Raw genomic sequence first — 52,984 nt, forward strand, 5'->3', positions numbered from 1 at the left:
CAGGCTAATGGCGTCGAGGAAATGGCCAAGACCGTCGCCCATATGGACGAGATCACCCAGCGCAACTCGCTGATGGCCGACGCCAGCTCGAAGCTGTCGCGCGGTCTGCAGGGCGAGACGCAGGCGCTGGCGGCGCTGGTCGGCGCCTTCCGGCTTGGCGGCAGCGACCAGCCTGCGCGGCTGGCGGCGGATTTGCGCGCGGTCCTGCCAGTGATGAAGACCGCAGCCGCGCCAGCCAGGCCCATGCCGCTGCCGCGCGCCAGGGTGGCCGGCGGCCGGGGCGACGACGGCTGGGCCGAGTTCTAGGCGGTTAAAGCGCTGCGCGGCGGGGATTATCGCCGCGCGGCTCTTGCCAGCGTCCTCCGGATGCGCTTTTCCGAAAGGCTCTTTCCCCGCCTGCCGCAGGACCCGCCATGGCCGACGCTTCCGCCAACAAGGCCTTCCCCGTTTCCTGGGACCAATTCCACCGCGATGCCCGCGCGCTCGCCTGGCGCCTTGCCGATGCCGGCCCGTTCGAGGCGATGGTCTGCATCACCCGCGGCGGGCTGGTTCCGGCGGCGATCATCTGCCGCGAACTCGGCCTGCGCATGATCGAGACGGTCTGCGTCGCGAGCTATCACGACTACAAGAACCAGACCGAGCTCAAGGTGATGAAGGAGATCGCCCCCTCGATCCGCGCCATCGGCGACGGCAAGGGCAAGGGCGTGCTCGTCGTCGACGACCTGACCGACACCGGCAAGACCGCCCGCGTCGTGCGCGAGATGCTGCCGAACGCCCATTTCGCCACGGTCTACGCCAAGCCGGCCGGCGTGCCTGTGGTCGACACCTTCGTCACCGAGGTCAGCCAGGACACCTGGATCTATTTCCCCTGGGACATGGGCCTGTCCTATGTCGAGCCGATCGCCAAGGACCACAAAGGCTGACGACTTTCTCAGCCCTCATCCTGAGGAGCGCTCGTAGAGCGCGTCTCGAAGGATGCTTCAGGAGGCTCAGGAACCATCTGGAGCATCCTTCGAGACGCCGCTACGCGGCTCCTCAGGATGAGGGCTGCAATTGGTTCAGGCGCTGCTCGGCGCCTTCAGCGCCACCACCATGCCGACGACTGCGAGCGCCATGCCGGCGATCTCCAGTGTCGAGGCCTGCTCGCCGAGCAGGATCGCGCCGGCCAATGCGGTGACCACCGGCACCAGCGGCAGGAACAGCGCTGCCCGGCCGGCGCCGAGGGTGGCGACGGCCTGGGTGTAGAGGAAGAGCGCGCCCGCGCCGACCATCACGCCCTGATAGAACGCCTGCAGCGCGACCGCCTGCAGCGACACCTGCAGCAGATGAATCGGCTGGACCAGCGCCAGCAGCGGCAGCAGCGGCACCGAGAGCAGGCAGGTCGCCATGGTGACCTCAACCGCGTCCGCACCCCAGCGCCGGGCGAGCAGGCCGAATGTCGACCAGAGCAGGGCGATCAGGACGAAGAGCAGGTCGCCGATCCAGGCGCCCTCCCGTGTCGGCGTGTTCGCCATCGCCTCGAAGGAGAAGACCACGACCCCGGCGACGATGACGGCGAGCCCGATCACTCTGAGCGGGCTGATCCTGTCGCCGAGGACGAGGACGGCGATGAGCGCGGTCGCGACCGGGATCAGCCCGGGCGTGATCACCGAGGAGTGCAGCGCCGGGGCGAAATGGGCGCCGCCGACCAGGAACAGGCTGTAACTCGGCCCGACCAGGGCGGTGAGGATCAGCGCCCGCGTCCAGCCAAGTCGGCCGACCGGGAAAGGCTTCAAGCGCTTGAGGGCGAACGGCAGCAGCACCAGTGACGCCGCGAGGAAGCGCAATATGGTGACGTCGCCGGCCGAGAGCCCGTCCGTCACCGATTGCCGCGAGACCACCGCCTGCACGCCCCAGATGACCGAGGCGAGGATGCCGCAGGAAAAGCCGATGGCGAGGCGGGAGGAAGCGGGATTGGGCACGGGGCGGGGGCCTTGCGGGAGCAGGGCGGCTTATGGGCTTGAGGGCGCTAGGCGGCAAGGGTTGGCGCGGCAGGAGGCTCTACGCTGGGCGCATGGACCGCGACGCGATCCCTTCTCCCCTCGGGGGAAAAGGTGGCAGCGCGAAGCGCTGACGGATGAGGGAAGGACGGCTCACCCGGTCGAGCGGCCCTCATCCCCCTGCCGGGACCTTCTCCCCCGAGGGGAGAAGGGACCCTTCACTCCACCGCCGCGACCAGCCGCTCCAGGAAGCCGTCGATCGCGGCCTTGTCGATCCAGCGCAGCACCGCGACGAGCTCGTGCTCGGGATCGATCCAGATCAGGTTGTTGCCCGCTCCCTGCGCGCTGAAGGCGCTCGCCGGCAGCTTGGGATTGGCCGCCGGGCCGCGGTTCAGCCACCAGAGGAAGCCGTAATTCGGCAGGGTCGGCGAGGGCACCACCGACTGCGCCAGCCAGGAGGACGGGATCAGCTCGCGGCCGTCCCAGACGCCGTTCTGCGCGATCAGCTGGCCGAAGCGGGCGTGGTCGCGGGCGCTGATGAAGAGGCCGCCGCCCCAATGGCCGCCGCCGGGGACCGACTGCATGCGCTGCCCGTCGATCTCGAGCCACGAGGTCTCGTAGCCCTCCCAGCGCCAGCCTTGCGAGGCGCCGATCGGGTTCATGATCCGCTCGCGCAGCACCTGCGGCAGCGGCTTCCGGAAGCGGCGCAGCAGCGCATAGCCGAGCGCGTTCACCCGGACGTCGTTGTATTCGTAGAGGCTGCCGGGCTCGCGCAGCTCGCGGCGCTGGCCCTTGCGGCTGTTGTCGGCGCCGATGCCGATCTGCCTGAAATGGTCGACCTGGTCGGACTTGCCGAAGATCTCGCCCTGCCATTCGCTGTTCATGTTGAGCAGATGGCGCCAGGTGATCCCTGCATTATGCGGGCTGGAGAAATGCGGGCCGTCGACGCTTCTGCCGACCGGCTCGTCGATATCGGCGATCAGGCCGTCTGCGACGGCAAGGCCCGCCAGCACCGAGAGATAGCTCTTGGCGATCGAGAAGGTCATGTCGGCGCGCTCGACATCGCCCCATTCGGCGACGACCTCGCCGCCCTGCAGCACGACGCCGGCCGGCCCGCCGCGCGGCTCGACCGGCCCGACGATCTCGGTCCACGGACCCTTCTCGTCCCATTCGCGATTCCCGACATAGGCGCCGTCCGGATAGAACATGCTGCGCGGCCAGGGAGAATCATGCGCCTGCGCGAAGTCGATGGCGGCCTGGAGACGGGTGGGGGAGAGGGAGTGGGGCAAGGCGGGGACTCGCGAGCAGTGGCTGACGAGATCGCTCTAGCATTGCTGCCGAAGGGTGTCTTTGGCTGCTGGTGGGCGAGATACGGCGCTAGGGGAGGGAGTTGCGGTGGCAGGTATTTGTTTCTCTCCTTACTTGCCTCAGTGGCGCCGACCTCTCTGCATTTAAGCGTTTACATGATAGAACGATTCGTATCTGGGGGATGCGACGATGGCGGAAGGTGCGGAACCTGAGAATATTGAGCTCGAGCGCTTTGAGCGGCGGGAGAGGAAGGAATTTTTTCAGCGACGGAAGAGAATAGCTTCAACTTTGGAGCTTTATTTTTATGTTATCATTTTAATATATATTGTTTGGTCGCAAATGCGCGGTAATCCAAAGATTTCAGATATTGAGTACCTTTTATCTTATCCGCCGTTCTTGTTTTCTTCTGCTCTATTCATTTTTTCGTTATTTTCAATGATATTGGCTTCTACGACTCCTTTTGTAGGATTGTTGGCCGGAGATTTGAAGATTGGATCTGGAAGCTTTAGCTTTCCAGTAAAAATAGAAATTGCTAATAAGTATGGAAATTCGCCTACTGATTTCGACGGAGATTTTTCTAAGAGAGGCGCAGCGATAGATGATAATTCAAAATTAATTGAGTTGTATATAGAACGATCTCGTGGGGAGATGGTCTCTGCTCAAAAAAGACCAAATGCACTCTTATTTGCTGGGTTTTTTATCGCAATTTTTGGACTTGGAGTTTTTATATATACTCTCCCTGGAGTAGCGCAGGAAGTACCGGCGTCTGATGCGGATGTAGCTCGATATTTTTGGTCGACAGGATTGCAATTCGTGCCTCGCCTTCTAATGCTTCTTTTCATACAGGTTCTTGCTGGATTTTTTCTTAGGCAATACCGTTCTTCTATGGAAGATTATAGATATTTTGAGTCAATATTGCGAGCTCGTGAAGATAAATACATTTCGTATTCGATATTAAAAGAGAATTCTGATCGTAAAATGATGATAAAGCTTGTCGAAAATTTAATCGACGCGAAAGATTCTGGAATCCTGACAAAGGGACAAACGACAGCGGCGCTTGAAAGCTTACGATCTGAGACTAACGATCTGCGTGGCCTGGCGGATCAATTAACTTCCCTTGTAAGCCAGACGAAGGGCAGCGACACAAAAAGACCGGATAAGTAACGTAGCCCGGCTGTCATAAGCCATGACTCTAACATCAGGCTGACTAGTCTCGATATCCTCAATGGTTCTAGCCGTGATAGCTCACATCAAAGTGCCGCTGGAATGCATGGCCAGGTGGTCGCCGCTACCTGTTGCCTGATCAGCATCCTTCCGCAAGAGCAGGTTTGCACTCCGTGGGTAGGGTCTTGCTAGTCGACTTCGTAGCTGCCCCTCACTCCTCCATCATCGTCTCCACGAACGTCGCCGGGTCCAGGCAGAACTCGCGGATCAGGCGGAAATGCTGGGTCTGCTCGATCGTCACCGGATCGAGCCCGTATTTGGTCAGGCCGAGCAGGCGGGCCCCGGGATAGGCCATCAGGATCGGCAAGTTTCCGGGATCATTCGGGTCGCCATGATGACCTGGCACTGGCCGAGCCGATCCATGCGGCGCAGCAGCTTGAGGAACGCGATCCGGCATTCCGTTTCGCTCCGACCGGAATGACGGCGACGTCTTGTGGGACATGCGTCTCCCTCCCGCCGGCTTCCGCCGTGAGGGATGATGTGAATGCCATCCGAGGGAGGGCGCGGGGTCGGGCGGCGTCGCAGTCGACGGCTGCGTGCCGAATGTCGATGTCGATGATGTCGAGGCAGCGCCACTGGCCGCTGCCCGAGCCCCGCGCGCGGTTCTCTTAGGGTGCTCTCGCCGTCTGGTTACGTCCGGCAGGACTGGGAGGGCCTCTCCCATCGACGACAACCCCTCCGTGGTGGAACGAGCTGGCTCCGGTTGCAGAAGTGGGTCGCACCTCTGCGGAGCTGAACTCGTTCGGGCTTGCAAGGCCCTGTCGCCACGAAACACCGCTCTCCCGCCCGGCCTCATGATGCCTCGCGAAGCCCCCTCGGTTCGGGCGGGACGGGGAGGAACATAAGCCAGGTTTCGGAGGCGGGGATCGATTGGGGATCTGTCCCCGCCGGAAAGTGGAGCGGGCGGCCTTCGGCGAAGAGATGTCTTGCGAGCTCAGCCTATGCCGCAATCGGAGTTGGGGGCGCCGGGGGGCGGCAGCGTGATGGTGAAATCCTTGCGGGCGATCTCGTCCCCGCGCAACGAGACGATCATCGTCCACGGGCCGGGCGCCATTTCCCAGTCATGTTCGAAGGTGAAGCCGACATGGCTGAGGCCATCCACCACGAAGCTGGGAAAGCGCGTCTCGGCGCTCTCCTTGCCGTCGGGGCGTGTCAGTTTCGGGTGCAGAACCCGCACCTCGACACGGCCCGGCATGCGGAATGGCGGCGTCGGAAACAGCCTCACCGTGATCCCGAAGTTCCGGCAGAGCCGAGCCTCGATCCGGTCGCTGCGCTCGATATAGCGCGGCTTCTGCATGGTGCGGACCGGCTCGAGAACGCGTTGACCCGCATCCGGCGGGCTGTCGACGAGGCGCCCGGCGACGACGCCGAAGTCGACGATTTCAGCCATGGGGCCGGCAACCGCAGGCCCCGCCATGGCGAGGAGCGCCAAGGCAGCGCCAGTCGTCGTGATCCGTCGCATTCGCATGATCTCTTCAAAGCGCGATCTGATGGAGAGATTGTGGCGGGTGTCGCGCTGCGTCGTCCGCCGCGGCACGAGCCTCAGCGTTTCAGGCGGCCGTGCCCCTGATCATGCGCAGATAGTGCTCGGCATATTGGTAGCAGCGCTCGGCCTCGATCCGGTCGCCGGCGAGGGCCTTGGCCTTGGCCAAGGCGAGATAGCGCTCATAATTCGCCTGCGCGGATGAGCCCCGCCTTGCCTGAGTGATGTTGGTGTGGGGTACGCGGTTGTCGATGGTGGCAGGCCTGGTCTGGCGCTCGGTCATGTCCAGCCTCCTCAGCCCAGGATCTTCCTGACGATTCGGCGCAGCTCCTCACGGGAGAGGCCGCAGGGCTGCGGCTTCCAGTCGGCTGCGGATCCAGGCGGCGTGGTCTCGGGCATGGTCTTGGCGAACGCAGGGCCGATACGCCGGGTCTCGGGTGACTTCAGTCGTGTTGGTGCTTGCATTGATATCCATATGGCGCCCGGCCGGAGCCGTGCGGTCTTGTGATGACATCGCCGAGCACGCCTGGTGCAACGACAAAGCTGCCAGGGGCAGCGCTCGGTTTTCGATGGGTTGCAGGCTCGCCGGCGGTTCCATGCATGGGAACCGGCTGGTCGGTCTTTGCCTGATCGCAGTGTCTAGCGAGGCAATGTGGCCAAATGAAGTTGGCCCGCCGCGCGACTGGCATGGTGAGCAGTGGCGGAGAAAAGGCCGCTTCTTCGGGAGTGCCGGGCATGGCGATGCTCGCTGTTGCGTTGCCGCAATTCTTTTCGCAGTTGCGATAGAATGGGATTCCTGCTCACCTGCGACCGCCTCATCAAACGATTGAAAAGCGGAGAGCGGCGTGGCGGATGCGGAGGAATTGTCGCCATCGGCGCTGGCGGGCGACTTGTCGGCAGCGATCGTGCAGGCGCGCTCGGATGCGCGCGAGGACCCGTTCGGCAATCCGGTCCTGCGCGTCACGCTCTGGCTGACCCGCAAGATGGATCGCGGCGAGGTGACGCTCGCCGACACCGCAGCGCTTGTCCGCCAGCTTGGCCGCGCCGCGCTCGCCGACCGGGCGGCGCGCGTCGCCGCCTATGTCGGGCTGGAGCGCGATGAGAGCGAGGCCTATGCCGCGCTGGCTCGGCGCGTCGCGGACGAGGCGAGCACTTCGGCGCAGCCCTTTGACGCCTACGCGGCGGCGCTGGCGCGGGTGCGCTTCGCAGCGGTCTTCACCGCGCATCCGACCTTCGGCATGAGCCGGGCGGTAGCGCATGCGCTGGCGGAATTGGCCTCGAACGAGGGCGAGGCTGCGGCGCTGAGGGCCGCCGACCTCTCCTTTCGGCCCGACACAGCGATCACCCTGCAGGACGAGTTCGAGCAGGCGCGCTTTTCGGTGCGCAATGCCCGCGATGCGATCGACCGGTTGAACGCCGCCTTCCTGGCCGAGGCGCGGGCGCGCTGGCCGCAGCGCTGGCGCGAGCTCAGGCCGCGCGCCCTGCAGCTCGCCTCCTGGGTCGGCTGCGACACCGACGGGCGCACCGATATCGGCTGGTGGGACACGCTGCGCTACCGGCTGGAATCGAAGCGCGGCCAGTTCTTCCGTCTGCTGGAGAAGCTGCCGGAGGCGCCGGCGACCGCCGAGGTGAGGGCGCTGATCGAGGGCGCGCTCGCCGCGGTCGAGCGGCAGCTCGCGCTCTGTCCGGCGCTCAACAGCCAGCCCGCAATCGAGCCGTTGCAGGCCTTCTCGCTGGCGCTGGTCGGCGAGCGTGAGGCGGCGCTGCCTGAGTCCTCCAAGCTGGTGGCAGCGCTCGACAAGGCGATCGTGCTGGCCGAGGACGAGCCGACGGCGGAAGCGCTCGTGCTGGCGCGGGCCGGTGTCATTGCCCACGGAGTCTCGATCGCGCTGCCGCATTTCCGGCTCAACGCCTCGCAGCTCCACAATGCGATGCGCGGCGTGATCTCGCTCGACGAGGAGCCGGCCCAGCCGGCACAGCGGCGCGCTTTCCTCGCCGCGGTGAACCAGGCGCTCGCGAGGGCGAAGCCGACGCCGGTCGATTTCGGGGCGCTCGCGGTCGAGCGCGCCTCGGCGGCGCGGATGATGATGATGGTCGCGCAGATCGTGAAGCATGTCGACGGCTCGCGGCCGGTGCGCTTCCTGATCGCCGAGACCGAGACGGGCTATACGCTGCTCTCGGCGCTGTATCTCGCCAAGCGCTTCGGTATCGCCGACCTCGTTGAAATCTCGCCGCTGTTCGAGACGTCCGATGCGCTGGAGCAGGGGCCACGCATCATCGACGAGGCGCTGCGCAGCCCGCATTGGCGCGACTATCTCAAGCGCCATGGCCGGCTCTGCGTCCAGTTCGGCTATTCCGATTCCGGCCGCTATATCGGCCAGGTCGCGGCGACCTTCTGGGTCGAGCGGCTGAGGAGCCGCATCCTCGAATTGCTGCAGCGCTACGGGCTGACCGAGATCGAGCTGGTGATCTTCGACACGCATGGCGAGTCGGCTGGGCGCGGCGCCCATCCCGACAGCCTGACCGATCGGCTCGCCTATCTCGATCCGGAATGGCCGCGACGCGCCTTCGCCAGGGCCGGCGTCAAGGTCACGCGCGAAACCAGCTTTCAGGGCAGCGACGGCTACCTGCTGTTCGGCACCAGGGGGCTTGCGGGCGCGACGGTGGCGCGCATCGCCGAGGCGGTCTTTGCCGACGCCACGGCAGGAGCGGACGATCCGATCTATGCCGAGCCGGACTTCGCCACCGAGTTCTTCCAGACCGTGCGCGAGGAGATGACCCATCTCGTCGACGATCCCGGCTATGCGGCGCTGATCGGCACCTTTGGTCCGTCCCTGCTCGACAAGACCGGCTCGCGCCCGGCAGCGCGCCAGAGCGATGCCGGCGGACCGACGGTGATCCGCCATCCGCGCGAGCTGCGCGCCATCCCGAACAACGCCATCCTGCAGCAGCTCGGCTGGCTGGCAAACAGCGTGCACGGCATCGGCCAGGCGGCGGCGCGAGCGCCGGAGCTATTTTTAAGCATGCGCGATGGTTCGGAGCGCTTCGGCCGGGCCTATCGGCTCGCGGCCCACGCGATGGCGAACAGCGATCTCGACGTCTTACGCGCCTATCTGGACACGCTCGATGCCGGCTCCTGGTTCGACAGGGCGAGGCGCACCGAGAAGGAGGGGCGGCGCGACGAATTGCTGGCGGTCGCTGAGGCGCTGGCGCAGCTCGACCTGGCGCCTTCGCTGCGGCGGCTGTTCTGGCGCTTCGCCTCGGACCGGCTGAAGCTGAAGGAGGCGACGGGCGAGCCGCCGGCGATGCCGGTCCGGCTGGTCGCGCTGCACACGCTGCGGCTTGCGCTGCTGCACCGGATCTGGCTGTCGGCGACGCATATTCCCGACTTCCGGCCGCATGCCGGCGTGACGCGGGAATTGCTGCTGGAACGCATCCTCAGGCTCGACATGGCCGGGGCGCTGGCCTTGCTCGGCGAGATCTTCCCGCTCAACCCCGATCCCGCGCTCGGTCTCGATTTCGGCGAGCCGCCGGGGCCGCGCGAGGGCGGCGCCTATGCAGCGCTCCATCGCGACGTGATCGAGCCGATGCGCGAGTGCTTTGCGCTGCTGCGCGAGATATCGGGCGCAATCCAGCACGAGATCGGGGCATTCGGCTGAATTCGCGCGCCATCATGCTCGCCTTTCGGCGGGCATGACGGCCGCGGGCGACGTTATGCTGCCTTGTCGAGCGTCACCACGATGTCGGTATATTCCGGCTCGTGCGGGGCGAGGTTCCGGCGGGTCTCGTCGCCCCATCGGGCGAGCTTGACCACGCGGCCCATTGCCTCGACCACTCCATCCGTCTTGACCGGCTCGATGATGGCGAGCCCGCTGGCGTCGAGAAAGAAGGTGTGATCGCCGAACAGCTCACCGAGCTGGACCGTGGCCGGATGGTTCTCCGGGATCGCCTGGGCCTCGATCTGGTGCAAGGCGCTGTCGATATGGGTTTCGGTCAGTTTCATGATCGGTCCTTCGGTACGGCGCTGCGCAGGAACGGGCAGGAGCGCCGGACTGCCCATGGAAACGCGTCGGCTGTGCGGCCGGCATCTCGTGGATGGTCTGGTTCCTCAGATGGATTCTTCGGCGATCAGGGTGAGGTCGCCGTCCTCATCGACTGCGACTGCGATCACCGCGGCCGCGTTCATGCCTCTGGCCTGCAAAGCCTTGGTGGCGGCGGGAATGGTGTCGATCGCTTGCCTGAGCTGGCGCAGGTCGTCGGGGCTGGTCTGGGCGACGGCGCTGTCGACCTGCACGCGCAATTGCGGCGGCAGCGAGCGACGCTCGATCACCGTTGCAGTGCGGATCGCGGAGGGCTCCTGCAGGCCGGGAGGGTCAGGAGTGGGGAGGGAAGGCAACTGGGCTTGTGCCGCCACGGCACCGGCGACCAGTGCGAAGGACAGGCATGCGGCTCTGGCGAGATTTCGCATCATCGGCTCCTTTCCATCGCTGGAGGGAGGGGCAAACGCCCGATGCGAAGCAAGGCTAGAAACAAAATCCGGTCAGCCTCTGTCTGAGGTCTGACCGTTCGAAGGTATCAATGCGACGGGAATGCGATGGCGCCGGCCTCGCCTGCAGGCTCAGCGCGTGCGCTCGGAAAGCTCGGCCGAAGCGCTGGTGTTGCGGTCCGAGATCGACTGGACCGGCTCCCAGACGGTGTGGTTGTCCCGCGGGGTCGAGACCAGATATTTGAGCTGGCCCTTGGCCTTGGCCGAGAGCAGCCTGCTGGTCTGGAAACTGGCGAAATTGGCATAGTCGCGGCCGCCGCCGTCGAAGATCACGACGCGATCCTTCAGGACGACGATGTCGCCCTTCTTCAGCGTCTCGTCCTTGAGGTACCAGAAGGGGTCGTTGGCATATTCCATCGGCTTGACGAGCTTCGGCTTCGGCCCTTCCTTGCCGGCATCGAGCGTGGTCGCAGCCTTCTTGCGCTTCGGCCGCACCGTCATACGCAGCGGATTGTCGGGGGCAGGCGCATAGGTCGGCCGCTGCGGGACACCGAACAGCGTTTCCCAAAAGCCAGCGGCGCTCGCCGGGGAGGCGAGTGCAATGGCAGCCGCCGTCAAGGCAGCGGCGGCGATGGTCTGTTTCGAAATGGTCGGCACGGCTGCAGTCCCCAGCTCCGCAACCGGAGATAGCAACAAACATACTCGACCTCAATGATGGTGGCACGACGTGATGAACGACTTCTTCGTCAAATTTCAGCGATTGCAGTATCGGCGTTTCGAGATCGTTGAGCCGGGGGGCGATTCTGAAGCGATTCTCGTTGCGGTGCAGCACGGCCATCGCGCCTGGCGCATTTCGGTCATGCGCCGGCAAAGGCTTCAAGGCTGTGGAGGGCCTGCAGCCGTCATGACCGGAAGCAATGACAGGAGCGGGCACCGCCGGGGCATTGCGGCAGCCTCCCTTCGCGGCCCCCTCCGCGGGCCCGCTGCCCCCGAGGGAAGTTGCTGCTGGCGCATTGTATCGCGGCCCGTTCGCCTTAGGTTGCGGTCAAGAGGAACGCTGAGGGGGCACGAGCCGAATGGCCGCAACCGAACTGCCGGCACAGCCTTTCGATGCCAACGGTGCCCGGACAACGCTGTTCCAGGCACTGCTGGCCGCCGCCGGCAAGCACGGCAAGAGCCGCATCGCGCTGGAGGACCCGGAACGCAAGCCGCTCAGCTATGGCAATCTGGTGCTGGGCGCGCTGGTACTCGGCCGCAAGCTTTCGGCGTTGACCAGGCCGGGCGAAAAGGTCGGGCTGATGCTGCCCAATGTGCAGGGCATGGCGGTGACGCTGTTCGGTCTCTCGGCTTTCGGCCGCGTGCCGGCGCTGCTCAACTTCACGGCGGGCCTGAAGAACCTCACCGCCGCCTGCGAGATCGGGCCGATCTCGACCATCGTCACCTCGCGCCGCTTCATCGACCAGGCCAAGCTCGATGATGTGATCGAGGCGCTCGCGCCGGGGCGGCGGGTGATCTATCTCGAAGATGTCCGCAAGGACCTGACCAGCCTCGACAAGGCGCTCGGCGCGCTGGCTTCGCTCATGCCCGGGCTGACCTTGCGCCACCATGCCGCGCAGCCGGACGATCCTGCCGTCGTCCTGTTCACCTCAGGAACCGAGGGCAAGCCCAAGGGCGTGGTGCTGAGCCATGCCAACCTCGTCTCCAACGCCAACCAGATCTTCCAGCTCGCCGCCGGCTTCCTCAGCGAGCGCGACATCGTCATGAACCCGCTGCCGGCCTTCCATTCCTTCGGGCTGACGGCGGCGCTGCTGATGCCGCTGACCCACGGCATGAAGGTCGTGCTCTATCCGAGCCCGCTGCACTACAAGCAGGTGCCGAAGCTGATCGGCGAGACCGGGGCGACCTTCCTGTTCGCCACCGACACGTTTTTGCAGGGTTACGCGCGCGCTGCGGACGAGGGCGACCTCAAGAGCGTGCGCTATGTCGTCGCCGGGGCCGAACGGGTGAAACCGGAGACACGCAAGCTCTGGGCGCCCTATGGCACGACCATCCTCGAAGGCTATGGCTGCACGGAGTGCTCGCCGGTGCTGGCCTGCAACACGCCGGTGGCGATGCGCGAAGGCACGGTCGGGCGGCTCCTGCCCGGAATCACCGCCAGGCTCGAGCCGGTCGAGGGCATCACCGAGGGCGGGCGGCTCTGCGTGAAAGGGCCGAACGTGATGCTCGGCTATCTCAACGCCGACAATCCCGGCGCGATCGTGCCGCCGGAGGGGGGCTGGCACGACACCGGCGACATCGTCGCGATCGATGACGGCTTCGTCGCGATCAAGGGCCGGGCCAAGCGCTTCGCCAAGCTCGGTGGCGAGATGGTCTCGCTGGCGGCGGTCGAATCGATGGTCGCGGGGCTCTGGCCCGGTCACAATCACGTGGTCGTGGCGCTGCCGGACCTGCGCAAGGGCGAGCAGCTCGTCCTCGTCACGGAAAAACCCGATGCCGAGAAGAAGGCGCTGCAGGACGAGGCCAAACGCCAGGGTTTCCCGGAATTATGGCTGCCCAAGGCCATTCTCGTCACCGCCACGATTCCGGTGCTCGGCAATGGCAAGATCGATTATGGTGGCACACGCGAGCTTGCCATCACGATGAGGCCGCTGCTGTGACGCCACAATCGCATGCTCAGGGAAGCCGCATGATCACGCTTCTTCCCCTTGTCCTCGCCCGTGCGGCGGCTTTTGCCGTGGCCGGGATCGCCCTGACGCCCGCCGATCTCGCCGCACAGGCGGCCGGCCAGACCTATGTCCGCCGCGACGAATGCATCGAGGCCGGCAAGCTCTCGGCCGAGCAATGCGAGCACGCCTATCGCAACGCCCGCGCCGAATTCGAGCAGAAGGCGCCGCGCTATGCCTCGCGCGCTGCCTGTGAGCGCGCCCATAAGCGCTGCGGCGCGCAGGTCTCGACCACCGGCGGCTGGGACGCGCTGGCGCGCGGCGGCGGCGGGCAGTCCTACGTGCCGCGCTTCGTCGGCATCCGCGTCACCGGTGAGGGCGCTGCGGGCAAGTCCCTGCCGATCATCGAGGGCACGGCCCGGGTCGCCTTTTCGGCGCGTCAGGTCGCGGCGCTCGACGACAAGGTCGCGGCCCGCCGGGCGGTGATGGGCGGCGGCGGCAGTGGCGGCGGCCAGCACCAGCAGGCGAGCGGCCCCTATATCCGCCGCGGCGACCGCGACGACACGGTGCGCGTGCCGATGCAGGAGAAGAAGATCGGCTCCGACGTTGCGCCCGGTCTCTATGTCGATCCCGACGGGGTCGAATGGTACAAGCCGGCGCATCGGCGCTGAGGGCAAGTGCGCAACCGGCGCTTGTCGCCGGGCGCTGGTATCGCTAACCAGTTTCGCCGCGCGGACGTGGCGAAACTGGTAGACGCAAGGCACTTAAAATGCCTCACCGGAAACGGTATGCGGGTTCGATCCCCGCCGTCCGCACCAAGCCCCCGAGGGCCGCCGCCGAAGGCAGCGTGCAGCCTCGCGGCCGCAATGGCTCGCTACCAGCTGATCCTGAGGCCGGCCCGTCCCGTGATGCTATGGCTGTCGGTGAAATGCGCGAGACTCGTGCGCGCCTCGACTTCGCCATAGAGCGCATAGCGGTCCCATTGATATTTCGCGCCGAGGCCGAGCCCGCCCTGGAGGCGCTCCTCGCGGCTGGTCAGGCGGGCGTCCGCGAGCATCGTCGTGGTCCCGCCGAAAAACTCGTAGTGCAGATTGGCGATGCCGTAGAAGGCCATATCGACCTTCTGCCCGTGACCGTCGCGCCAGCTTGCCCGATAGTCGGCCGAGAGGCCGAGCCGCCCACGCAGGCTGTCGCCGTCGCCCAAAGCGACGCGGGCGCCGAACGGATCAACGAAGCTGTCGGCATCGACGCGGGCGTAGCTTACTTGAGCCTGTGGCGTCAGCGACCAGCCGCCGGCAAGGGCAAAGCGCTGCCCGAGTTCCAGCCCCGCGGCCGAGCCGAAGCCGGCCTTGCCCTTGGCGAGCCTGCGCCCGGTCGTGGTCGAGGACAGGTCGCTGTCGAACCAGGTGAACTGCGCCTGGGCATCGGCGTAGAAGCCACTCGCGCCATACCAGGTGAGCGTGCCGGCGAAACCGCTGCCGCGCGAGGCGATCCTGCCCTGGCCGAAGACCGAGGAGACATCGGCCTGCGCTCCGCCATGGTGCAGCGAGAGCCCACCCACCAGGGTACCGGCGCCATTGGCGAGCATCTGTCCGTCGATGCCGACCTGCAATCGCCAGCTATCGATCCTGTAGCCGGCGCCGGTGGTCGAAAAGCTCGGAGTCACCCGGTCGTGGGCGCCGTCGATGCGCGCCCAGATCGCGCGCCCGGTTGCGGGCGAGGAGGCATCCGGCTGGCCGTCGAAGCGCTCGCCGACGCGCTGGCGCAACGTCTGTAGCCGGTTCATGCTCTGCAGCACCTGTCCGTAGGCCTCGTAAAGCGGAGCGCCCGGCTGATAGATCGGGGAGATGACCGTTCCGGGCGATCCCCCCGTGGGGGAGCCGGTGCCGCCTCCGGACGATCCCGGCGATGACGTGCCGGAACCAGAAGACGCGGTATAGGCCGAGCGCAGGTACCAGTCGCCATCATTGGGCGTGCTGACGCCGTTCTTGTGCAGGGTATAGGCATAGGCGCCGGCGACGACGGCCTGCTGCCCCTGGAAGACGTAGTCGCCCTGCAGGGAGAAGGTGCCGTTCGAGGCTCCGCCGACATCGATGATCTTGATGCCCTCGACGGTCCCTGCGCCGGTCCCGCCCTGGTTGAGCACTCTGACCGTGGTGGTCCCGGAGGTGCTGCCGGTGATGACGAGGCGGTCGGACGGCGAGGCATCGCCAGCCAGAACGGCCTCGATCTCCAACTGGCCGCCATTCCCGACATAATCGCCGTTGATGGTCAGCGTGCCGATCGAGTTGCCCGGCGCGATCGTGCCGCCCGGCTGGTTGGTCGTGGTCCCGACCGTGCCGATGCCCTGCAGGCGGCCGCCGATGACTTCCATCGTCCCGCCGAGGATGCCGTTCACGGCGAGCGTGCCCGCCAATACGCTGCCGGCGCCGGTGAAGGTCGAGCCGCTGTCGCCGGTCAGTTCCAGCTTGCCCGCGCCGTCCTTGATCAGGGCGCCCGCGCCGGTGAAGCTGGGAGATATGCCGATATCATGGCCATCCGTGTCGATGATGACGCCGTTCGCGCCGATCGTGATGGTGCGGGTGTCGAAACCTGCGAAGAAATTGGGATTGTTTGCGGTGGCGCGCAGGAGGCCGCCATCGAAGGTGACGCTGACCGCGCCATCGCCACCGAAGATCCGTCTGGTTTCAAGAACGCCGCGATTGGTCGTCGTGCCCTGCACAAGCAGCGTCCCGCTGGAGCCCGAGGCAACGCCGAGCTGGACACCGTCTTCAGCGCGAACCAGCCCGCCATTCTCGACCGTCAGCGAACCGGTGCCGATATTGCCGATGGTGAGGTTGTATGGCGACATCGACCATCTTGAGCCGGCTCCAGTCACCGTGACGCTACCGGTGCTGTTGGCACCGATATAGCCCTGATTGCTGGTGACGGTGGCGCCATCTTCGATACGCAAGGTGCCCACGTCGAAGCTGCCGACGGTGAACTGTCCGGTATTGGTCCATGTGGTGCCCGCGCCAGTCAGTACGACATTGCCTTGGCCACTGCTGCCGACGACACCTTCTGCGCTCGAAATCGTCGCACCGTCTTCCGCGCGCAGGGTTCCGGTCCCGTACAAGCCGACGGTCAGCCGGCCGCTGTTCTGCCAGGACGAGTCCTGTCCGCTGACCAGCGCATTGCCGCCGCCGCTGATGCTGCCGCCGACATTCGAAACCTGGCCGCCGGCGAGAATGTTCAGCGTTCCGGCGCCGTCGTACCCGACGTAGAGATCGCCGGTACTGGTCCAGGTCGAGGCTCTGCCGCTGCTGTCGGCGCCCGAAACTGTGACTGTCCCGCCAGCCGTGGGGTCGGCACCGATATAGCCAGACTGACTATTGACGACACCGCCGCCGGTGATCATCAGCGAGCCGGTTCCGCCCTGACCAATGACGAGATCGCCCGAATTGGTCCAGGTCGATCGATTGCCGCTGCCGTCGACCCCTGAAACGGTGACGGTGCCGTTGCTGCCAACGCCATAACCGATGGTGCCGAAATCATTGGTCACGGTTCCACCGGCCGTGATGTCGAGCTGGCCACTACCGGTATCGCCGATCCGGAGGTCGCTCCCAACGGCCCAGTTCGGGGTCTGGGCCGGGCCCGGGTTGAGGTCACCGCTACCCGCGACCGATTGTGCGTGCGCCGGCAGGTGGCTGGCGCAGGCCAGTGCGACGAGCGCTGTCGACAGCAGCAGGGCCTGGCGACGATCGCGAGCGGCAGCCGCGCCCTTCAACACTCGTCTCGTCAATATTCAGTCCCCCAGCCGACGATGTAGCTTTGTGATCATCGAGTTCCCCGCATGGGCGCGTATCCACGCGGAGAATCTTGCAGCAAGCGAATCGGCGCTGCTGATTCCATAGGCTGACATTCAATAGTTAATCGTAGTGGCAACGCGCTGCCTCTCTGGAACGGCTTTCGATTCCAATGAGGCCGGCCGGCTTACTTGGTGGTGTAGCCGCCATTGACGAGAATGGTCTGCCCGGTCATCCACCAGCCATCCGAGACGAGAAAGCGGATGAAGGGAACGATGTCCTCGATGTCGGTCAGGCCCGTCTTGGTGAACTTCGACAGGGCTGCCGCTGCCTTGTGATAGGCTTGAGCGTCGATGCCTTCCGCTGGATAGAAGAACGGCGTGTCCATCGGGCCCGGACCGATCGCGGTCACCGAGATGCCCCGATCGCCGAATTCCTTCGAGGCTGCGCGGGTGAAATGCTCGACCGGCGCCTTCGTGCCGGCATAAGCGGCATAGAAGGGCGTGTAGGCGCCCAGCAACGAGGTCACGAGCGTGCAGATCTTGCCGTTGTCGTTGACGTGCTTTCCAGCCTCCTTGAGGAAGAAGAAGGCAGACTTCGAGTTCACCGCGGTCATTTCGTCGTATTCGGCTTCGGTGATCGCGACGAAGGGCTTCTTCAGAACCTTGCCGACCGTGTTGATGGCGATGTCCGGCTTACCGATGGCAGCAACGGTGTCCGCGAAGAGCTTCTCGACTGCGCCGGCCGTGGTAAGATCGGACTGAAGCGCGATGGCCTTTGCGCCTGCGGCCTCGATGGCAGCAACCGTCTCATCCGCTGCGGGTTTGGTCGCGCTCGTGTTGTAGTGGATGGCCACGGCCTTCGCGCCGTGCTCAGCAAGGTCACGGGCAAGCAGCCCGCCGAGGTTCTTCGCCCCGCCGGCGATGAGAACCGTCTTACCCTTGATGCCATGATTGAGCATGTTCCGTCTCCGCTGGTCGCAGCAGCCAAAACGCGACCTTCGGCGAAACTGATGACGCTTTGGATGCCTGACCAGAGCAGCGACAGTATGTGCTCATGACTCCCCTTGACGAGGCAGGCACTTTGAGTTCCGGGCGTTGGGATGCGGAAGGATTCGCGATTATCCGGCTCTTTCAAGAGTCGGTGCGAGTGTCGGTGACGGCGAACCCGGCCTTTTCCAGGCCCTCCGCGATATGAGCGATGTAATCTTCCTGGAACTTTCGCCCGCGCCAATCGGAATAGAATTCAGCGGCGTAATTGGGCCTCAAATGGCGTAGGATTCGAAGATGCGTCTCTGCTCTGGCCGCGTCACCGAGCTGCCCGCAGACTGCGGCCAGCATGACATGCATGAAATAATATTTCTCATCGATGCTGAGGTTCGAGGCCAGCCGCAAGGCGCCCTCGTAATCGCGTTGGCGATATAGCTCCAGAATCGGGACACCGTACGACATCGCCGGATGGTAGTGCTCGCGCGCGTTGGCGCATCGCACGAGTTCGGCCCCCTCTTCATAGCGACCCATGACATAGAGCCGATTGCCCAGCGTCAATTGGTGTTCCCCGGATCCCGGGTTCAGGTCTATGGCCCGCCGGCCGGCCCTTTCGAATTCCTCGAACTTCCCCATGGCAAACAGCACTGTCGAGCGCATGCTGTGAGCCAGAGCCGAGTGCGGTGCGATGCGGACCGCTTCATCGGCCATGCCGAGGGCTTCCTGCAGGATCCTGCCGGCTTCAGCCGGTGGGGCGTAGAGCCCCCGAATCTCGTTCATCTGGATATAGGACAGCATCGCCCAGGCGTCCGAGTAAAACGGCTCATCTCTAACCGCTGCCTCGAGACATTTCCGGATATCCTTCTGCTCGGCGTCGTCGAGATTCGCCAGGTACGTGACGGCGTGCACGACACAGCTATAGGCATCCTGATGCTTGTCGGGGTGGAGCTGGCGCTCATTCACATTGATAATGCCCCAGCGCTGCCCGATCGCCCTCGCGACGGCTTCGCCGACGACCTTCTCCGCCGCCATCATCGAGGACGCTCCGGCGGATTCGATTTCCTCGCGCGACGCCAGAATGAGCCCTGACCGGTGCTCGCTCAGTATCCATTGGCATCGCAGCGTTCGTTCCTCGACGTCGGCCGCGATGTCGAGGATATAGATGCTGCCCGCCCCGCTGGGGCGCAGGGACGCTACGAGCTCCTCAAATGATCTGTGAGGCTCAAGACCGGCGATACGCAGGCCGTGATAAGGGACAAGAGCAGCAACGACCGAGCGGATTGTGCGAGACGATGCTTCGCGGGACCCGTCGCCGGCTGCCGACCTCACCACGATGATCGGGATCTTGTGCTCGGAGCCTTGCTGGCCTGCTTCAGGCCGCGCCTGCACGGGCATCGGCCGAAGCCCCGCCCGGATCAGTATCTCGTTGCTGCCCGAAGTCCCGGTCGCTTTCGCCTGACGACGCTCGAAGCGCGGTACGTATCCGCCAACCGGCAGATGAATCGCCACGTTCTCCGCAGCGCCGTCAACAGCGTAATAAAGGGCCAGTGCCGAACGCAGGCGGGTTGCCTCGTTGCGAACGACGGCATCCTTGGCGGGGTCGAAGTCGACGCCTCTGCCGAAGACATCGACCGCGATGGCATAGGCTTTCAGTTGGCCGCTTTTCCCCTCGATGGTCTTCTCGACGACATACCGAAGGAAGCGCGCACCTCGTTCGGAAATGCGAACGCTGTGCGCATTCAGCAGGCTGTCGAGTGCCGATGCGATTTCCTTCTCTTCAACGCCGTCGATAGGCATATCGCTGCTGGGTCCACGCTACCATGCGCCCCGGATGCGAGGAGCCAATTGCCTCAGGGCGCAGTTTTCTTTGCCCAACCACGCTTTGCTTCACTGCAGCATAACGCTCGGCGTTCCACAATCGCCCCCTGAAACTCTCGGCTATTTTGCTCGCGGTCGCGGCGAAGGAGCTCGCCATGATCAGGTTGATCACCACCGTCAGCACGGCGGTCCAGAACAGGTCGGCGAAGGGCAGGATCAGCGAGAAGGGCAGGGCACCGAGGATCGAGAACCAGGCGACGCTGGTCTGGCCGCGTGGCACGATGATGAAGGTGACGAGCAATGGCCTCTGGCCGCCGCCGGGGAAGATGCCCTGCGCCAGCCGCTGCCGGCCGCCCGGAGCTGTTGCCGCTTAACCGAGACGTGATTGCTCGCGAAACTGGCGCGGTGTGACGCCCGTCATCCGGCGGAAGGCGCGGCTGAAATGCGCGGGGTCGGTGTAGCCGGAGGAAAAGGCGACATCGATGATCCTGCAATCGGTGTCCTGCAGCAGCCGGCTGGCATGCTCGTATCTGACGGTGTCGAGGCTGCGTAGCCGCAAGGGCTTCAACTCAACTGACAGCAAGGGCGGCATCGCCCCTGCTGCTTTTGTCTTGGCATAGGCAATCGTCTGCCGGGCGCCTACTTGACCGCGGAGAAGGCCGTCGGCGCCAAGATCTGGCTGACGATATTCTCCGTAATCTGGCCGTCCGCTTCGCTCTTGGTGCGCGCTGCGGTCCAGTCCGGATCAGTCGCAAACGCCGTCCATTTCGTCTCGCGCTCGGCAAGCGATTCCCACACCAGGAAATAGGTCAGCTCCTGATTGGACGCCCCGATCAGCGTGGTGAAGAACCCGGCTTGCCGGATGCCGTGCTTGTCCCACAGCTTCAGCGTGGCCTTCTCAAAGCGGTCGAGCAAGGCCGGAAGCCGGCCAGGCAGGCAGCGATACACGCGCATTTCGTAGATCATCGAAAATCACGTCCTATCGGTGTTCTCGGGGCACGCAATTTGCCGCAACGATGGCCTGCCCCGATTGAATGGCCGGGCCTCGCTCCCGCTGGCGCCGGTCGCGACTTCTATGCCCGCTTGTGCTCCACCTTCGGCAGGAACCAGGCCAAGAGGCCGATCGCCGGCAGGAAGGCGCAGAGGCGGTAGACCGCCTCGATGCCGATCCAGTCGGCGACTTCGCCGAGGATCGCCGCCGCGAGGCCACCGAGGCCGAAGGAGAGGCCGTAGAACAGGCCGCCGATCAGGCCGATCCGGCCCGGCATCAGCTCCATCGCGTAGATCAGGATCGCGGCGAAGGAACTCGCCATGATCAGGTTGATCACCACGGTCAGGACACCGGTCCAGAACAGGTCGGCGAAGGGCAGCATCAGCGAGAAGGGCAGGGCGCCGAGGATCGAGAACCAGAGGATGCGGTTGCGGCCGACCCTGTCGCCGATGATGCCGCCGGCGAGCGCGCCGACCGCCGCGGCGGCGAGGAACAGGAACAGCATCAGCTGCGAGCCCTGCACGGAGACGCCGAACTTCCCGATCAGATAGAAGGTGTAATAGGAGCTGAAGCTCGACGAATAGGCGTTCTTCGAGAACAGCAGGATCACCAGGATGGTGATCGCGAAGGCGATCTGGCCCTTGGTATGCGCGGGCGTCGCGGGCGCAGCCGCTGCGACCTTCGCGGGCTTCAACGCAGCGGCGGCAGCGGCCGCCTTGCTCAAGGCGGCATAACGGCGCGCCGTCCAGACCATCAGGATCATGGCGAGCAGGGCCGCGGCCGAGAACCAGGCGACGCTGGTCTGGCCGCGCGGCACGATGATGAAGGCGGCAAGCAGCGGGCCGAGCGCGCCGCCGCTCTGGCCGCCGACCTGGAAGATGCCCTGCGCCAGCCCCTGCTGGCCGCCCGAGGCGTTACGGGCCATGCGGGTCGCTTCCGGGTGGAAGATCGAGGAGCCCAGGCCGACGCAGGCCGCCGAGATCAAGAGCAGGGCATAGCTGCCGGCATAGGCGAGGCCGATCAGCCCGGTCAGCGTGCAGCCCATGCCGACGACCATCGAATAGGGCATCGGGTTCTTGTCGGTGTAGTGGCCGACGACCGGCTGCAGCAGCGAGGCGGTGATCTGGAAGGTCAGCGTGATCAGGCCGATCTGGCCGAAATCGAGTGCATAGGCTGTCTTGATGATCGGGTAGATCGCCGGGATCAGCGACTGGATCATGTCGTTGAGCAGATGCGTCGCGCTGAGCACGAACAGCACCGGCAGGTCGGCGCGGCGGGTGGAGGCGATCGGCTGGCTGACGTTCATGCGGCTGATTTCACCGGGTGCAGCCGAGATGGCCGGCGAAGGCCCGCCGGGTGACTGCGAAGTCGGCTCATAGCATCGCGATCGGCTGTAAACCCAGAGCCAAGCGCACAGAGCCGCCCTGATGTGGACGCGGGATGGGGCGGCAGGTCAGCCCGCCGCCGCCGTCGGCGGTTACTTCACCTCGCCGGCGATCTCGGTGAGCGCCGGGGCCTTCTGGATCAGCCCACGCTCGACGAGGAAGGCGCCGAAGCGCTCATAGCGGCCCTGGTCGAGGGCGCGTGGCCGCTTGGCGAAGCGCGGCAGCGTGTCGATCCAGGCCTGGCGGTTGAGGGCGTCGTCGAGATCGGGATGGGCAGCGATGAAGAGCTTCCAGGCCTCCTGCGGGTGGTTGGTCAGGTAGAGCGCCGCCTTCTCGATCGCGTCGAGGAAGCGCGGCAGGCGGCTGTCATTGAGCCCATTGCTGCGGGTGATCAGGATCAGCTCGTCATAGGCGGGAACGCCATGCTCCTCGGGATAGAAGGCCGTGCCCGGATGGCCTTCGAGCTTCAGCTGCGTCAGCTCGAAATTGCGATAGCCGCCGATGGTGGCATCGACCTTGCCGCCGATCAGCGCGGCCGAGAGGGCGAAGTTGACGTTGACCAGCTTGACGTCGTCGAGCTTGAGGCCGGCCTTGGCCAGCATCTGGCCGAGCAGGGTGGTCTCGGTGCCTGAGACGGCATAGCCGACCGTCTTGCCCTTGAGGTCGGCGAGAGACTTGATCGGCCCGTCGGCCTTGACGATGACGCTGTTGAGCGGCGTCTCGACCAGCGTGCCGACGCGGACGATCGGGATGCCGGCGGCGTGGTCGAGATAGAGATTGGGCTGGTAGTGGATGCCGATATCGGCCTGGCCGGCGGCGACGAGCCGCGGCACGGCCGAGGGGTCGGACGGCGGCACCATGGTGACCTCGAGCCCGGCTTCCTTGAACAGGCCGAGCTTCTGCGCGACGACCAGCGGGGCATGGTCCGGATTGACGAACCATTCGAGCATCACGGTCAGCTTGTCGGCGGCACGGGCCGGGCTGGCCAGGCCGGCGGCCAAGGCAAGGCCGGTGGCGAGGAGGGCGCGTCTGGAGAGGGCGCGGAGGCTCATGCGGCGAAATCCTTCTGCGTGATCGGCTTGAAACGGGGAAGCGTCACGGCTCGCTCGCCCAGGGAAGCAGGCGCGGGCCGAGCGCATCGACGAGATGGCGCAGGACGAGGCTGAGCACGGCGAGCACGGTCATCGCGGCGAAGACCGTGTCGGTCTGCATGCGGGCATTGGCCTGGACCATGACGAAGCCGAGCCCGGCGGAGGCGCCGACCCATTCGCCGATCACCGCGCCGAGCGGCGCGAGCGGAGCCGCGACCCTGAGGCCGGTGAGCAAGGCGGGCATCGCCAGCGGCAGGCGGACATAGCGCAGCGTCTGCCAATGCGTCGCGGAGGTCAGTGCGGTGGCGTCGATCAGTTCGGGATCGGTCCGGCGCAGGCCGTCGGTGAAGGCGGAGGCGACGGGGAAGAAGATGATGATCGTCGCCATGATCACCTTCGAGCCCATGCCGAAGCCAAACCAGACGACCAGCAATGGCGCGATGACGAAGACCGGAAAGGACTGCAGCACGAGCAGCACCGGCCAGATGAGGCGGCCGAACCGCGGCAGCGCCACGATGGCGAGCGCCGTCAGCGCGCCGAACGCCGAGCCCAGCACGAAACCGAGCGCCATTTCGGCGATGGTGGTGAGGCTGTGGCCGAAGAGGAAGCCGGGCTGGCGCTGGAAGGCCAGAGCGACATCGAACGGCGAGGGCAGGATGTAGCGCGGCGGCTGGAACAGCCAGATCGCCCCCTGCCAGGCCAGGAGCAGGACGAGGATGGTGCGCAGCGCCGGAGCGAGCGCCGCCGTCACCGGCCTTGCGCCGGGAACCAGGCTCCGCTCTGTCTCGCCGCGCGTCGTCAAGGTCCGCCTTTCCGGGGGAAGGCGGGCGCGGGGATAAGCGTCGAATCGGCTGCCCCGAGCGACTCCCTCCGCCAGCATGATCTGGTTCAGGTTCGAAGGGTGCTTCTCAGCTCGCCTTGCGGCGAACGCCCCCGTCTCTCGATCGCCCTTGTGACAGAGCGGCCAACGGCTGTCACGCCATACTCAGAGCCCGAACTCAGGCCTCGTCCGCATAAGCCGAGTCGAAGAAGGCCTTCTCCAGCGCGATGGTGCGCAGGAAGAAGTCCCGGCTCGTTTCAGCGTCCTGCGGCCCGACGCGGTCGAGTTCGGTTCGGAGGAAGCCGACGAAATCGCGGAAATCGGGATTGTCGTGCAGGGTGATCCACTCGGCATGGACGAAGCTGGCCGGCAGCGGCTGCGAGGCCTGCTGGGCCCAGTCGAGATAGAGCCATTCGGCGACGACCAGCACGGAGAGGGCAGCGGCATAGGAGCGGGTCGCCGCGGCCTCGCGCATGATCGCCTTGAAGCCCGCGGTGGGCTTGGTATCGGGCGGAGCGGTGCGATCCTGCTCGCTGACGCCGAGCGCCTCGAAGGAGCGCAGGAAATAGGTGTTCTCCTCGCCGCTGACCATGCCGATGAAGCGGCCGAAGCGGATGCGCGCCTCGAAGCTGTCGGCGCCGGCGAGCGCCGCGCCGAGCAGGGTCAGGAAGCTGTCGAGGAAGCGATGGTCCTGGATCAGGTAGCGGGCCATGACCGCATCGGACACCGACCCGTCCAGCAGTTCGCGGACGAAGCGGTGACCGACGGATTGCGACCAGGCCGGCTGGCTGGCCTGGCGCAGGGTCTCGGTGAAACGTTCGGTCATTAGGTCGGCCTTTCGCTGATCGGCCCTCCCTAACAGGGCCGCTGCCACGCGGGAATGCGCGGCGGCGGCAGGAGACGGCCGCGCCAGCGCTATTTCAGCCGCCCGGCGACGATCTTCGCCAGCTCGCCGACGCGCGCCTTTGCTTCGGCGTGGAGTGCCTGGTCGCGCTCGCCGCCGGAGACGCGGACATCGACCGTGGTCAGGCCCTTGCGGATGTGGATGCGATTCATGATGTCGAGCGCCGCCTCGTCGCCGAGCCCTGCGACCGGCGTCTTCGCTTCCGAGACCTTGATCGCGCTCTGGAACCAGCGCTTCGACAGGTCCTCATTGGCTGCGACATTGCGGACGCTGACCTGGATCTGGTTCAGCTCGATCGTGCGCTTGCCGTCCTTCTCGACCGTGCGCTTGGCGTCGAACTGGCAGCCGATCGGGTTCGGCAGCGCCTCCTGCCGATTCTCGCGGCTCTCATGAGTGATCTTGCCCATCAGCTTGCGCGGCTCGCTGATCGTCATGCCGGGGAAGGCGGCCTTGACCTCTTCGGGCGACAGCAGGGCGCAGGCGTCCGGCCATTGCTCGACCGGGGCGACGGAGGAAGGGCGGGTGTCGGCCGGCACGGTCACTGCACTGTTCGTCGCGACCTGCTGGGGTGTATCGACCATGCCGGCGCCGCCCTGCCAGCGCGCGGCGGCCTGCCTGGCGAGCGCGAGCGCGTTCGGCGTGGTCTGCTCGGAATAGAGGTCGAGCGAGACGGCATAGATCAGGTCGTCCTTGCGGGCGCGGATCACCACGCTGGAGGAGCTGGTCTCCAGGAAGGCCTCGTCGCCGACACCGCTTAGCGGTTCGAGCTTGAGCGTGATCTTCGGATCGGCCGCGACCTTCTCGCGCGTTCCCTTGATCGAGGCGAAAGCCTGCGCCGGGGTCTCGCGGCCCTTGGCGATGCCGTCCCAGCGGATCACCGTGATCGAGGCGAAGCGGGCGAACTCGAGCTTCGAGGTCGAGCTCGGCAGCTTCACCGAGTACATGCAGCTCTCGGCATATTGCGGGCCGCGATAGATCGGGCTCAGCGTCGGTCCCTTGGCGGTGATCGGGCGGCTGGGGAAGAGCGCTTCCAGATCGGCCTGCGGCAGCAGGCGGCAGGCGTCGGGCGCCTTGCCCGGCGCGGCGATCGGCTCGGTGGCGGGTGCTGCCGGTGTGGTCTGGGCAAAGCTTGGGCCGGCGAGCGCCAGCAGCAGCGGGGTCACGAGCACGGAACGAGCGAGCATCGGATCGGGTCTCCAGGGACGGGCGCGCTGCGGGCGATCGCGGCTGCGCCGTTCGGGGACGCGTCAAGCTAGGGGCGATGGTGGCGCGATCATGGCGCCGCACCGGGTGGTGATAATGATTGCTGACAAGGGCTGTCAGGCAGGAGGGCGGCCAATCTGGGCCGTCAGCACGCTGGTCATCCGACCGAAACGCCGGTGCAGCGGCGCTTTTCGCTAGCGAAGCGCTGCGCGAGGGCGCCGGGAATCAGTCCGGGCGGCGGGCGACCGCGAGAGCGACGCGCTTTGACCAGAGCCGCTCGCACAGGCTCACGACGGCAAGCCCGCTGACGCCACCCATGATCTTGACCAGCGCATCCAGCGCGCGGGCATGCCGGCTTGCTTCGAAATGCTGGGCGATCTCGAGCCCGGCGGCGCCGGCAACGATGCAGACGAGAATCGCGCCCTTGCGCGACGGGTAGGCGGTGGCGAGTGCCGCTGCGGCGACCAGATAGGCGATGAAGCGTTCGAGCTGCGGCCCCATATGCGCAAGATGCGGGCGCGCGCCGATAGGCGACAATGTGGCGAACACGACGAGGGCAACGGCGCTCCAGCCGATCAGCGCAGCCCAGCGACGTACGGAAAGCTCGCTTTCGAAGAACCGCATCGCCGCCTTCTGCGCTTGCCGCTGCACCATTCCGTCCCAGGAAAGCAGAAAGGGCCCAAGCGGTCATCGCTCAAGCCCTCGAAAATGCTGGCTCCCGGAGCAGGATTCGAACCTGCGACCAATCGATTAACAGTCGATTGCTCTACCGCTGAGCTATCCGGGATCGGTGGGGGGCGTATAGCGACGCTCCCGGCCGGGTGCAACCCCTTTGCTGGCATCTGACCGGAGAAAATCGTGGGCAAGCGATCTGCCCTATCGTCAATTCACATTGGCGCGAGAGTTTCGGTTGCGGCGCGCCGCGGCATGTGGTTATAGGCCCAGCCGTGGAGCGCGCTTTCAGTGACGCTCCCTGGATGGCCTCGTGGCGGAGTGGTTACGCAGAGGACTGCAAATCCTTGCACCCCGGTTCGATTCCGGGCGAGGCCTCCAAATCTCACCACGGCGACGGTCGATGCGCCGCGCGCTGGTGCTCAGACCCAATAGACCAGATAGAGCACCGCCAGCGCTCCGCCTAAGAGCAGGCTGAACTTGCCTGTCCGGCTGCGCAGGAAGGCCTCGACCGCGCGGGCGAGCGCCGCAAGCGCGAAGGCCGCGGCGATGAGCGATCCGACCGAGAGCGCGGTGAAGGCGATGACCTTCCAGGCCGGGGCTCCGCCGGAGATCAGCAGCCAGTCCACGACGATGCAGAACGCCAACAGTTTGAGCGCGGCGTACCAGCGCTCGGCCCGTGCCGGCGGCTTGCTTGTCGTTGCCCGTTTGCGGGGACGCGACGGGGCGGAGCGGCCAGGAGAGCCGATGGCGGGCAAAGCTGCGGGCGCCCTGTCGGGGATTGCCCGGATATCCCGGGCCCAGTTCTCGGACATCCGAGCCTGATCGCGGAGGATCTGGTCGTTGACCTGGTTCAGGTCGTGAAAGAAGCGATCCTGCCGGTTGATGTCCGGGCTCTTGTAGGGATCTTCGCCAGGCGCGTACCACATGCTCGGCCCCCGTCGTTCGGTTCTGTCGCAAATCCTCGATATCGGCAGTCAAACGAAGCTTGCGGGCCGCAGAGGTGGTTTCGGCAGCGTGGGCAATGCCGAGCGATCAGCCGGAACGGCGTCGCCTGACGCGTTCGACCAATCCCAGGCACCAGTGAGCGAAGCGCGCCATCGGCCGCTGCAGCGGCGGCACGTCGGCGGCCAGCAGCATCAGGCCGAGCGGCAGCATCCAGGCGCCGAGAATCGGCAGGAACGAGAACACGCCGCCGATCAGCAGCGCGAGTCCGGCCGGAATCCGGATCAGGCGGGAATCGCGATGGCGGAGCCAGCGCATCGCTTTGGCGAGGCGGGGAGGGAGCTCGGCCTCGATCCGCTTGAAGGCGACCCTTAGCTCCTGTCTTGCGGATGGGTAGTGCATGTCCCCTCGATCGTCGTTGCCCACAGCAACGCACAGCGCGCGCCATGGTTCTCACGGCTGTAGCCGGCAACCATGCGCGCTTGCTGCCCGTTGCCCGCAACCGCGGATGTCGTGGCAAATGGGGTTCCGAAAGCGGCACTGACACCCGCAAGGCGGCGGGACCGAGCGCCGAGCGGCCAAATGCCGCGCGGGTGCCGACAGGAGCGGGGGGGCGAGATGGGGTGGAAGGACCTGGTCCGCAGCGTGCGTGACAAGGTGCTGGGCGGGCGGGCTGCGCCCGAGCCGGCAGAGGAACTCACCAACTACGAGATCCTGCTCCGGGACTACGATCTGCACTCGCTCTTCCTGCATGACGAGATCCCGCGCCTCTATGGCGAGCGCGATGCGATGCGCCGGGCCTGGCAGGAGCGCGATTTCGCAGCTTATCGCATCGCCTTCGAGGCAGCACGGGCGCAAGGCGACCTCGCCGAGAATGGCAAGCCGCGCTATCTCCTGGTGAAGGACTGGTTCCTCGAGGAATTCACGGCGATCCCCGACAGCGACGATGCAGGACCGCGGCACGAGGCGCTGCTCGACGGCTTCGCCAGCTATTTCCGCGAGGATCCCTCGCCCTTCTCGGCGGCGACCTATGCCGATGCGCTGCGGGTCACGGCCTATGCTTGGCGCGGCACGGCCTGCGCCGCCGACGTCAACATGGATCAGGCCGATCAGTTTCGAAAATTCCTGCGCCAGGCGGATGCGGTGCTGGACAGCCAGCCCGATCCGGAAGACTTCTCCTGGCGTGCCAGCGATTTCCGGCGCGGGGCCGAGACCGGCTCCTTCAGCGAGTACCAGCGCCGGTTCGAGGCGGCGTGGGCGCTCGACCGCTACAATATCGACCTGTGTCGCAACTTCGCCCGGATGATCATGCCGCGTTGGCTCGGCCGCGACGAGCACGACCTCGAGGTCTTCGCCCGGCGTGCCGCCGAGCTGACCAAGGATCGCTTCGGCTATAGCTTCTACGCCCTGATCCAGGCGGCCAATACCGAGGTCGGCGAGCATGAGATCGAGGACACGCTCTGCGATCCCGTGCTGGTCAAGCAGGGCTTCGAGGATCTCCTCGCCCGCTTCCCGGCGCCGAGCAACTTCAACCTCTATGCCGACATGCTGGAGTGGATGAAGGATACGCAGGCGCTGGCCGACCTGCTCGAAACCCGCTTCCGCACGATCGTTCCGGAGATCTGGTACGGCGACACGATCGACGACAAGTTCGTCTACGCCTTCGAGACGCTCCTGGAGGCTGACGAGGTGCTGAAGGCGCGCCGGCCGCCAGCGTGAGGGCGGGTTGCGAAGTCCTGACGGATGACGTTGGGGAAAATTTGCAATCGTTGCATGACTTTTCGGGCTTTGCGCCGCCGGATCATGAGGTTAGCCTGATTCTCCGGCCAGCATTCCGCGGCCGGTGCCGTAGCGGACGTTGCCTGGCCGAGGGGGAAGGTCGGTGCGCGCCGGCAAAGCGCGTGGCTGGCCGAGGACTGAGATGGCGCGGGCGAATCTCGACGTGGTCACCGACGCCGTCGACGGGCTGCTGGATGCGGCTCTCGACTTCCGCCAGATGTCCGGGGCGATCGAGCAGGTTCGCCATCTCTTCGACGGCTCCAAGATCTGCCTCGGGTATTTCGGCCCGAATTCCCATCCCGACGACGCGATCACCAACGCATCCGACCCCGATCTCAATGCGTTCCTCTATCGCGAGCTGATGCCGGACGCCGCACGTTTCGCCGCGCGCGTGGCATCGGTGCCGATCGGCTCGGCCTACCGGGACCAGATCCTGTTCGGCGAGGACTTCCGCGACAGCCGCCTCTGGCGCGAATGGATGGCGCCGCAGGATATGTATGGCGGGATGGCGAGCCGCGTGCTCGATATCGACGGTTCCTTCTGGATGTTCGACATCCAGCGTGGCCGCCGCCAGGAGATGTTCGACGCGTCCGAATTCGCGCTGTTCGAGCGGGTGGCGGGAGTGATGCGGCGCGTCACGCTGCTGCATCACCAGCTCGGCGGCATCAGCATCGAGCGCGAGATGGCGCGGCGGGCGCTCGACGAACTCTCGCTCGCTGTCATCATCGTCGACCGTGCCATGCAATTCGCCTATGCGAATGCTGCCGGCGACGAATTGCTGGCCGATCCGGCGGGCCCGCTTGCCTTGCGTGGCGGCCGATTGTGGGCCCATGCCGTGTCCGAGCAAAGCGGGCTGAAGGAGCTGGTCGTCAAGGCGAGCGACCTGAGCGGTGCACGAGGGCAGATGCTACTGCGGGCGCGCAGCGGGGAAGCGTGCGACGTTTCGCTCTGCGTCACGCCGCTGTCTGCGGCCTACGCCCTGCCCGGGCGGATGAACGATGTGATGATCGTGGCGCGCCTGCTGGAGCCGGCCGGCGGGGGGCTCACCGCGGCAAGGCAGATGTTCGACCTGACCGAGGCCGAGGCGAAACTGGCGCTGGGGCTGGCTTCCGGCCTGTCCCTGACCGAGCTGGCGCAGCAGCAGGGCATCAGGATAACGACGGCGCGCACTCATCTCGCCCGGATCTTCTGGAAGACCGGCACCCGGCAGCAGAGCCAGGTCGTGGCCCTGCTGCGTGCGGCGGAGTTGCCACTGCGGAGCCGGTAGCGTTGCTCCGATCCATCGTTCAGCGCCGGACCAGCTCGACGCGGCGGTTGCGCGCCCGGCCGGCTTCGTCGGCATTCGATGCCACCGGCTGTTCCAGCCCCTTGCCGAGCGCATTGAGCCGGCTGCGATCGATGCCGTAGCGGGTCGACAGCTCGGCGACGACCGAGAAGGCGCGCATGTCGGAGAGCTTGAGGTTGTAGGCGGCGCTGCCCTGGTTGTCGGTGTGCCCGACGACGTCCAGCCGCAGGGCCGGGCTCTTGCCCAGCAATTCGGCGATCGCCTTGAGCTGCGGCTGCGATTCCGGCTTGATGTCGGCCTTGTCGTAGTCGAACAGGATGCCATAGACGTTGGTGCGGCCGTTCTGGTCGATCTCGCGGCCAAGCTGGCTCGCCTCGACCACCTGGATCTGCCCCGTCTGCATCGCCCCCGCCTCGATGACGCGTGCGATCACCGTCCGGCCGCGGCTTTCATCCTCAGAGAAGGCGAGGCTGACATGGACGGTGCCGCCCGGCCGGTTCAGCCTGGCGTAGAGATAGCGGCCGGTGCCGTTGCCGAAGAAGTTGCGGACGAAATCGCCGAGCTGCAGCTTCGGCAGGTCGGTGGTGCCGTCGAGCGCCAGGCCGAGGAACAGGCCGGGATATTTGCGTCCGTCGCTGAAGCAGGTTCCGGCATCGGTCGAGCAGGTGAAGGGAACCTCGAAGCCGGCTCCGGTCAGGCTCGCCTGGTAGTTGCGCAGAGCCTCGAGGCCGGTGCGGCCGGGCGGAAGCTTGTAGTAGAGCGTGAAGACCTTGCCCTCGACGCTCTGCCAGCCGGCGCCGCTCTGCTCGCGCGAGCTGCGCTCCTCGATCGGGCCGGTGATGATGCGGGCCTCGTCGAAGGCCGCCTCCTTGAAGCCGACTTGCTGCGCGCCCTGGAAGCGGCCGAGGAGGGGATGGTCCTGGGCCAGGCCCGGCGTGGCGAGGTGGCAGGCCAGCATCAGTGCCGGCCAGAACAGGGATCTTGCTTTCATGGCGCATGCTCGCGGTGGAGGGCTCGTCGCCAGGATGGCGGCAATGCCAGCCCATCCGCATCCTTCATTCGGACGAGCTGTCAGCACGGCCTCGCCTCCCGACGCGGGGCGATGCCCGGCCTTGCCTTTTGCCGCGGCCTCGCCCAAAACCCGCGGGCAGGGTCGAGGCGCCCGTCCGGGCGTCTTCCTTCGGAGATTTGAGCATGAGCAGCTTCGCCGATCTGCGGCGCATGATGGTCGATTGCCAGTTGCGCACCTATGACGTGACCGATCGCGCCGTGCTTGCCGCGGCCGATACGGTCCCGCGCGAGGCCTTCCTGCCGGGCGAGCTCGCGCATCTGGCTTATCTCGACCGCCAGGAGCCGCTGCCGGGCACGAGCCGGGCGCTGCCGGCGCCGATGGTGACTGCGCGGATGATCCAGGTGCTCGACCTGCAGCCGGGCGAGGAAGCCCTCGAATATGGCGGCGGCTCGGGCTATGGCGCGGCGCTGATGGCGGCGATGGGTGCCAGGACGACGCTGCTGGAGCCCGACGAGGCTGCTCTGGCGCTGGCGCGCACCGCCTTTGCCCAGCCGGGCGTCGCGGCCGCTGAGCTGCTCGCGAAGCTGCCGGAGCACAGGCAGTTCGACGCCGTGCTGGTCAGCGGTGCCTGCGAGACGCAGCCCGAGTCGCTCTTTCGCCATGTTCGCCAGGGCGGACGGCTGATCGTCGTCGAAGGCGTGGGGCGCGCGGCGCGCGTCATGCTCCACCGCAAGGTGGGCGAATCGCTCTCCGGCAGGCCGGTCTTCGACGCGGCGGCGCCGCTGCTGCGTGAATTCCGCAAGGCAGAGGTGTTCGCGCTGTGAGGGCAAGGCCGGCCTTGAGGCCGGTTTTCCCCAGAAGGGCTAGCCCGTCGGTACTAATCCCGGCGGGAGTGTCGCATTTTTGCGGCAGTTGCGAATTGAAAAGCGGCCGGTTCCTCTCGCATCATTGGCGAGACGAGCTGCGAAGCTTATGATTTTAAATCGAGTGCCGAGGCTGGGGCGATGCCTGGGCGTGACTAGAGTCCGCACAAGAGGCGTCCAGTGATTGTAACGCGACCAACGTTGAAGAAGACCGCGAGCCGCCTGCTGCTCGCCGGCATGCTGGGAGCCGTGACGGGCTCGCCGGTGCTGGCGCAGACGATGGAAGCGGCGCTGGGGCGTGCCTATTCGGCCAATCCGACGCTGAACGCACAGCGCGCCCTGTTGCGCGCCACCAACGAGAACGTGCCGCAGGCGCTTTCCGGCTATCGGCCGCGCATCACGGCCTCGGCCGATATCGGCGCCAGCATCACCGAGAGCGATATTCCTTTCAACGCGCAGAAGAACGGCGCTGCGCACAGCAATTCCGTCTCCCGCCTCAACCCGCGTGGCGGCGGGCTGCAGGTCGACCAGAACATCTTCGACAGCGGCAAGACCCGCAGCTCCGTGAGCCAGGCCGAATCACAGGTGCTGGCGGCGCGCGCGACGCTGCGCAACACCGAGCAGAACGTCCTGCTCGACGCGGCGACGTCCTATATGAACGTGCTGCGCGACACGGCGATCCTCAACCTCAACCGGAACAACGTCGAGGTTCTGGAGGAGCAGCTGCGCCAGACCAAGGATCGTTTCCAGGTCGGCGAAGTCACGCGGACCGACGTGGCTCAGGCCGAGGCGCGCCTGTCCTCGGCGCAGTCGCAGGCGATCCTGGCCGAATCCAATCTCAAGACCTCGATCGCGCGCTTCCGCCAGAATGTCGGTACCGAGCCCAAGCAGCTCGCTCCCGGCCGCCCGGTCGAGAACCTGCTGCCCAAGTCGCTGCCGGCTGCGCTGAACGGCGCCTTGCAGGGGCATCCGGCGATCATCGCGGCGCTGCACGGCGTCGATGCGGCAGAGCTGCAGGTCAAGGTTACCGAGGCGGATCTCGGTCCCACGATCGGCGTGCGCGGCCTCGTGCAGCAGCGCTACGACAACCAGTTCTTCGGCGACAACCGCACCTCGGCCAGCGCGGTGGCGACGCTGACCATCCCGATCTACGAGGGCGGGCAGGTCTATTCACGGACCCGCCAGGCCAAGGAGACGGCCGGGCAGCGCCGGATCGAGGTCGACACCTCGCGCGACACAGTCCGTGCCGCCGTCGTCTCGGCCTGGGGCGCGCATGACGCGGCCAAGGCGCAGATCACCGCCGCACAGGCACAGGTGCAGGCGGCCGAGACCGCGCTCGCTGGCGTGCGCGAAGAAGCCAAGGTCGGCCAGCGCACCACCCTCGACGTGCTGAACGCCCAGCAGGAACTGGTCAGCGCCCGCTCGACCCTGGTCACGGCACAGCGCGACCGCGTGGTGGCGTCCTATGCCGTCCTCTCCGCGATCGGCAAGCTCTCGTCCGATACGCTGAAGCTCAAGGCCGAGCGCTACGATGCGCGCAAGCACTATGATCAGGTCAAGGGCCTGCTCTGGGGCACGCAGACGCCGGACGGACGCTGAGCCTGCGCGCTCGATCATGCCCGTCTGTCGCGGGCATGATCTTCCGTGCCTTGCCTCGTCTCGCGCCCTCGCGTGAAGCTGTATCCAGTTCGTTCGCAGATGCCTTGAAACCGGCGCGCCGCAGCACCGGTGCAACACTCCGGATTTCTCCTGTGGGCCGGCCCCAAGGCGCCTTGCCTGCCGGTTTTCCGGTGAAATACTCATGCAGCGGGGCGCACTGATTCCTTAGGCGTCCTCTGAGTCGAGTGACCGGAATCAGCATGAGCGCGCAGCCCAAGGCCAGTGAACCTTCGATGGAGGAGATTCTCGCCTCCATCCGGCGGATCATCGCCGATGACGAGAAGCCTGCCGCGCCGCCGGAGGAAGCCGCTCCGGAGCCGGTCGCATTGGCGCCGCAGCCTGAACCGGACCCCGAGCCCGAGCCGATCGAGGACGACGTGCTCGACCTCGGCGCCGAGGCAGAGCGCATCGTCGAGGAGACGCCTGCGCCTGTCGCGGCGACTGCGGACGATGTCGACTTCGCCGAGCCGCAGTCCGCGGCATTGCCCGAGCCCCAGCCGGAACCTGAGCCGCCTCAACCCCAGGCCTTCTTCGTGCCGCCGCCGATCCAGCAGCAGCCGATCCAGCCGCAGCCTGCGCCGCCGATGGACATGGCGGCGCTGATTTCCGACCAGACCGGCGCTGCCGTGCAGAACGCCTTCGGCGCGCTCGCCAACACCGTGCTCAGCAACAATGCGCGCACGCTGGAGGATCTGGTCAAGGAGATGCTCAAGCCGATGCTCAAGACCTGGCTCGACGACAACCTGCCGGCCATGGTCGAGCGGCTGGTCCGGGCCGAGATCGAGCGGGTCGCCCGCGGCGGGCGGCGCTGAGACTCAGCGGCGCCGTTTCCGGGCGGGTGCCCGGCGCGGCCCGAACGCCCCACCCTCGTTGAGGCTCTGGATGGCGTAGCCTGCCAGAGCCATCAGCGCGGTCTGCGGGCCGAGCCGCGAAACCAGAAGCTGCATGCCCAGCGACAGAGGACGGGGATAGCGGCCCGACGCCGCTTCCGACGCCACCCAGGCGCCGACCAGGTGAACGAGAAGTCTCATCGTCGCCCCCTCAGAGCAGGACTTTGCGGTTGCTGCCGAGATCGGGCCGCGAGCCGGTAATCGCTGCGGCCGCCATCTTCACCGATGTCACGATCTTGCCGGGGCTGTCCCAGAATTCCGCCAGAGCGGGCCGTACCTTGAGGATGCGGATATTGGGATCGTCCTTACTCTCCCAGAAGGCACGCGCTGCCGGAGACCACAGCTCGGCGACGCGGAGGCGATCGTCGAGCAGGTTGGCCGTGCCGGTGACGGAGACGTATTTGTAGCCGCCATTGTCGCCGAAGCAGAGGCAGACATTCTCGTTGATCTCGATCTCGTCATCCTTATGGGAGCGCAGATCGGTGAGGAAATAGATCGCATCCTCGTCGCGGCGCGGATGGGCGCTCATCGGGCGGGCATGCAGCTGGTCGCCATTGCCGTCATGGCTGACGAGCATGCACAGGCCGATCTCCTCGATCAGCTCCCAGGCGCGGTCCTGGTCGGTCTTTCTGGTCATTGGGGCCTCCTTGTGCGGTTCTTGTCCAACTGGCGCCGGGCCGGTCGGTTCCCGCGGAACGCTTGGGCGGAATCCGCGTTCGAGAGGTCATGCGGCGCCAAAGCACGCGCGCCTGGTCTGGAGTGTCCCCATGAAGAAGCCCGCCTCGCGGATCGACATGCCGTCGAACGCCAAGAACGAAGTGATCGCTATTCTCAACGAGCGCCTGCAGGACGGCATCGATCTGGCACTCGCCACCAAGCAGGCACACTGGAATCTGAAAGGCCCGGGCTTCATCGGCGTGCATCTGATGCTCGACGGCTTTCGTCGGGAACTCGACGAGCATGTCGACACCGTCGCCGAGCGCGTGGCCCAGCTGGGCGGCACGGCGCTCGGCACGACCCAGACGGTCGCATCCGGCAGTAGCCTCAAGCCCTATCCGACGGACATCGTCGCGGTGAAGGACCATCTCGATGCGCTGATCGAGCGCTACGCCGGCACGGCGAACAGCGTCCGCGACGCGATCGACAAGACCGACGAGGCGGGGGATGCCGGCACGGCCGATCTGCTCACGGCCTATTCGCAGAGCCTCGACAAGGCGCTGTGGTTTCTGCAATCGAGCGCCGCCTGAACGCCGACAGGGCCGCCATGCATCGAAATCGTTGACGGGACGCCCGTCCGTGCGCTCTTAAGACCGCAGACCTTTTTGGCTTTCGTTTTCACGGCCGGGGCAGGTTCCCCGGCCGTTTGGCGTTCGAGCAGAGCGATGATGGACAAGACATTCGAGCCGGCCTCCGTCGAGGCGCGCATCAACAAGGCCTGGGAGGAGGCGGATGCCTTCAAGGCGGGGCGCGGGGCTGCGCCCGGGGCCGAACCCTATTGCATCGTGATCCCGCCGCCGAACGTCACCGGCTCGCTGCATATGGGCCATGCGCTCAACAACACGCTGCAGGATCTGCTCTGCCGCTTCGAGCGTCTGCGCGGCAAGGACGTGCTCTGGCAGCCGGGCACCGACCATGCCGGCATCGCGACGCAGATGGTGGTGGAGCGCAAGCTCGCGGCCGAGAACAAGACCGATCGTCGGACCATGGGCCGCGAGGCCTTCCTGGCCGAGGTCTGGAAGTGGAAAGAGGAATCGGGCGGGACGATCGTCAACCAGCTCAAGCGCCTCGGCGCCTCCTGCGACTGGTCGCGCGAGCGCTTCACCATGGACGAGGGGCTCTCGGCCGCCGTCCTCAAGGTCTTCGTCGGCCTGCACAAGCAGGGGCTGATCTACCGCGCCAAGCGGCTGGTGAACTGGGATCCGAAGTTCCAGACCGCGATCTCGGACATCGAGGTGCTGCAGCTCGAGAAGACCGGCTCGTTCAAATGGCAGCGTGGCGGCGAGGAGGCGTTCGACGCCGCCAAGCTAGAGAAGGCGCTGGCCAAGGACCCGAACGGCCACCTCTATTATTTCGACTATCCGATCGAGGGCGTCGCCTACGATCCGGAGGATGCTTCGACCTACATCACCGTCGCCACGACCCGGCCGGAGACGATGCTGGGCGATACCGGCGTCGCGGTTCATCCGGAGAACGACAAGCTCAAGGGCCTGATCGGCAAGAACGCGGTCCTGCCGCTGGTCAAGCGCGTCATCCCGATCTTTGGCGACGACTATGCCGATCCGGAGAAGGGCACTGGCGCGGTCAAGATCACCCCGGCGCACGACTTCAACGACTTCGATGTCGGCAAGCGCAATTCCCTCAGGGTCGTCAATATCCTGGACGGCGAAGCTCGCATCCTGATTCAGGACAATGCCGACTTCCTGGAAGGCGCTGCGCCCGAGGCCGAGACGCTGGCGCTCGACGGCTTCGACCGCTTTGCCGCGCGCAAGGCCGTGGTCGGGCTGATGGCGGCGCGCGGCCTGCTGCGCAAGGTCGAGCCGAACACGCACACCGTGCCGCATGGCGACCGCTCGGACGTCGTGATCGAGCCCTGGCTGACCGACCAGTGGTATGTCGACGTCCAGCCGCTGGCGCAGCGCGCGCTCGCGGCGGTCAGGGACGGCAAGACCCGGATCACGCCGGAAAGCTGGACCAAGACCTATAATGACTGGCTCGAGAACATCGAGCCCTGGTGCGTCTCGCGCCAGCTCTGGTGGGGACACCAGATCCCGGCCTGGTACGGGCCGGACGGGGAATGCTTCGTCGCCGAGTCAGAAGCAGCGGCGCAGGCGTTGGCGCTCGGCCATTACGGCGGGGCAGTCGAGCTCAGGCGCGACGACGATGTGCTCGACACCTGGTTCTCCTCGGCGCTGTGGCCGTTCTCGACCCTGGGCTGGCCTGAGGAGACGGCCGAGCTCAAGCGCTACTATCCGACCGCGACGCTGGTCACCGGCTTCGACATCATCTTCTTCTGGGTCGCCCGGATGATGATGATGGGCCTCAACTTCATGGATGAGGTGCCGTTCCGCGACGTCTATCTCCACGCGATGGTTCGCGACGAGAAGGGCGCGAAGATGTCGAAGTCGAAAGGCAACGTCATCGACCCGCTCGTGCTGATCGACACCTATGGCGCGGATGCGCTGCGTTTCACCTTCGCGGCGATGGCTGCGCAGGGGCGCGACATCAAGCTCGCGACCTCGCGCGTCGAGGGCTACCGCAACTTCGCGACCAAGATCTGGAATGCGGCCCGCTTCGCCGAGATCAATGGCTGCCTGCGGGCGGAGGGCTTCGATCCGGCTGCGGTCAAGCTGCCGCTCAATCGCTGGATCCTGTCGGAGGCGGCGCGCACCGCCGAGGCCGTCGCTGCCGGCATCGAGAGCTTCAAGTTCAACGAGGCGGCGGATTCGGCCTATCGCTTCGTCTGGGGCCAGTTCTGCGACTGGTATCTCGAACTGTCGAAGCCGGTGCTGCAGGCCGAGGAACTGGACGCGGCCGGCACGGCAGCCCGGGCGGAGACGCAGGCGACGGTGGCGCATGTCATCGACCTGATCTGCCAGCTGCTGCACCCGTTCATGCCGTTCCTGACCGAGGAACTGTGGGCGCAGAAGGCCAATGCCGGCGCAGCCCGCACGGTTCCGGCCGGGGAGGCGGGCCTGGTCTGCCTGACGCGCTGGCCGGAGCTTTCGGCGCTCGTCGACGAGACGGCTGAGGCCGAGATCGGTTTCGTCGTCGATCTCATCTCCGACATCCGCTCGATCCGCTCGGAGACCAACGTGCCGGGCGGGACGCAGGTGCCGCTGGTGCTGGTCAAGGCGAGCGCTGCGACGAAGGCTGCGGTCGAGGCCTGGGCGCCGATGATTGAGCGGCTGGCGCGGCTCTCGGCGATCGAGTTCGCCGATGAGGCGCCTGGCCAGTCGGCCCAGATCATCGTGCGCGGCGAGGTCGCGGCGCTGCCGCTGGCCGGGATCATCGATCTCGACGCCGAGCGCGGCCGCCTCAACAAGGAGCTGGGCAAGCTCGACCAGGACATCGTCGCGGTCGAGCGCAAGCTCGGCAATCCCGACTTCATGGCGCGCGCGCCGGAGGAGATTGTCGAGGAGAACCGCGAGCGCAAGGCGGCGGCTGAAGCGCGCAAGCTGAAGATCAAGGAGGCGCTGGAGCGGCTCGCCTGAGCCGCTCTCGCAATCTCGTCACGAAACCGTCGCGCTATTGACGCTAGAGCGCGCGATTGACTCTAGCCCAAGAGATTAGTGGCCTGACCGCGCCAATTGAATTAATGCATGGGACGCAGGGCAGCCCTGCAACCGGCGCGAGAACCCAGGAACGGTTTCCCTCTTCATGCTCAAGCGTGCTTACGACTGGTGCGTTTCCTACGCGTCCCACCCTGCCGCGCCCTGGCTGCTCTTCGCGATCACCTTCGTCGAAAGCTCGGTGAGCCCGCTGCCGCCACTCCCGCTGCTGATTCCGATGTGCATTGCGCGGCCCGACCGCGCCTGGGTCTATGCCGGCGTCTGCTCGCTTGGCGCCGTCACCGGCGGCTATCTCGGCTACGCGATCGGCGCACTGCTCTATGAATCGGTCGGCGCCTGGCTGATCGGCATCTACGGTCTGCAGGAGAAGGCGGCGCACCTGATCCATACCTCGCAGGACTACTGGTTCTGGGTGCTGCTGACCAAGGGCCTGACCCCGATTCCGTTCAAGATCGTGACGATCATGTCCGGATTCCTGCATTTCGACATCTGGAAGTTCACGCTCGGCATGGTGATCTCGCGCGTCACCTTCTTCGCGATGATCGCGGTGGCGCTGCGCTACTATGGCGACGACATCCGCATCTTCATCGAGAAGCACCTGCCGATGACGGCATTGGCGCTGGCGGTGGTCGTGATCGGCGGCTTCTTCGTGCTGCCGATGGTGCTCTGAGCGGGCGAAAAGCCCTCAGAACTCCGCAAGCTGCTATCGACCGTCTGCTCGCCGCCTGACCTTCGGGCGGGGATGCCTTATGGTCATTCCGACAGGACAGCGGTGGAGGGTTCGATGCACCCATACCAACGGCCGGATGGTGAGGCATGAGCGCCCGTCGCCCGGATCTTGCCGAGCTCGATTTCGCCAATTTCGCTCGGCAGTTCGACCGTTGCCTGCGGCAGGACAAGGTCATCGCCTTCTCGCGCTGGCGCGACATCGTCGAAGCGGTGCCGCCCGGCCTGCAGGACTTCTTCTGGCGCGTCGTCGAGGCCCATCTCAGCCCGGCTGCCGAGACGCGGCTGCGCGGCCTGCGGGACTGGCGCGACTTCCATGGCGAGGTCCTCGACACCCGCTTCCGGCGCCCATCCGCCGAGCGTCCGCAGTTCCGCACGCCGAAGCAGGCCTTCGATTCCTATTCGGCGATCTTCTGGCGCTTCGGCTCCACCGATGCGCGCTTCGACCAGAGGTTCGGCCGCCTCGTGCTCCTGGCGTTGCGCAAGGAGAGCAGCACGATCGCCAATCGCGGCAAGGGCTCCTATGACGACCTCGTCGTGGTGATGCGCCGGACCGGGCGCTTTCGCGAGCTCACGAGCTTTCCGATCTGCACCGAGCCGGGCGCCCAGTACTCGCAGCGCGCCAGCGGCGGCGATGCGCGCTACAAGGGCGTCAAGTTCAGCAAGGCCGATGGCGTCGACATCAACAAGGACGGCATCAAGGATGCCGGCCGCCTCACCGAGGGCACCTACCAGTACTTCGAGAAGAAGGGTGGCTTCCTGGGAGACCGTGCCTTCCAGGTGAAGAGCACGCAGGTCGCCGAGCGCGATACCGACGGCGACGGCCGCTTCACCCAGGACGATCCGAGCCGGATCGACCCGTCGGGGGCGGGGACCAGCATGTACATCCACCGGGGCGGGGCGGACAATGTGCTGGAGCCGAACACCTGGTCGGCCGGCTGCCAGACCATCCCGAAGAACCGCTACCCGACTTTCCTCAAGGCGGTCGGAACGCCGGGCGCCTTCTACTATGTGCTGGTCAATGCGGCGTCGTGAAGCCCTTGCCGCTGGCCTTGCCGCTGCCCTGCTGCTCGCTGCCCCTGCGGTGCGGGCGCAGTCGGAGGGCGTTGCGCCGGTGCCTGGCGGGCAGGTCGCCTGCTCATTCGGCGCCTTCGTCAGCGAGACCGATCCCGCGGGGCTGAACGTTCGCGCCGGTCCGGGCACCAATCACAAGGTGGTTGGCACGCTGCCGCCCGTGAAGCTCAGCGGCGACGACCCGCCGGTGCGTGCCATGGTCGAGGTCGAGGTTTCGGCCGGCGCCAATGGCTGGTTCAGGATCGCCAAGGCGCGCGACAACGAGATGCTGACCGATGCCGCGCCACGGCCGATGTTCAAGGGCTCGGGCTGGGTCAGCGGGCGCAAGCTGACGGTGAAGTCGCAGGCCGCCGCCGGCCGGCTGCGCCCGGACGCCAAGGCGCCGGCCGTGCTGACCGGTCAGGACGGGGCGAGCTTCGACGGCGACGCCTTCGTCCTGAACGGCCGCCTTCTCGGTTGCAGCGGCAAATGGGTGCAGGTCGAATATGGTCCGTTCCCGGCCGACGGCGAGGCTGTGTCCGGGCTCACGATCGCTCCGGCAGCGAAGGCGGGGGCCGAAGCCGGCCGCTTCCGCGCCTGGGTCGATCGCATCTGCGCGACGCAGGAGACGAGCTGCGACGGCGGCTGAGCGATCAGGCCTTCCGGAACACCACGCTGAGATTGTTCGCCGGCATCGCCGTGACCTGCGGCTCACCGAAGCCGGCGGCTCTCGCAAGCTCGGTTACGGCTTCCAGCTCGCGCAGGCCCCATTTCGGATTGCGCCGGCGCAGGCTGTCGTCGAAGACGGCGTTGCTCGCCGCCAGTGGTACGTCGCTCTGGCGATAGGGACCGTAGAGATAGAGCGGCCCGCCTGCCGGCAGGAGCTGGCCCGCCTGCCGGAGCAGTCCCTCGGTCGCCGCCCAGGGCGAGATGTGGACCATGTTGATGCACAGGATCGCATCCGCCTCGGTGATTGGCCAGCGCGGTGCCATCGCATCGAGCCGGATGGCGGGACGCAGGTTCGGCAGGGCGCTCTCATGTGCCCAGGCATCGATGCTGGCGAGTGCTGCCGGATCGGGGTCGCTTGGCTGGAATCCTAGCTTCGGGAAGGCGGCGGCGAAGTGAATGGCATGCTCGCCGGAGCCGCTGGCGATCTCCAGCACGAGCCCTCGATTCGGGAGCACTTCGCGGAGCACGGCAAGGATCGGCTCGCGGTTGCGTTGTGTCGCCGGGGCAAGCTGGCGGGGATCATGGTGATCGAGATCGTCCTGGGGCATCGTCTTCTCCCATCGCGTTCGGCCGTCAATGCGTTATAAGCGGCAAAGAAGCAGGCCGATAGCGAGCGCGGTCCTGTAGCCCCCGAGCTGGTTTTGTTAACGGAGATCCTTGTCGTCGTCGTCCTCACCGTCATCAACGGTGTGCTTGCCATGTCGGAACTCGCGGTCGTCTCATCCCGGCCGGCACGGCTGAAAGTCCTCAGCGATCAAGGCAGCAAAGGCGCCGCGAAGGCGATCAAGCTCGCCGAGAATCCGGGCCGCTTCCTGTCCAGCGTACAGATCGGCATCACGCTGGTCGGCGTGCTCTCCGGCGCCTTTTCGGGCGCGACGCTCGGCGCACGCCTGTCGGAATGGCTCGGTACGCACGGGCTGTCGAATGCCGCCGCCGATGCGCTTGGCGTCGGCACCGTCGTCGTCCTCATCACCTATCTTTCGCTAATCCTCGGCGAACTGGTGCCCAAGCAGATCGCACTGCGCGATGCCGAGCGCGTGGCGGCGCGTGTCGCCCCTGCGATGGCGGTGCTGGCCAAGGTCGCTTCGCCTTTGGTCTGGCTGCTCGACGCCTCGGGCAAGCTGGTGCTGGCGCTGCTCGGCCAGAAGGGCGAGGCAGAGGAAACGGTCACCGAGGAGGAGGTCCGCACCATCATCGCCGAGGCCGAGAATGCCGGCGTGCTGGAGCGCGACGAGCGCGAGATGATCTCGGGCGTGATGCGTCTCGCCGACCGCTCGGCCCGAGCATTGATGACGCCGCGTCGCGAGGTCGAGGTGATCGATCTCAGCGATTCGCTCGATGAGATCCGCGCTCAGGTTCGCGCGACACGGCGCAATCGCTTGCCCGTGCAGGACGGCGAGGCCGATTCGATCGTTGGCATCATCGAGATGAAGGACCTGTTCGAGGCGCTCGCCGACGACAAGGTCGAACTGCGCAGCCTGGTGCGCGAGGCGCCGGTCGTGCTCGACACCACCGGAGCGCTCGACGTGCTGCGCGCGATCCGCGCCACCCATGTCCACATGGCGCTGGTCTTCGACGAATACGGCCATTTCGAGGGGATCATTACCTCGAGCGACGTGCTGGAGGCGATCACCGGTGCCTTCCAGGACGAGGATGAGGAAGAGCCCGCGATCGTCACGCGCGATGATGGCTCCTTCCTGGTCGCCGGCTGGATGCAGGTCGACGAATTCTCGCACGAGCTCGGCATCCATGTGCCGCGCGATGCCGACTACCAGACCGTCGCCGGCTTCGTGCTGGCCGAGATGAATCGGTTGCCCAATGTCGGCGAGAGTTTCGAGAAGGGCCATTGGCGCTTCGAGGTCGTCGATCTCGACGGCAGGCGGATCGACAAGCTCTTGGTCAGCCGGGTGGATTGATCCGACAGCCGCCATTGTTTCCCGTCATGGTCGGGCTTGTCCCGACCATCCACGTCTTCCTGCCAGCAATGCGGTGTTCAAGACGTGGGTGCTCGGCACAAGGCCGAGCATGACGGAGGTGGCGATTGACGCCGCTTAGCCCAGCTGGTGTAAGATTGCGGCAGGGGCCAATCGCGACCGCCCCGTGAGGCGTCAGCCCAAGGATCGCGTCCACTCTCCTTCGTGCAAGGATGGACGCTCATGTCTTCCAATATCCAGATCACGCCTGCGCAATTGGCCCGGCTCGTCGGCCTGCCCGACGCGCCTGTGCTGATCGATGTCCGTATCGACGAGGACGTTGCCGCCGATCCGCGCCTGCTGCCGGCGAGCGAGCGGCGCAGCCATCGCGACGTCGCCGACTGGGCGAACGCCTATGCCGGCCGCAAGGTCGTCGTCATCTGCCAGCGCGGCCAGAAGCTCAGCGAGGGCGTCGCCGCCTGGCTGCGCCACGAGGACGTCGAGGCGGAGAACCTCGCAGGGGGATTCGAGGCCTGGCGCGAGGCGGGTGGACTGCTGGTCGAGACCGGCAAGCTGCCGAAGCGCGACGCCAAAGGGCGCACGCTCTGGGTGACGCGGGCGCGGCCCAAGGTCGACCGCATCGCCTGTCCCTGGCTGATCCGCCGCTTCGTCGATCCTCGCGCCGTCTTCCTGTTCGTCTCGGCCTCGGAGGTGGCTGATGTTGCCGATCGCTTCGGGGCGACGCCGTTCGACATCGACGGCGTGTTCTGGAGCCATCGCGGCGAGCGCTGCAGCTTCGACGCCATGATCGAGGAGTTCGGCCTGGCCTCGCCGGCGCTGGACCAGCTCGCCATGATCGTGCGGGCGGCCGACACGGCTCGGCTCGACCTCGTGCCGCAGGCGGCCGGCTTCCTCGCTGCCTCGCTCGGCCTGTCACGGATGTATCGCGACGATCTGGCACAGCTCGAAGCCGGCATGCTGCTCTACGACGCTTTCTATCGCTGGTGCCGGGATGCGAGCGAAGAAACCCATAACTGGCCGTCTGTGCTGGTGAAGAATTGAGGACCGGGCGATGACGGCCGCGACGAATGAAGGGGCGGCGACAGCTGCCCCCGCCACGCCGACGCTCGCTGAGGCGACGCGGGTCTGGCTCAAGATCGGCCTGCTCTCCTTCGGCGGGCCGGCCGGGCAGATCGCGCTGATGCACAAGGAATTGGTCGACGAGCGCCGCTGGATCGGCGAGCGCCGTTTCCTGCACGCGCTCAATTACTGCATGCTGCTGCCGGGCCCCGAGGCGCAACAGCTCGCCACCTATATCGGCTGGCTGATGCACCGCACGATCGGCGGGCTGATCGCTGGCCTGCTCTTCATCCTGCCCGGTGCGCTGGTGATGTGGGGCCTCTCGCTGCTCTACGTGCTCTACCGCCAGGTGCCGCTGGTCGATGCGATCTTCTTCGGTGTCAAGGCGGCGGTGCTCGCCATCGTCGTCGAGGCGGGCCTCAGGATCAGCCGGCGGGCGCTGAAGAACCGGGCGATGGTCGCGATCGCGATCGCCGCCTTCCTCACGCTCTTCCTGGTGAAGGCGCCGTTCCCGCTGGTGATCTTCTGTGCCGGGCTCGCCGGCTGGCTCGGCAATCGCTGGGCGCCGGCGCTGTTCGGTGGCGGCGGCCATGCCGGCAAGGACGGTGCGCCGGAGTTCAAGGGCGTGGTCGACCTGATGTTCGAGCGTGGCGAGCTAGCCCATGCCGAGCCCTCGGCGGGGAGGGCGCTCAAGGTTCTGGCGGTCTGGCTGCCGCTCTGGCTCGGGCCGGTCGTGCTGCTTTGGGCGCTGCTCGGCGGTGGCAACGTCTTCACCCAGATCGGCGCCTTCTTCAGCGCCATGGCAGTCGTCACCTTCGGCGGCGCCTATGCCGTTCTCGCCTATGTCGCCCAGGCGGCGGTCGAGACCTATGGCTGGCTCGTCGCCGGCGAGATGGTCGACGGGCTCGGTCTCGCCGAGACGACGCCGGGGCCGCTGATCCTGGTGCTGCAGTTCACCGGCTTCCTCGCCGCCTGGCGCGGTCATGGCGGGCTCGACCCGCTCGTCGCCGGTAGCCTCGGTGGCCTGCTGACGGTCTGGGTCACCTTCGCGCCCTGCTTCCTCTGGATCTTCCTCGGCGCGCCCTACATCGAAGCCTTGCGCGGCAACAAGGCGCTCTCGGCGGCGCTGACCGCGATCACAGCCGCGGTCGTCGGCGTGATCGCGAATCTGGCGCTCTGGTTCGGCCTGCACGTCTTGTTCAAGACAGTGCAGCCCGTCGTCTTCGGACCGCTGGCGCCCGACCTGCCGGTGCTGGCCTCGCTCGACTGGCGGGCTGCGTTGCTGGCAGCGTTGGCGATGATCGCGCTGCTGCGCTTCAAGCTCGGCATGGTCCCGGTGCTGGCCGCCTGCGCGGCGGCGGGGGTCGTACTGGTGCGGCTGGCGGCGTAGTGGAGATTGTTGCGTCAATTGGAATTCTGAACTGCCGACCGCAGTAATTGCGAGTCGGGAGTGAAATGGTCATCTCGTGGAGCGGAGGCACCAGAGATGACCCACCGTTTCCTCGAGATCGCGACGACCCCGGCCGTGAAGGCGGCGCAGGAGGCGCAAGGCAGCCGGCGCTCCTATGCCCGGCAGGAGGAGGGCGAGCCACACAACCACCTCCTCGGCGAGGCCGAGGCCGGCTTCATCGCCACGCGCGATTCCTTCTACCTCGCGAGCGTGTCGGAGACGGGCTGGCCCTATCTGCAGCATCGCGGCGGGCCGGCCGGCTTCCTGCGCGTGCTCGACGAGACGACGCTGGGCTTTGCCGACCTGCGCGGCAACCGGCAATACTTAAGCCTCGGCAATCTCACGGCCGATGACCGGCTTTGCCTGTTCCTGATGGATTACGGCCGTAAGGCGCGGCTCAAGATCTTCGGCCGTGCGCAGTTCCATGATCTCGCCGCGGAGCCTGAGCTGGCGCGGCGCCTGATCGTGCCGGGCTATCGCGCCGTGCCGGAGCGCGGCGTCACCATCAAGGTCGAGGCCTTCGACTGGAATTGCCCGCAGCACATCACGCCGCGCTTCAGCGAGGCCGAGCTTGCGCCGGCGCTCGCACCGGTGCGGCAGCGGCTGGAGGAGCTGGAGGTGGAGAATGCCCGGCTGCGAGCCGAGCTGGCCGCGCGGGCTCCGGCTTAACGCCGCTCGCCCGGCTCGATCACCCGGTATTCGGCGTCGACGATCTCGCCGCGGGCGGCATCCTGCGGCCTGCGCTCGAACGGGTTCTGCGGATCGATGCCGGCGGCGCGCATGCGGCGGCGCATCTGCCAGGCGGCGAAGGCGCCGCCGGCGATGACCAGCGGCACGAGGATCAGTGCCAGGCTGGCCGCGACCAGGAAAATCAGCACGCCGACGACAAAGGCACCGGCCATGACCAGCCAGCTCGCCCAGCGGGGCAAGCGGACCAGGCGGGCGCTGGCGGCGTTGTTGAGGTCGATACGGATCATTGGCTCGTTTCGTTTCGTGTCACCCGCGCACAATCTAGGAAGCGAATGCGGCGTTGACGAGATCAGGCGAGCCCAGGCGATGACGATTTCGTCAGGACGGCGCGCGCCAGTCATAGATCCAGGCATGGCGCTTGCGCATGCCGTCCGGGCCCATGCGGCGCATGGCGAAATCGCGGGCGAAGCTCCAGGGCCGGCCGAGGTGATAAGCCTCGCCGTTCTTGCGGCTGGCCTGCTGGACGCGGGCGGCACGCTCGCCACGCGCCTTGGCATAGGCGGTAAGCGTCGCCGGCACGGAAGCCGATCCTTCGCTCGCCAATCGCGTCGCGAGCTCATGCGCGAGAACAGCGGCGTCTTCGATGGCGAGGGCGGCGCCCTGGGCAAGGAAAGGCAGGATCGGATGGGCGGCGTCGCCGAGCAGGGCAATACGGCCCTTCGCCATCCGGGCAGGCGCACGGTCGTAGAGCGACCAGATCCGCCAGTTCGGCGCGCGCTCGATCAGTTCGCGCAGGCCGGGGCCGGCATTGCCGGCGATCTCGGTCAGCTGCGAGGCCTCGCCTTCGCGCGACCAGCCGGGGCGTGCCTCGTGGGCGGCGCGGATCAGGACGAGGTTGATCTCCTTGCCGCCGGAGACGGGATAATGCACCGCATGACGGCCGCTGCCGAGATGCAGCGCCACCGCCGGACGGCGCAGCGCTTCGGGTAGTCCATCCGCCGGGATCAGCGAGCGCCAGGCCTCCCAGCCGGTGAAGCCGGGCTCGACCGCATCGCCGATGAGGGCACGTGCTCGCGACCAGAGCCCGTCGGCGCCGATCAGGGCCATGGCTTCGACCATCTCCGTACCGCCGCTCTCGCTGCCGAGCGTGACTGTGACCCCGGCTTCGGTCTCATGCGCATCGACGAGGCCACGGCCGATGATCCAGCGGATGTTCGGCAAGGTCCTGGCCGAATCGAGCAACAACTGGTGCAGGTCGGCCCGTTTCAGCGAGCGCGAGGGCGTGGCGCCCTCGACCGGCGGCGCGAAGGGCATGGCGAGCATCGGCTTGCCGCCGCCCCAATGGCCGATCGCCAGCGCTTCGGGCCGGATCGCGGTGCGGCGCAGAGCGAGGCCGAGATCGAGCGATTCGAGCACGCGCCCGGCATTGGGCGAGACCTGGATGCCGGCGCCGGCCTCGTCGAAGCGCGTGCGCTTCTCGGCGATGGCGACGGGGATGCCGCGGCGGGCGAGCGCGATCGCGGCGGTCAAGCCGCCGATGCCGGCGCCCGCGATGAGGATCGGGAGAGTGGCCACGATGTCATGTCCCGCCGCGCGCCGCGCGCATTTCGTTCAGCCGATATCGGCTGAACGAAAGAATTCGCGCAGACTCAATAAGTTGAGCATGTTCTCATCGCAAAAGTGGTTCCCACTTTTGCGGAACATGCTCGGCGGGATGTCCTCACGCCGCTTTAGCGGCGGTGTCGTGGTATTCGCACTCGGCCGGCTTGCAATGGCCGTGGCCGACCGACGGCTCGTATTTGAACAGCGTCGAGCAATAGGGGCAGACGATCTCGTCGTCCGAGCCCATGTCGAGGAAGACATGCGGGTGGTCGAAGGGCGGCTTGGCGCCGATGCACATGAACTCGCGCGCGCCGACATGGATCACGGCGACGCCGGGATCGTTGTGGAAATGCGGGGTGCCGTGATCGGCCATGGCTCTCGTCCTTGCGATTTGGGCGGCACCATAACCGTTCGCCGCAGGCTGCGCCAGCGCGCGTGGGACAGATCGACATCGCTGCTGCCGTGACCTGTCGCCGCTGCTTATGGCGAGGTCACTGAGAGCGGCGGGCGCAGACCATGCCGATCTCGCGAGCCTGCTCGGTTTCTGCCGGGCTCAACGCGTCGGCGGTCACCTTCACCCAGAGATTAGCCTGCTTGAGCCCGTCCATCGAGCAGGAGCAGACGCGCTCGCAGAGCTCCTTCGGCGAGCCGTTGCCGGTGCAAGAGCGCTGGCAGGCTGTCATGAACGGCGCGGCCTCGGCGTCCGGCAGCTTCGAGCCGGCCATTTGGCCAGTCACCTGCATGAACAGGAACAGCGCGCCGATGAAGAGCGGCTGGTGGACGAGATAGACGAACAGGCTGTTGCGGCCACCGAGGACGATGACCTTGGCCGGAGCGGAGGTCGCCCGCCAGCTTGCCCAGAAGCTGCCCTGGGCTTTCGGAAGAGCGATCCGTGCCAGCGCCATGCCGGCAAGCACGCAGCCGAACCAGGGGAAGACCGGCACGAAATCGGCAGTGAGTGGCCAGGGGCCGAAGCCGAGGAAGGCGAGCCAGTCCTGCGTGAAGACGCTTTGGCCGAGGATGAAGGGCAGGGCGAAAACGACGACCGCCGTGATGGCGATGACCAGCGTAGGCAGGAACAGGAAGGGCAGGGCCAGCACGCTCGCCAGCGCGATGTGGTGCAGGATGCCGAAGAAGATGAAGACGTCCGGCAGCGCGAACCAGGTGGCGCTGGTGACGAGAACCGCGGCACAGGCGATCAGGGCGACACGGCGCAGGTAATTGCCGCGGTCGAAGCCCCTTTGCGTCGCCAGCACCAGGCTGAAGCCGACGATCGCCAGGAAGGAGCCGGCGATCAGCCTGGCGAAGGCGCGCCAGGCCGGATCGGTGACGACATCGACCCGGATCAGCCGGAAATAGGAGAGATCATAGGCGAAGTGGTAGACGAACATGGCGAGCAGCGCGATGCCGCGGGCCAGATCGACCAGTTCGATACGGCCGCCGGCCGGAGATTGGGCTTGCTCGCTCATGGCTCCGTCTTAAGCGGCGCGATGCGGCTGGGGAAGGGGTGGCCCGCACCCGCGAACCGCCGAGCATGCTACCCAAAGCCGCGCTGCCGTGGCAGACCTGCCATGAGACCAGAGCAGCCGGCGGCAGGGCCATGCAGACATTCGACTCCGACGGCGTGTCCATCGCCTATCTCGACCTCGCCCCGACCGGCGAAGGCAGCGGCGACCCGATCGTGCTGATCCATGGCTTCGGCTCGAGCCATGCGGTGAACTGGGTCAACACGCAGTGGACGAAGACGCTGACCCATGACGGCCGGCGCGTCGTGCTGTTCGACAATCGCGGCCATGGCCGCAGCCAGAAGCTTTACGATCCCGAGGCCTATCACTCGGCCATCATGGCCGAGGATGCCCGCCGGCTGATGGACCATCTCTCGATCGAGCGTGCCGACATCATGGGCTATTCGATGGGGGCGCGGATTTCCTCGCATCTGACGCTCGCCCATCCGGAGCGTGTGCGCTCGCTGCTGCTCGGGGGCTTGGGCATCCACCTGGTCGAGGGCGTCGGGCTGCCGCTCGGCATCGCCGATGCGATGGAGGCGCCTTCGCTCGCCGATCTGACCGACCCGATGCAGCGCATGTTCCGCGCCTTCGCGGAGAACACCGGCAGCGACCTTCGAGCCCTCGCGGCCTGCATACGCGGCACGCGCCAGACGCTGAGCAAGGAGGAGGTCGGCAAGATCGCCGTGCCGACTTTGGTCAGCGTCGGCACGAAGGACGATGTCTCCGGCTCCGGCCCGGAGCTGGCGGCGCTGATCCCCGGCGCGGAAAGCTTTGCCATCGAGGGGCGCGATCACAATCTTGCGGTCGGAGATCGCACGCACAAGCAGGCAGTCGTCGAGTTCCTGGCGCGGCGGCCGTAGAATAACGTTCTACCTAGGTAGAATATTATTCTCCGACAACGACTTGCGACACTTGCCTCGCAAATCGATTCTTGTTCTTCGCGGCTTGATTCAGCTAGAAGGCGGCACCACGTGCTCTGGCGCGACCTTCTGGCGCCAGATTCAATTACGAGCGAACCGCAGCGGAGAACGCCATGCCATCCGGGCGCCCGAATATCGAGATCCGCGATCCCGCGACCGGTCTCGACCGCGTCGATCCCGTCTGGTCGCGCCTGCGCAACGAGGCGGAGCTGGCCATCGCCAGCGAGCCGGCGATGGCCAGCTTCGTCCTGGCGACGATCGCGAACCAGCCGAGCTTCGAAGCTGCAGTCGGCCATCGCATCGCGGCGCGTCTCGGCCATGGCGCCGTGCCGGCCGAGTTGATCGCCCAGGCCTTCGACGAGGCGATCGAGGCCGATCCCGAGATCGGGCAGGGCATCCGCGCCGACGTTCTCGCCGTGCTCGACCGCGACCCCGCCTGCTACCGGCTGATCGAGCCGGTGCTCTATTTCAAGGGCTTCCACGCGCTGCAGACGCATCGCCTGGCCAATTGGCTGTGGCGGCAGGACCGGCGCGACTTCGCGCTCTATCTGCAGAGCCGCTCCTCCGAGGTGTTCCAGACCGACATCAACCCGGCCGCGAAGATCGGCAAGGGCGTCTTCCTCGACCATGCCACGGGCCTCGTCGTCGGCGAGACCACGGTGATCGAGGACAATGTCTCGATGCTGCAGGACGTGACCTTGGGCGGCACCGGCAAGCAGGGCGGCGACCGTCATCCCAAGATCCGCAAGGGCGTGCTGATCGGCGCCGGCGCCAAGATCCTCGGGAACATTGAAGTCGGGCAATGCGCTCGCGTCGCGGCCGGCTCGGTCGTGCTCGCGGCGGTGCCGCGCAACACCACTGTCGCCGGCGTGCCGGCCAAGGTGGTCGGCGAGGCTGGCTGCGCGGAGCCCTCGCGCTCGATGGACCAGATCCTCGCAGGCGATTGCGGCGGGGGTATCTGAGGCCGCCCCTAAACTCTACTCCAGCGGCCGTCTGACGGCGTTTTCTGCGCTTCCGGTGCTCACGGACCAATGTCCGCTGCGCTCCGGTTCTCGAAAACACCGCCAGTCGACTCGCTGGAGCGAGTTTCGAGACGACCTCCGGGCCGTCTTCAGAACGATGCCAGGTGCAGGGTCGCTCAGCCCTGCACGAGCTTCTTCTTGTGATCGTCGAGATGGCCGAGATCGCGCTCGGGGTCGAGCCGGTCGCGCACGCGCCGCTTGAGCTGCTTCACATCAGGGAAGCCGCCATCGACGGTGCGATCCCAGATCAGGTCGCCATCGTAATGGATCTGGAAGATGCCGCCGGTGCGCGGGATCAGCACGACCTCGCCGAGATCCTGGCCGAAGGTCTGTAGCAGCTCCTGCGCCATCCAGGCGGAGCGGAGCAGCCAGTTGCACATGCTGCAATAGGTGATGGCGATGCGCGGGCCGGGCTTGGGTTCGGTCATGGGCGTGCTCCGGAATTGCTGCCGGCCGCGAGGCTGGCGGGTTCGAGGGTGGTTCTGCCGCTATGGCGCTACGACGGCAAGCGCCTCCTGAGAATGGCGCTCCGGCGCGATACTTTGCCTTTGGCTTGCATCCCGTCCCAAAACGCCCTAATGCGACCGCGTTTTCCGGCCCTGCGCGGGCGTCGTCAGGAACCAAGGTGTCATGGCCAAAGAGAAGTTTGCTCGGACGAAGCCGCACTGCAACATTGGAACGATTGGTCACGTTGACCATGGCAAGACGTCGCTGACGGCAGCGATCACGAAGGTTCTTGCTGAGTCTGGCGGCGCGTCGTTCACGGCGTAT

52 protein-coding genes, 3 tRNA genes, 3 pseudogenes and 1 riboswitch are annotated in these 52,984 nt (G+C 66.3%); of the genes and pseudogenes, 25 read left to right on the top strand and 33 right to left on the bottom strand.

The window, feature by feature from the left end:
* Positions 1–306: pseudogene (locus VGV58_RS11350) on the top strand (hypothetical protein); the annotation flags it as partial.
* Positions 307–413: 107 nt separating this feature from the next.
* On the top strand, positions 414–923 hold the full coding sequence (gene gpt / locus VGV58_RS11355; RefSeq protein WP_326874129.1) for a xanthine phosphoribosyltransferase: 510 nt from the start codon (positions 414–416) through the stop codon (positions 921–923).
* Between the two features lie 135 nt (positions 924–1,058).
* Here gpt and VGV58_RS11360 read toward each other — a convergent pair whose 3' ends face one another.
* Together VGV58_RS11360 and VGV58_RS11365 are read right to left on the bottom strand one after the other, a co-directional pair.
* A complete protein-coding gene (locus tag VGV58_RS11360; protein ID WP_326874130.1) occupies positions 1,059–1,961 on the bottom strand; it encodes a DMT family transporter in 903 nt (300 codons plus the stop codon).
* A gap of 236 nt (positions 1,962–2,197) precedes the next feature.
* Positions 2,198–3,268: a serine hydrolase domain-containing protein gene (locus tag VGV58_RS11365; RefSeq protein WP_326874131.1), complete on the bottom strand. Its 1,071-nt coding sequence runs from the start codon at positions 3,266–3,268 to the stop codon at positions 2,198–2,200.
* A 208-nt stretch (positions 3,269–3,476) separates the two neighbouring features.
* On the opposite strand from VGV58_RS11365, the gene VGV58_RS11370 reads away from it, so the two are divergent.
* On the top strand, positions 3,477–4,451 hold the full coding sequence (locus tag VGV58_RS11370) for a hypothetical protein (protein ID WP_326874132.1): 975 nt from the start codon (positions 3,477–3,479) through the stop codon (positions 4,449–4,451).
* 211 nt (positions 4,452–4,662) lie between these two features.
* On the opposite strand, the gene VGV58_RS11375 is transcribed toward VGV58_RS11370, so the two are convergent.
* The 3 genes from VGV58_RS11375 to VGV58_RS11385 all read right to left on the bottom strand — a co-directional run bounded on the left by VGV58_RS11375 (position 4,663) and on the right by VGV58_RS11385 (position 6,277).
* Positions 4,663–4,818 carry a hypothetical protein gene (locus VGV58_RS11375; protein WP_326874133.1) on the bottom strand — a complete coding sequence of 52 codons (156 nt, stop codon included), beginning with the start codon at positions 4,816–4,818 and terminating at the stop codon, positions 4,663–4,665.
* A 627-nt stretch (positions 4,819–5,445) separates the two neighbouring features.
* Positions 5,446–5,973 (bottom strand): DUF3859 domain-containing protein, encoded by a 528-nt coding sequence (locus tag VGV58_RS11380; RefSeq protein WP_326874134.1) that lies wholly within the window; start codon positions 5,971–5,973, stop codon positions 5,446–5,448.
* Between the two features lie 88 nt (positions 5,974–6,061).
* Complete coding sequence (locus VGV58_RS11385) at positions 6,062–6,277, bottom strand: DUF4167 domain-containing protein (protein WP_326874135.1); 216 nt, start codon at positions 6,275–6,277, stop codon at positions 6,062–6,064.
* A 700-nt stretch (positions 6,278–6,977) separates the two neighbouring features.
* On the opposite strand from VGV58_RS11385, the gene VGV58_RS11390 reads away from it, so the two are divergent.
* Positions 6,978–9,653, top strand: coding sequence for a phosphoenolpyruvate carboxylase (locus tag VGV58_RS11390; protein ID WP_326874177.1), 2,676 nt, complete (start codon positions 6,978–6,980; stop codon positions 9,651–9,653).
* Between the two features lie 53 nt (positions 9,654–9,706).
* Here VGV58_RS11390 and VGV58_RS11395 read toward each other — a convergent pair whose 3' ends face one another.
* The 3 genes from VGV58_RS11395 to VGV58_RS11405 form a co-directional block, all read right to left on the bottom strand.
* On the bottom strand, positions 9,707–9,997 hold the full coding sequence (locus VGV58_RS11395) for a hypothetical protein (RefSeq protein WP_326874136.1): 291 nt from the start codon (positions 9,995–9,997) through the stop codon (positions 9,707–9,709).
* A 105-nt stretch (positions 9,998–10,102) separates the two neighbouring features.
* Positions 10,103–10,462 (bottom strand): hypothetical protein, encoded by a 360-nt coding sequence (locus VGV58_RS11400; protein ID WP_326874137.1) that lies wholly within the window; start codon positions 10,460–10,462, stop codon positions 10,103–10,105.
* A 150-nt stretch (positions 10,463–10,612) separates the two neighbouring features.
* Positions 10,613–11,137 carry a hypothetical protein gene (locus tag VGV58_RS11405; protein WP_326874138.1) on the bottom strand — a complete coding sequence of 175 codons (525 nt, stop codon included), beginning with the start codon at positions 11,135–11,137 and terminating at the stop codon, positions 10,613–10,615.
* A 419-nt stretch (positions 11,138–11,556) separates the two neighbouring features.
* On the opposite strand from VGV58_RS11405, the gene VGV58_RS11410 reads away from it, so the two are divergent.
* The 3 genes from VGV58_RS11410 (at position 11,557) to VGV58_RS11420 (ending at position 13,961) form a co-directional block, all read left to right on the top strand.
* Positions 11,557–13,137, top strand: coding sequence for an AMP-binding protein (locus tag VGV58_RS11410; protein ID WP_326874139.1), 1,581 nt, complete (start codon positions 11,557–11,559; stop codon positions 13,135–13,137).
* A 29-nt stretch (positions 13,138–13,166) separates the two neighbouring features.
* Entirely contained in the window at positions 13,167–13,814 is a 648-nt protein-coding gene (locus VGV58_RS11415) for a DUF1190 domain-containing protein (protein WP_326874140.1), read from the top strand.
* Between the two features lie 60 nt (positions 13,815–13,874).
* A tRNA-Leu gene (locus VGV58_RS11420) sits at positions 13,875–13,961 on the top strand.
* Positions 13,962–14,017: 56 nt separating this feature from the next.
* Here VGV58_RS11420 and VGV58_RS28895 read toward each other — a convergent pair.
* The 14 genes and pseudogenes from VGV58_RS28895 to VGV58_RS11485 form a co-directional block, all read right to left on the bottom strand.
* Positions 14,018–15,649, bottom strand: a pseudogene (locus tag VGV58_RS28895) (autotransporter family protein); the annotation flags it as partial.
* Between the two features lie 282 nt (positions 15,650–15,931).
* Positions 15,932–16,912 (bottom strand): annotated as a pseudogene (locus VGV58_RS28900) (autotransporter domain-containing protein); the annotation flags it as partial.
* Between the two features lie 203 nt (positions 16,913–17,115).
* Positions 17,116–17,889 carry an SDR family oxidoreductase gene (locus tag VGV58_RS11430; RefSeq protein ID WP_326874142.1) on the bottom strand — a complete coding sequence of 258 codons (774 nt, stop codon included), beginning with the start codon at positions 17,887–17,889 and terminating at the stop codon, positions 17,116–17,118.
* Between the two features lie 172 nt (positions 17,890–18,061).
* A complete protein-coding gene (locus tag VGV58_RS11435; protein ID WP_326874143.1) occupies positions 18,062–19,711 on the bottom strand; it encodes a tetratricopeptide repeat protein in 1,650 nt (549 codons plus the stop codon).
* Entirely contained in the window at positions 19,692–20,033 is a 342-nt protein-coding gene (locus VGV58_RS28860) for a hypothetical protein (protein ID WP_414643945.1), read from the bottom strand. Before VGV58_RS28860 ends, VGV58_RS11435 begins: the two co-directional genes overlap by 20 nt.
* A 69-nt stretch (positions 20,034–20,102) precedes the next feature.
* Positions 20,103–20,315, bottom strand: coding sequence for a helix-turn-helix transcriptional regulator (locus VGV58_RS11445; RefSeq protein ID WP_326874144.1), 213 nt, complete (start codon positions 20,313–20,315; stop codon positions 20,103–20,105).
* A 56-nt stretch (positions 20,316–20,371) separates the two neighbouring features.
* Positions 20,372–20,698: an NIPSNAP family protein gene (locus tag VGV58_RS11450; RefSeq protein ID WP_326874145.1), complete on the bottom strand. Its 327-nt coding sequence runs from the start codon at positions 20,696–20,698 to the stop codon at positions 20,372–20,374.
* A 107-nt stretch (positions 20,699–20,805) separates the two neighbouring features.
* A complete protein-coding gene (locus tag VGV58_RS11455; protein ID WP_326874146.1) occupies positions 20,806–22,029 on the bottom strand; it encodes an MFS transporter in 1,224 nt (407 codons plus the stop codon).
* A gap of 171 nt (positions 22,030–22,200) precedes the next feature.
* Positions 22,201–23,160 (bottom strand): ABC transporter substrate-binding protein, encoded by a 960-nt coding sequence (locus VGV58_RS11460; protein ID WP_326874147.1) that lies wholly within the window; start codon positions 23,158–23,160, stop codon positions 22,201–22,203.
* Positions 23,161–23,203: 43 nt separating this feature from the next.
* Entirely contained in the window at positions 23,204–23,950 is a 747-nt protein-coding gene (locus tag VGV58_RS11465; RefSeq protein ID WP_326874178.1) for an ABC transporter permease, read from the bottom strand.
* A gap of 97 nt (positions 23,951–24,047) precedes the next feature.
* A riboswitch (TPP riboswitch) is annotated at positions 24,048–24,144 on the bottom strand.
* Between the two features lie 53 nt (positions 24,145–24,197).
* Positions 24,198–24,845 carry a TenA family protein gene (locus VGV58_RS11470; protein WP_326874148.1) on the bottom strand — a complete coding sequence of 216 codons (648 nt, stop codon included), beginning with the start codon at positions 24,843–24,845 and terminating at the stop codon, positions 24,198–24,200.
* Positions 24,846–24,934: 89 nt separating this feature from the next.
* A complete protein-coding gene (locus VGV58_RS11475) occupies positions 24,935–26,107 on the bottom strand; it encodes a hypothetical protein (protein ID WP_326874149.1) in 1,173 nt (390 codons plus the stop codon).
* 244 nt (positions 26,108–26,351) lie between these two features.
* Complete coding sequence (locus VGV58_RS11480; protein WP_326874150.1) at positions 26,352–26,750, bottom strand: VanZ family protein; 399 nt, start codon at positions 26,748–26,750, stop codon at positions 26,352–26,354.
* Between the two features lie 88 nt (positions 26,751–26,838).
* A tRNA-Asn gene (locus VGV58_RS11485) sits at positions 26,839–26,913 on the bottom strand.
* A gap of 192 nt (positions 26,914–27,105) precedes the next feature.
* Here VGV58_RS11485 and VGV58_RS11490 point away from each other — a divergent pair.
* A tRNA-Cys gene (locus VGV58_RS11490) sits at positions 27,106–27,179 on the top strand.
* Positions 27,180–27,220: 41 nt separating this feature from the next.
* On the opposite strand, the gene VGV58_RS11495 is transcribed toward VGV58_RS11490, so the two are convergent.
* Together VGV58_RS11495 and VGV58_RS11500 are read right to left on the bottom strand one after the other, a co-directional pair.
* Positions 27,221–27,727: a hypothetical protein gene (locus VGV58_RS11495; protein ID WP_326874151.1), complete on the bottom strand. Its 507-nt coding sequence runs from the start codon at positions 27,725–27,727 to the stop codon at positions 27,221–27,223.
* Positions 27,728–27,833: 106 nt separating this feature from the next.
* Positions 27,834–28,145 (bottom strand): hypothetical protein, encoded by a 312-nt coding sequence (locus VGV58_RS11500; RefSeq protein ID WP_326874152.1) that lies wholly within the window; start codon positions 28,143–28,145, stop codon positions 27,834–27,836.
* A 216-nt stretch (positions 28,146–28,361) separates the two neighbouring features.
* Here VGV58_RS11500 and VGV58_RS11505 point away from each other — a divergent pair, with 216 nt between their 5' ends.
* Positions 28,362–29,462 (top strand): hypothetical protein, encoded by a 1,101-nt coding sequence (locus VGV58_RS11505; RefSeq protein ID WP_326874153.1) that lies wholly within the window; start codon positions 28,362–28,364, stop codon positions 29,460–29,462.
* Positions 29,463–29,664: 202 nt separating this feature from the next.
* Positions 29,665–30,789: a helix-turn-helix transcriptional regulator gene (locus VGV58_RS11510; RefSeq protein ID WP_326874154.1), complete on the top strand. Its 1,125-nt coding sequence runs from the start codon at positions 29,665–29,667 to the stop codon at positions 30,787–30,789.
* 19 nt (positions 30,790–30,808) lie between these two features.
* Here VGV58_RS11510 and VGV58_RS11515 read toward each other — a convergent pair whose 3' ends face one another.
* Complete coding sequence (locus VGV58_RS11515; protein WP_326874155.1) at positions 30,809–31,798, bottom strand: OmpA family protein; 990 nt, start codon at positions 31,796–31,798, stop codon at positions 30,809–30,811.
* Between the two features lie 203 nt (positions 31,799–32,001).
* Between VGV58_RS11515 and VGV58_RS11520 the strand changes: the two genes are divergently transcribed.
* From VGV58_RS11520 to VGV58_RS11530, 3 genes are all read left to right on the top strand, one after another.
* Positions 32,002–32,643 carry a protein-L-isoaspartate O-methyltransferase family protein gene (locus tag VGV58_RS11520; RefSeq protein WP_326874156.1) on the top strand — a complete coding sequence of 214 codons (642 nt, stop codon included), beginning with the start codon at positions 32,002–32,004 and terminating at the stop codon, positions 32,641–32,643.
* Positions 32,644–32,883: 240 nt separating this feature from the next.
* Positions 32,884–34,281 (top strand): TolC family outer membrane protein, encoded by a 1,398-nt coding sequence (locus VGV58_RS11525; RefSeq protein WP_326874157.1) that lies wholly within the window; start codon positions 32,884–32,886, stop codon positions 34,279–34,281.
* Between the two features lie 293 nt (positions 34,282–34,574).
* Positions 34,575–35,153 carry a PopZ family protein gene (locus tag VGV58_RS11530; protein ID WP_465247882.1) on the top strand — a complete coding sequence of 193 codons (579 nt, stop codon included), beginning with the start codon at positions 34,575–34,577 and terminating at the stop codon, positions 35,151–35,153.
* A 3-nt stretch (positions 35,154–35,156) separates the two neighbouring features.
* Here the strand turns inward: VGV58_RS11530 and VGV58_RS11535 are convergent, their stop codons facing one another.
* Positions 35,157–35,372, bottom strand: a complete 216-nt coding sequence (locus tag VGV58_RS11535) for a hypothetical protein (protein ID WP_326874159.1) — start codon at positions 35,370–35,372, stop codon at positions 35,157–35,159.
* A 10-nt stretch (positions 35,373–35,382) separates the two neighbouring features.
* Positions 35,383–35,868: a pyridoxamine 5'-phosphate oxidase family protein gene (locus VGV58_RS11540; RefSeq protein ID WP_326874160.1), complete on the bottom strand. Its 486-nt coding sequence runs from the start codon at positions 35,866–35,868 to the stop codon at positions 35,383–35,385.
* A 130-nt stretch (positions 35,869–35,998) separates the two neighbouring features.
* Between VGV58_RS11540 and dps the strand changes: the two genes are divergently transcribed.
* From dps to VGV58_RS11565, 5 genes are all read left to right on the top strand, one after another.
* Positions 35,999–36,478, top strand: a complete 480-nt coding sequence (dps, locus tag VGV58_RS11545) for a DNA starvation/stationary phase protection protein Dps (protein ID WP_326874161.1) — start codon at positions 35,999–36,001, stop codon at positions 36,476–36,478.
* Positions 36,479–36,613: 135 nt separating this feature from the next.
* Positions 36,614–39,442: a valine--tRNA ligase gene (locus tag VGV58_RS11550; RefSeq protein WP_326874162.1), complete on the top strand. Its 2,829-nt coding sequence runs from the start codon at positions 36,614–36,616 to the stop codon at positions 39,440–39,442.
* A 166-nt stretch (positions 39,443–39,608) separates the two neighbouring features.
* Positions 39,609–40,190, top strand: coding sequence for a YqaA family protein (locus VGV58_RS11555; protein ID WP_326874163.1), 582 nt, complete (start codon positions 39,609–39,611; stop codon positions 40,188–40,190).
* A 146-nt stretch (positions 40,191–40,336) separates the two neighbouring features.
* The gene (locus VGV58_RS11560) at positions 40,337–41,281 is read left to right on the top strand and encodes a hypothetical protein (protein WP_326874164.1); all 945 of its coding nucleotides are present in this window, start codon (positions 40,337–40,339) and stop codon (positions 41,279–41,281) included.
* The gene (locus VGV58_RS11565) at positions 41,268–41,948 is read left to right on the top strand and encodes an SH3 domain-containing protein (RefSeq protein WP_326874165.1); all 681 of its coding nucleotides are present in this window, start codon (positions 41,268–41,270) and stop codon (positions 41,946–41,948) included. Before VGV58_RS11560 ends, VGV58_RS11565 begins: the two co-directional genes overlap by 14 nt.
* A 4-nt stretch (positions 41,949–41,952) precedes the next feature.
* Here the strand turns inward: VGV58_RS11565 and VGV58_RS11570 are convergent, their stop codons facing one another.
* Complete coding sequence (locus VGV58_RS11570; protein ID WP_326874166.1) at positions 41,953–42,576, bottom strand: DUF938 domain-containing protein; 624 nt, start codon at positions 42,574–42,576, stop codon at positions 41,953–41,955.
* A 93-nt stretch (positions 42,577–42,669) separates the two neighbouring features.
* On the opposite strand from VGV58_RS11570, the gene VGV58_RS11575 reads away from it, so the two are divergent.
* The 4 genes from VGV58_RS11575 to VGV58_RS11590 all read left to right on the top strand — a co-directional run bounded on the left by VGV58_RS11575 (position 42,670) and on the right by VGV58_RS11590 (position 47,140).
* On the top strand, positions 42,670–43,944 hold the full coding sequence (locus VGV58_RS11575; protein ID WP_326874167.1) for a hemolysin family protein: 1,275 nt from the start codon (positions 42,670–42,672) through the stop codon (positions 43,942–43,944).
* A gap of 240 nt (positions 43,945–44,184) precedes the next feature.
* Positions 44,185–45,003, top strand: coding sequence for a sulfurtransferase/chromate resistance protein (locus tag VGV58_RS11580; protein ID WP_326874168.1), 819 nt, complete (start codon positions 44,185–44,187; stop codon positions 45,001–45,003).
* A 10-nt stretch (positions 45,004–45,013) separates the two neighbouring features.
* Positions 45,014–46,411: a chromate efflux transporter gene (chrA, locus tag VGV58_RS11585; protein WP_326874169.1), complete on the top strand. Its 1,398-nt coding sequence runs from the start codon at positions 45,014–45,016 to the stop codon at positions 46,409–46,411.
* A 96-nt stretch (positions 46,412–46,507) separates the two neighbouring features.
* Positions 46,508–47,140 (top strand): pyridoxamine 5'-phosphate oxidase family protein, encoded by a 633-nt coding sequence (locus VGV58_RS11590; RefSeq protein WP_326874170.1) that lies wholly within the window; start codon positions 46,508–46,510, stop codon positions 47,138–47,140.
* On the opposite strand, the gene VGV58_RS11595 is transcribed toward VGV58_RS11590, so the two are convergent.
* From VGV58_RS11595 to VGV58_RS11610, 4 genes are all read right to left on the bottom strand, one after another.
* Complete coding sequence (locus tag VGV58_RS11595; RefSeq protein ID WP_092159682.1) at positions 47,137–47,448, bottom strand: hypothetical protein; 312 nt, start codon at positions 47,446–47,448, stop codon at positions 47,137–47,139. The two genes, VGV58_RS11590 and VGV58_RS11595, sit on opposite strands and share 4 nt — an antisense overlap.
* 91 nt (positions 47,449–47,539) lie before the next feature.
* Positions 47,540–48,736, bottom strand: coding sequence for an FAD-dependent monooxygenase (locus VGV58_RS11600; protein ID WP_326874172.1), 1,197 nt, complete (start codon positions 48,734–48,736; stop codon positions 47,540–47,542).
* A 145-nt stretch (positions 48,737–48,881) separates the two neighbouring features.
* Positions 48,882–49,136, bottom strand: a complete 255-nt coding sequence (locus VGV58_RS11605; RefSeq protein ID WP_057191132.1) for a zinc-finger domain-containing protein — start codon at positions 49,134–49,136, stop codon at positions 48,882–48,884.
* Positions 49,137–49,254: 118 nt separating this feature from the next.
* Positions 49,255–50,232, bottom strand: coding sequence for an acetyltransferase domain-containing protein (locus tag VGV58_RS11610; RefSeq protein WP_326874173.1), 978 nt, complete (start codon positions 50,230–50,232; stop codon positions 49,255–49,257).
* Positions 50,233–50,363: 131 nt separating this feature from the next.
* Here VGV58_RS11610 and VGV58_RS11615 point away from each other — a divergent pair, with 131 nt between their 5' ends.
* Together VGV58_RS11615 and cysE are read left to right on the top strand one after the other, a co-directional pair.
* Positions 50,364–51,131 carry an alpha/beta fold hydrolase gene (locus VGV58_RS11615; RefSeq protein WP_326874174.1) on the top strand — a complete coding sequence of 256 codons (768 nt, stop codon included), beginning with the start codon at positions 50,364–50,366 and terminating at the stop codon, positions 51,129–51,131.
* 173 nt (positions 51,132–51,304) lie between these two features.
* Entirely contained in the window at positions 51,305–52,153 is an 849-nt protein-coding gene (gene cysE, locus VGV58_RS11620) for a serine O-acetyltransferase (RefSeq protein ID WP_326874175.1), read from the top strand.
* A 176-nt stretch (positions 52,154–52,329) separates the two neighbouring features.
* Here the strand turns inward: cysE and VGV58_RS11625 are convergent, their stop codons facing one another.
* Positions 52,330–52,641 (bottom strand): Rdx family protein, encoded by a 312-nt coding sequence (locus VGV58_RS11625; protein WP_326874176.1) that lies wholly within the window; start codon positions 52,639–52,641, stop codon positions 52,330–52,332.
* Between the two features lie 202 nt (positions 52,642–52,843).
* On the opposite strand from VGV58_RS11625, the gene VGV58_RS11630 reads away from it, so the two are divergent.
* A partial coding sequence (locus tag VGV58_RS11630; protein ID WP_305694234.1) for a GTP-binding protein occupies positions 52,844–52,984 on the top strand: 141 nt, incomplete at its 3' end.

The sequence above is a fragment of the Allobosea sp. genome, assembly GCF_035944895.1.
Classification (GTDB): domain Bacteria; phylum Pseudomonadota; class Alphaproteobacteria; order Rhizobiales; family Beijerinckiaceae; genus Allobosea.

Excerpts from the sequence above, each read along its gene's own strand:
- gpt (WP_326874129.1), top strand. The coding sequence starts at position 414 with ATGGCCGACGCTTCCGCCAACAAGGCCTTCCCCGTTTCCTGGGACCAA.
- VGV58_RS11370 (WP_326874132.1), top strand. The coding sequence starts at position 3,477 with ATGGCGGAAGGTGCGGAACCTGAGAATATTGAGCTCGAGCGCTTTGAG.
- VGV58_RS11380 (WP_326874134.1), bottom strand. The coding sequence starts at position 5,973 with ATGCGACGGATCACGACGACTGGCGCTGCCTTGGCGCTCCTCGCCATG.
- VGV58_RS11385 (WP_326874135.1), bottom strand. The coding sequence starts at position 6,277 with ATGACCGAGCGCCAGACCAGGCCTGCCACCATCGACAACCGCGTACCC.
- VGV58_RS11390 (WP_326874177.1), top strand. The coding sequence starts at position 6,978 with ATGGATCGCGGCGAGGTGACGCTCGCCGACACCGCAGCGCTTGTCCGC.
- VGV58_RS11395 (WP_326874136.1), bottom strand. The coding sequence starts at position 9,997 with ATGAAACTGACCGAAACCCATATCGACAGCGCCTTGCACCAGATCGAG.
- VGV58_RS11400 (WP_326874137.1), bottom strand. The coding sequence starts at position 10,462 with ATGCGAAATCTCGCCAGAGCCGCATGCCTGTCCTTCGCACTGGTCGCC.
- VGV58_RS11410 (WP_326874139.1), top strand. The coding sequence starts at position 11,557 with ATGGCCGCAACCGAACTGCCGGCACAGCCTTTCGATGCCAACGGTGCC.
- VGV58_RS11415 (WP_326874140.1), top strand. The coding sequence starts at position 13,167 with ATGATCACGCTTCTTCCCCTTGTCCTCGCCCGTGCGGCGGCTTTTGCC.
- VGV58_RS11430 (WP_326874142.1), bottom strand. The coding sequence starts at position 17,889 with ATGCTCAATCATGGCATCAAGGGTAAGACGGTTCTCATCGCCGGCGGG.
- VGV58_RS11435 (WP_326874143.1), bottom strand. The coding sequence starts at position 19,711 with ATGCCTATCGACGGCGTTGAAGAGAAGGAAATCGCATCGGCACTCGAC.
- VGV58_RS11450 (WP_326874145.1), bottom strand. The coding sequence starts at position 20,698 with ATGATCTACGAAATGCGCGTGTATCGCTGCCTGCCTGGCCGGCTTCCG.
- VGV58_RS11455 (WP_326874146.1), bottom strand. The coding sequence starts at position 22,029 with ATGAACGTCAGCCAGCCGATCGCCTCCACCCGCCGCGCCGACCTGCCG.
- VGV58_RS11460 (WP_326874147.1), bottom strand. The coding sequence starts at position 23,160 with ATGAGCCTCCGCGCCCTCTCCAGACGCGCCCTCCTCGCCACCGGCCTT.
- VGV58_RS11470 (WP_326874148.1), bottom strand. The coding sequence starts at position 24,845 with ATGACCGAACGTTTCACCGAGACCCTGCGCCAGGCCAGCCAGCCGGCC.
- VGV58_RS11475 (WP_326874149.1), bottom strand. The coding sequence starts at position 26,107 with ATGCTCGCTCGTTCCGTGCTCGTGACCCCGCTGCTGCTGGCGCTCGCC.
- VGV58_RS11480 (WP_326874150.1), bottom strand. The coding sequence starts at position 26,750 with ATGCGGTTCTTCGAAAGCGAGCTTTCCGTACGTCGCTGGGCTGCGCTG.
- VGV58_RS11495 (WP_326874151.1), bottom strand. The coding sequence starts at position 27,727 with ATGTGGTACGCGCCTGGCGAAGATCCCTACAAGAGCCCGGACATCAAC.
- VGV58_RS11500 (WP_326874152.1), bottom strand. The coding sequence starts at position 28,145 with ATGCACTACCCATCCGCAAGACAGGAGCTAAGGGTCGCCTTCAAGCGG.
- VGV58_RS11505 (WP_326874153.1), top strand. The coding sequence starts at position 28,362 with ATGGGGTGGAAGGACCTGGTCCGCAGCGTGCGTGACAAGGTGCTGGGC.
- VGV58_RS11510 (WP_326874154.1), top strand. The coding sequence starts at position 29,665 with ATGGCGCGGGCGAATCTCGACGTGGTCACCGACGCCGTCGACGGGCTG.
- VGV58_RS11515 (WP_326874155.1), bottom strand. The coding sequence starts at position 31,798 with ATGAAAGCAAGATCCCTGTTCTGGCCGGCACTGATGCTGGCCTGCCAC.
- VGV58_RS11520 (WP_326874156.1), top strand. The coding sequence starts at position 32,002 with ATGAGCAGCTTCGCCGATCTGCGGCGCATGATGGTCGATTGCCAGTTG.
- VGV58_RS11530 (WP_465247882.1), top strand. The coding sequence starts at position 34,575 with ATGGAGGAGATTCTCGCCTCCATCCGGCGGATCATCGCCGATGACGAG.
- VGV58_RS11535 (WP_326874159.1), bottom strand. The coding sequence starts at position 35,372 with ATGAGACTTCTCGTTCACCTGGTCGGCGCCTGGGTGGCGTCGGAAGCG.
- VGV58_RS11540 (WP_326874160.1), bottom strand. The coding sequence starts at position 35,868 with ATGACCAGAAAGACCGACCAGGACCGCGCCTGGGAGCTGATCGAGGAG.
- dps (WP_326874161.1), top strand. The coding sequence starts at position 35,999 with ATGAAGAAGCCCGCCTCGCGGATCGACATGCCGTCGAACGCCAAGAAC.
- VGV58_RS11550 (WP_326874162.1), top strand. The coding sequence starts at position 36,614 with ATGATGGACAAGACATTCGAGCCGGCCTCCGTCGAGGCGCGCATCAAC.
- VGV58_RS11555 (WP_326874163.1), top strand. The coding sequence starts at position 39,609 with ATGCTCAAGCGTGCTTACGACTGGTGCGTTTCCTACGCGTCCCACCCT.
- VGV58_RS11560 (WP_326874164.1), top strand. The coding sequence starts at position 40,337 with ATGAGCGCCCGTCGCCCGGATCTTGCCGAGCTCGATTTCGCCAATTTC.
- VGV58_RS11565 (WP_326874165.1), top strand. The coding sequence starts at position 41,268 with ATGCGGCGTCGTGAAGCCCTTGCCGCTGGCCTTGCCGCTGCCCTGCTG.
- VGV58_RS11570 (WP_326874166.1), bottom strand. The coding sequence starts at position 42,576 with ATGCCCCAGGACGATCTCGATCACCATGATCCCCGCCAGCTTGCCCCG.
- VGV58_RS11580 (WP_326874168.1), top strand. The coding sequence starts at position 44,185 with ATGTCTTCCAATATCCAGATCACGCCTGCGCAATTGGCCCGGCTCGTC.
- chrA (WP_326874169.1), top strand. The coding sequence starts at position 45,014 with ATGACGGCCGCGACGAATGAAGGGGCGGCGACAGCTGCCCCCGCCACG.
- VGV58_RS11590 (WP_326874170.1), top strand. The coding sequence starts at position 46,508 with ATGACCCACCGTTTCCTCGAGATCGCGACGACCCCGGCCGTGAAGGCG.
- VGV58_RS11595 (WP_092159682.1), bottom strand. The coding sequence starts at position 47,448 with ATGATCCGTATCGACCTCAACAACGCCGCCAGCGCCCGCCTGGTCCGC.
- VGV58_RS11605 (WP_057191132.1), bottom strand. The coding sequence starts at position 49,136 with ATGGCCGATCACGGCACCCCGCATTTCCACAACGATCCCGGCGTCGCC.
- VGV58_RS11610 (WP_326874173.1), bottom strand. The coding sequence starts at position 50,232 with ATGAGCGAGCAAGCCCAATCTCCGGCCGGCGGCCGTATCGAACTGGTC.
- VGV58_RS11615 (WP_326874174.1), top strand. The coding sequence starts at position 50,364 with ATGCAGACATTCGACTCCGACGGCGTGTCCATCGCCTATCTCGACCTC.
- cysE (WP_326874175.1), top strand. The coding sequence starts at position 51,305 with ATGCCATCCGGGCGCCCGAATATCGAGATCCGCGATCCCGCGACCGGT.
- VGV58_RS11625 (WP_326874176.1), bottom strand. The coding sequence starts at position 52,641 with ATGACCGAACCCAAGCCCGGCCCGCGCATCGCCATCACCTATTGCAGC.